This window comes from Streptomyces sp. NPDC031340, assembly GCF_055569945.1.
Genome location: NZ_JBVIIE010000035.1, coordinates 56,659 through 97,568, shown reverse-complemented (window position 1 = coordinate 97,568; position 40,910 = coordinate 56,659). Strand labels below are relative to the sequence as shown.

39 protein-coding genes (1 of these 39 running past the window's edge) are annotated in these 40,910 nt (G+C 70.8%); 11 read left to right on the top strand and 28 right to left on the bottom strand.

Going from position 1 to position 40,910, the window contains the following annotated elements:
• Positions 1 to 220: 220 nt before the first annotated feature.
• Complete coding sequence (locus ACZ5GT_RS26025) at positions 221 to 2,596, bottom strand: transglycosylase domain-containing protein (RefSeq protein ID WP_469030924.1); 2,376 nt, start codon at positions 2,594 to 2,596, stop codon at positions 221 to 223.
• A 370-nt stretch (positions 2,597 to 2,966) separates the two neighbouring features.
• On the opposite strand from ACZ5GT_RS26025, the gene ACZ5GT_RS26020 reads away from it, so the two are divergent.
• The 3 genes from ACZ5GT_RS26020 to ACZ5GT_RS26010 are packed head-to-tail and all read left to right on the top strand — an operon-like array spanning position 2,967 to position 6,531.
• Positions 2,967 to 3,491 carry a PadR family transcriptional regulator gene (locus ACZ5GT_RS26020; RefSeq protein WP_469030920.1) on the top strand — a complete coding sequence of 175 codons (525 nt, stop codon included), beginning with the start codon at positions 2,967 to 2,969 and terminating at the stop codon, positions 3,489 to 3,491.
• On the top strand, positions 3,488 to 4,198 hold the full coding sequence (locus tag ACZ5GT_RS26015) for an ABC transporter ATP-binding protein (protein ID WP_469030917.1): 711 nt from the start codon (positions 3,488 to 3,490) through the stop codon (positions 4,196 to 4,198). The genes ACZ5GT_RS26020 and ACZ5GT_RS26015 overlap by 4 nt, the downstream gene beginning before the upstream one ends.
• Positions 4,195 to 6,531 carry an ABC transporter permease gene (locus ACZ5GT_RS26010; RefSeq protein WP_469030913.1) on the top strand — a complete coding sequence of 779 codons (2,337 nt, stop codon included), beginning with the start codon at positions 4,195 to 4,197 and terminating at the stop codon, positions 6,529 to 6,531. Before ACZ5GT_RS26015 ends, ACZ5GT_RS26010 begins: the two co-directional genes overlap by 4 nt.
• Before the next feature lie 91 nt (positions 6,532 to 6,622).
• On the opposite strand, the gene ACZ5GT_RS26005 is transcribed toward ACZ5GT_RS26010, so the two are convergent.
• The gene (locus tag ACZ5GT_RS26005) at positions 6,623 to 7,573 is read right to left on the bottom strand and encodes a LysR substrate-binding domain-containing protein (protein WP_469030909.1); all 951 of its coding nucleotides are present in this window, start codon (positions 7,571 to 7,573) and stop codon (positions 6,623 to 6,625) included.
• Positions 7,574 to 7,706: 133 nt separating this feature from the next.
• Here ACZ5GT_RS26005 and ACZ5GT_RS26000 point away from each other — a divergent pair, with 133 nt between their 5' ends.
• Together ACZ5GT_RS26000 and ACZ5GT_RS25995 are read left to right on the top strand one after the other, a co-directional pair.
• Positions 7,707 to 8,261 carry a peroxiredoxin gene (locus tag ACZ5GT_RS26000; protein ID WP_469030905.1) on the top strand — a complete coding sequence of 185 codons (555 nt, stop codon included), beginning with the start codon at positions 7,707 to 7,709 and terminating at the stop codon, positions 8,259 to 8,261.
• Positions 8,262 to 8,267: 6 nt separating this feature from the next.
• Positions 8,268 to 8,807, top strand: a complete 540-nt coding sequence (locus ACZ5GT_RS25995; RefSeq protein ID WP_469030901.1) for an alkyl hydroperoxide reductase — start codon at positions 8,268 to 8,270, stop codon at positions 8,805 to 8,807.
• 33 nt (positions 8,808 to 8,840) lie between these two features.
• Here the strand turns inward: ACZ5GT_RS25995 and ACZ5GT_RS25990 are convergent, their stop codons facing one another.
• The 9 genes from ACZ5GT_RS25990 to ACZ5GT_RS25950 form a co-directional block, all read right to left on the bottom strand.
• Positions 8,841 to 10,193 carry an AI-2E family transporter gene (locus ACZ5GT_RS25990; RefSeq protein WP_469030899.1) on the bottom strand — a complete coding sequence of 451 codons (1,353 nt, stop codon included), beginning with the start codon at positions 10,191 to 10,193 and terminating at the stop codon, positions 8,841 to 8,843.
• Between the two features lie 148 nt (positions 10,194 to 10,341).
• Positions 10,342 to 11,034, bottom strand: a complete 693-nt coding sequence (locus ACZ5GT_RS25985) for an aggregation-promoting factor C-terminal-like domain-containing protein (protein WP_469030897.1) — start codon at positions 11,032 to 11,034, stop codon at positions 10,342 to 10,344.
• A gap of 640 nt (positions 11,035 to 11,674) precedes the next feature.
• Positions 11,675 to 13,000, bottom strand: a complete 1,326-nt coding sequence (locus ACZ5GT_RS25980; protein ID WP_469030893.1) for a PhoH family protein — start codon at positions 12,998 to 13,000, stop codon at positions 11,675 to 11,677.
• Positions 13,001 to 13,374: 374 nt separating this feature from the next.
• Positions 13,375 to 14,148, bottom strand: a complete 774-nt coding sequence (locus tag ACZ5GT_RS25975; protein ID WP_469030890.1) for an isoprenyl transferase — start codon at positions 14,146 to 14,148, stop codon at positions 13,375 to 13,377.
• Between the two features lie 934 nt (positions 14,149 to 15,082).
• Positions 15,083 to 15,895: a methyltransferase domain-containing protein gene (locus tag ACZ5GT_RS25970; RefSeq protein WP_469030886.1), complete on the bottom strand. Its 813-nt coding sequence runs from the start codon at positions 15,893 to 15,895 to the stop codon at positions 15,083 to 15,085.
• A 113-nt stretch (positions 15,896 to 16,008) separates the two neighbouring features.
• Complete coding sequence (locus ACZ5GT_RS25965) at positions 16,009 to 16,887, bottom strand: LLM class flavin-dependent oxidoreductase (protein ID WP_469030883.1); 879 nt, start codon at positions 16,885 to 16,887, stop codon at positions 16,009 to 16,011.
• Positions 16,888 to 16,927: 40 nt separating this feature from the next.
• Positions 16,928 to 17,515, bottom strand: a complete 588-nt coding sequence (locus ACZ5GT_RS25960; RefSeq protein WP_469030881.1) for a dihydrofolate reductase family protein — start codon at positions 17,513 to 17,515, stop codon at positions 16,928 to 16,930.
• A gap of 202 nt (positions 17,516 to 17,717) precedes the next feature.
• On the bottom strand, positions 17,718 to 18,761 hold the full coding sequence (locus tag ACZ5GT_RS25955; RefSeq protein ID WP_469030878.1) for a hypothetical protein: 1,044 nt from the start codon (positions 18,759 to 18,761) through the stop codon (positions 17,718 to 17,720).
• Positions 18,749 to 19,408 carry a hypothetical protein gene (locus ACZ5GT_RS25950; RefSeq protein ID WP_469030875.1) on the bottom strand — a complete coding sequence of 220 codons (660 nt, stop codon included), beginning with the start codon at positions 19,406 to 19,408 and terminating at the stop codon, positions 18,749 to 18,751. The genes ACZ5GT_RS25955 and ACZ5GT_RS25950 overlap by 13 nt, the downstream gene beginning before the upstream one ends.
• A gap of 312 nt (positions 19,409 to 19,720) precedes the next feature.
• Here ACZ5GT_RS25950 and ACZ5GT_RS25945 point away from each other — a divergent pair, with 312 nt between their 5' ends.
• The gene (locus ACZ5GT_RS25945) at positions 19,721 to 20,101 is read left to right on the top strand and encodes a DUF192 domain-containing protein (protein WP_469030873.1); all 381 of its coding nucleotides are present in this window, start codon (positions 19,721 to 19,723) and stop codon (positions 20,099 to 20,101) included.
• Between the two features lie 23 nt (positions 20,102 to 20,124).
• Here ACZ5GT_RS25945 and ACZ5GT_RS25940 read toward each other — a convergent pair whose 3' ends face one another.
• Together ACZ5GT_RS25940 and ACZ5GT_RS25935 are read right to left on the bottom strand one after the other, a co-directional pair.
• Positions 20,125 to 20,997: a hypothetical protein gene (locus ACZ5GT_RS25940; RefSeq protein WP_469030872.1), complete on the bottom strand. Its 873-nt coding sequence runs from the start codon at positions 20,995 to 20,997 to the stop codon at positions 20,125 to 20,127.
• On the bottom strand, positions 20,994 to 23,078 hold the full coding sequence (locus tag ACZ5GT_RS25935; protein WP_469030870.1) for a hypothetical protein: 2,085 nt from the start codon (positions 23,076 to 23,078) through the stop codon (positions 20,994 to 20,996). Before ACZ5GT_RS25935 ends, ACZ5GT_RS25940 begins: the two co-directional genes overlap by 4 nt.
• Before the next feature lie 325 nt (positions 23,079 to 23,403).
• Here ACZ5GT_RS25935 and ACZ5GT_RS25930 point away from each other — a divergent pair, with 325 nt between their 5' ends.
• The 3 genes from ACZ5GT_RS25930 to ACZ5GT_RS25920 all read left to right on the top strand — a co-directional run bounded on the left by ACZ5GT_RS25930 (position 23,404) and on the right by ACZ5GT_RS25920 (position 25,053).
• On the top strand, positions 23,404 to 23,958 hold the full coding sequence (locus tag ACZ5GT_RS25930; RefSeq protein ID WP_469030866.1) for a phosphatase PAP2 family protein: 555 nt from the start codon (positions 23,404 to 23,406) through the stop codon (positions 23,956 to 23,958).
• A gap of 139 nt (positions 23,959 to 24,097) precedes the next feature.
• Positions 24,098 to 24,544 (top strand): phage holin family protein, encoded by a 447-nt coding sequence (locus tag ACZ5GT_RS25925; protein ID WP_469030862.1) that lies wholly within the window; start codon positions 24,098 to 24,100, stop codon positions 24,542 to 24,544.
• Positions 24,541 to 25,053: a DUF3618 domain-containing protein gene (locus ACZ5GT_RS25920; RefSeq protein ID WP_469030859.1), complete on the top strand. Its 513-nt coding sequence runs from the start codon at positions 24,541 to 24,543 to the stop codon at positions 25,051 to 25,053. The genes ACZ5GT_RS25925 and ACZ5GT_RS25920 overlap by 4 nt, the downstream gene beginning before the upstream one ends.
• A 100-nt stretch (positions 25,054 to 25,153) precedes the next feature.
• Here ACZ5GT_RS25920 and ACZ5GT_RS25915 read toward each other — a convergent pair whose 3' ends face one another.
• The 14 genes from ACZ5GT_RS25915 to ACZ5GT_RS25850 all read right to left on the bottom strand — a co-directional run bounded on the left by ACZ5GT_RS25915 (position 25,154) and on the right by ACZ5GT_RS25850 (position 37,164).
• Entirely contained in the window at positions 25,154 to 25,804 is a 651-nt protein-coding gene (locus tag ACZ5GT_RS25915) for an OmpA family protein (RefSeq protein ID WP_469030856.1), read from the bottom strand.
• Between the two features lie 8 nt (positions 25,805 to 25,812).
• Positions 25,813 to 26,391: a hypothetical protein gene (locus ACZ5GT_RS25910; protein WP_469030852.1), complete on the bottom strand. Its 579-nt coding sequence runs from the start codon at positions 26,389 to 26,391 to the stop codon at positions 25,813 to 25,815.
• Between the two features lie 34 nt (positions 26,392 to 26,425).
• A complete protein-coding gene (locus ACZ5GT_RS25905) occupies positions 26,426 to 27,022 on the bottom strand; it encodes a pilus assembly protein TadG-related protein (RefSeq protein ID WP_469030849.1) in 597 nt (198 codons plus the stop codon).
• Positions 27,022 to 27,219 (bottom strand): Flp family type IVb pilin, encoded by a 198-nt coding sequence (locus ACZ5GT_RS25900; RefSeq protein WP_469030847.1) that lies wholly within the window; start codon positions 27,217 to 27,219, stop codon positions 27,022 to 27,024. Before ACZ5GT_RS25900 ends, ACZ5GT_RS25905 begins: the two co-directional genes overlap by 1 nt.
• A gap of 202 nt (positions 27,220 to 27,421) precedes the next feature.
• The gene (locus ACZ5GT_RS25895) at positions 27,422 to 28,312 is read right to left on the bottom strand and encodes a response regulator (RefSeq protein ID WP_469030845.1); all 891 of its coding nucleotides are present in this window, start codon (positions 28,310 to 28,312) and stop codon (positions 27,422 to 27,424) included.
• 62 nt (positions 28,313 to 28,374) lie between these two features.
• A complete protein-coding gene (locus ACZ5GT_RS25890) occupies positions 28,375 to 30,096 on the bottom strand; it encodes a sensor histidine kinase (protein WP_469030842.1) in 1,722 nt (573 codons plus the stop codon).
• Positions 30,097 to 30,116: 20 nt separating this feature from the next.
• Positions 30,117 to 31,004, bottom strand: coding sequence for a DUF5936 domain-containing protein (locus ACZ5GT_RS25885; protein WP_469030840.1), 888 nt, complete (start codon positions 31,002 to 31,004; stop codon positions 30,117 to 30,119).
• Positions 31,005 to 31,024: 20 nt separating this feature from the next.
• Complete coding sequence (locus ACZ5GT_RS25880; RefSeq protein ID WP_469030837.1) at positions 31,025 to 31,969, bottom strand: type II secretion system F family protein; 945 nt, start codon at positions 31,967 to 31,969, stop codon at positions 31,025 to 31,027.
• A gap of 9 nt (positions 31,970 to 31,978) precedes the next feature.
• A complete protein-coding gene (locus tag ACZ5GT_RS25875; RefSeq protein WP_469030835.1) occupies positions 31,979 to 33,316 on the bottom strand; it encodes a CpaF family protein in 1,338 nt (445 codons plus the stop codon).
• Between the two features lie 28 nt (positions 33,317 to 33,344).
• On the bottom strand, positions 33,345 to 33,728 hold the full coding sequence (locus tag ACZ5GT_RS25870; protein ID WP_469030832.1) for a TadE/TadG family type IV pilus assembly protein: 384 nt from the start codon (positions 33,726 to 33,728) through the stop codon (positions 33,345 to 33,347).
• A 1-nt stretch (position 33,729) separates the two neighbouring features.
• Positions 33,730 to 34,056, bottom strand: a complete 327-nt coding sequence (locus tag ACZ5GT_RS25865; protein WP_469030829.1) for a pilus assembly protein — start codon at positions 34,054 to 34,056, stop codon at positions 33,730 to 33,732.
• 155 nt (positions 34,057 to 34,211) lie between these two features.
• Entirely contained in the window at positions 34,212 to 35,480 is a 1,269-nt protein-coding gene (locus ACZ5GT_RS25860; RefSeq protein ID WP_469030825.1) for an AAA family ATPase, read from the bottom strand.
• 9 nt (positions 35,481 to 35,489) lie between these two features.
• Positions 35,490 to 36,197, bottom strand: a complete 708-nt coding sequence (gene cpaB, locus ACZ5GT_RS25855; protein WP_469030821.1) for a Flp pilus assembly protein CpaB — start codon at positions 36,195 to 36,197, stop codon at positions 35,490 to 35,492.
• A 124-nt stretch (positions 36,198 to 36,321) separates the two neighbouring features.
• The gene (locus tag ACZ5GT_RS25850) at positions 36,322 to 37,164 is read right to left on the bottom strand and encodes a hypothetical protein (protein ID WP_469030819.1); all 843 of its coding nucleotides are present in this window, start codon (positions 37,162 to 37,164) and stop codon (positions 36,322 to 36,324) included.
• Positions 37,165 to 37,517: 353 nt separating this feature from the next.
• Here ACZ5GT_RS25850 and ACZ5GT_RS25845 point away from each other — a divergent pair, with 353 nt between their 5' ends.
• On the top strand, positions 37,518 to 39,218 hold the full coding sequence (locus ACZ5GT_RS25845) for a chitinase (RefSeq protein WP_469030816.1): 1,701 nt from the start codon (positions 37,518 to 37,520) through the stop codon (positions 39,216 to 39,218).
• Between the two features lie 61 nt (positions 39,219 to 39,279).
• Here ACZ5GT_RS25845 and ACZ5GT_RS25840 read toward each other — a convergent pair whose 3' ends face one another.
• Complete coding sequence (locus ACZ5GT_RS25840; RefSeq protein ID WP_469030812.1) at positions 39,280 to 40,602, bottom strand: Nramp family divalent metal transporter; 1,323 nt, start codon at positions 40,600 to 40,602, stop codon at positions 39,280 to 39,282.
• Positions 40,603 to 40,820: 218 nt separating this feature from the next.
• Between ACZ5GT_RS25840 and ACZ5GT_RS25835 the strand changes: the two genes are divergently transcribed.
• On the top strand, positions 40,821 to 40,910 hold the 5' portion of the coding sequence (locus ACZ5GT_RS25835) for a M14 family metallopeptidase (RefSeq protein WP_469030808.1). It continues 1,248 nt past the right edge of the window; 90 of the gene's 1,338 nt are visible here — the first part of the coding sequence; its start codon is at positions 40,821 to 40,823; the stop codon falls past the right edge of the window.

The following is a 40,910-nucleotide window of genomic DNA, read 5'->3' as shown; positions in this document are numbered from 1 at the left end:
GCGGGGGGGCCGGCACCAGGCAAAAGAAGAGGGAGGGGGGGGGGGGGGGGGGGTCCCCCCCCCCCCCCTCGCCACCCCCCCCCCCCCCCCCCCCCCCCCCCCCCCCCCCCCCCCCCCCCAACCACCCCCCCCCCCCCCCCCCCCCCCCCCCCCCCCCCCCCGCCCAACCCCCCCCCCCCCCCCCCCCCCCCCCCGCCCCCCCTTCACGCGTGGTCGCCTGCTACGGGGCCGGGTTGACCGGATCCACCGGGTTGCCGGTCGTCGGCGTCTGCGACGGCGTCTGGGACGGCGTCTGCGTGGGCGTCTGCGACGGCGTCTGGGAGGGCGTCTGCGTGGGCGTCTGCGACGTCGGCGCCGCGCTCGTCGGCGTCTCGCTGGGCGTCTCGCTGGGCGTCTCGCTCGGCGTCTCGCTCGGCGTCGCGCTGACCGTCGGCTGGACCGCCGCGCCCTGCGTGGTCTCCAGGTCGAACTTCAGGCCGGTCTTGGAGACGCCGAAGGTGTACGTCGCCCAGATCTGTGCCGGGAAGCCGCCGCCGTTGACCCGGGGCAGGCCGCCCGCCTCGTACATCGAGACCTGCGCGCCGGTCTTGGCGTCCTCGCCGAACAGGCCGACCGAGGTGACCAGGTCGGGCGTGTAGCCGGTGAACCAGGCCGACCGGTTCTCGTCGGAGGTGCCGGTCTTGCCGGCGACCTTGCGCCCGTCGCGCTGGGCGTTGTCCCGCACCGACTTCTTGGCCGTACCGTCGTCGACCACGCCGGTGAGCACGGAGGTGACCGTGTCGGCGGCCTCCCGGCTGATGACCTGCGCGCCGATCGGGTCGGGCAGCTCGACGCTGTGGGTGCTGTGCTCGACGGCCTTGATGATGGTCGGGGTGACCTTCTTGCCGTGGTTGTCGAGGGTGGCGTAGACGCCGGCCATCTGCAGCGGGCTGGCGCCCATGGTGCCGAGGGTCTGCGCGGGCACCGCCTGCAGGTCGGTGGTGTCCATGCCGAGGTGGCCGGCGACCTGGAGCACCTTGTCCATGCCGACGTCGACGCCCATCTGTGCGAAGACCGAGTTGACGGACTTGTTCATCGCCGTCTGGACGGTGATGTCGCCGTAGTTCTGCTGGTCCTCGTTCTCGGGGGCGAACCCGACCTTGCTGCCGCCGTCGACGACCTGGCGGTTGCTGGTGCCGTCGTACAGGGTGTTCGCGCTGATCGTCTTGCCGTCCTGCGTCTCGGCGCCCTCGTCGAGGGCGGCGGCGAGGATCACCGGCTTGAACGTCGAGGCGGGCTGGTAGTCGGTGCGGGTGGCGTTGTTGCGGTAGTGCTCGTAGTAGTTCTTGCCGCCGTACATCGCGACCACCGCGCCGGTCTTCGGGTTCACGGACACGGCGCCGGCCTGGACGTTCCCGTCGACCTTGCGCTTCTTCTTGTCCAGCTTGCTGGTGAGCTGCGACTTGGCGGCCTCCTCCAGCGCCGCCTGCTTCTTCTTCTCGATGTTGAGGGTGACGGTCCAGCCGCCGGCGTTGACCATCGTCATGGCGTCGTTGGTGTTGTCGGCGGTGCCCTGGGCCACCAGCTGCCGGGCCAGCTGGGCGTTGGCCGCGTCGACCAGGTAGCCGACCTGGCCGCCCATGCCGGGCGCGGCCTTGGGCGCCTTCGGGATCGGGAACTTCATGTCCTGGCGCTTGGCCTTGTCCAGCCAGCCCTCCTCGACCATGTTGTCCAGGACGTAGTTCCAGCGGTTCCTGACCAGCTCCCTGCCGGTATCGGAGGCGACGGCCCAGTCGTACTGGCTCGGCGCCTGCAGCAGGGCGGCGAGGTAGGCGCCCTGCTGGACGGAGAGTTCCTCGGCGTCGACGCGGTAGTAGGCCTGCGCGGCGGCCTGGATGCCGTAGGCGCCGCGGCCGTAGTAGCTGGTGTTGATGTAGCCGGCGAGGATGTAGTCCTTGGACTTCTCGCGGTCCAGCTTCAGGGAGATGACCAGTTCCTTCAGCTTGCGCGTGATGGTCTGGTTCTGGGTCAGGTAGTAGTTCTTGACGTACTGCTGGGTGATCGTCGAGCCGCCCTGCGCGCCCTTGCCGGAGAGCGTGTTGAGCAGACCGCGGGCCGTGCCCCGGAAGTCGACGCCCGCGTCCTTGTAGAAGGTCTTGTTCTCGGCGGCGACAAAGGTGAGCTGGACCTTCTTGGGCACCTTCGCCAGGTCCACGATCTCGCGGTTGCGCTCACCGCTGCGGGTCATGAGGCTGCCGTCGCTGTACTTGTAGACGTTGCTCTGCAGCGTCGCGTCGGCGTTCCCCTTGGGGATGTCGATCATCATGTACAGCACGACGAAGCCGAGCATGCCGAGCAGGGTGAAGCCGAAGACCGTGCCGACGATCTTCTTCCAGGTGAACAGCCGGCGTATGAGGCTCCTGCCGTCGCCGTTCCTGTTCCCGCCCCTGCCTCTGCCCTCGCCCTGGCCCCTGGCCGCCCGGCGGGCCGCGGCGCGGCCTCCCGCGGCCGCCGGCGTCCCGGACGCGTCCGTGGACGCCGTCGTGCCGGACGAGCGCAGGGGCGTCGCGCGGCGGGCACCGCGCTGCCGCGCTCGTCTCTCTTCCGCTCGTCCCATTGGTCCGTTCCGCTCCGCTTCGCTCATGTGTGCTCGGTTGTCACACAGGTTCGCCGCACAGGTCAGCTCAGAAAGCTAACACCGTGAGATGAGGCAAAGGCCCGCCGATCCGGCGTTCCGCGGGCGTGAGAATCAGCACCCGCACCAACAGAGCCGACGTCCGGCGGACGCCGAGGGTTGCTTCCGGGTGGCAAAGTGCGACGCACGCGACAGTGCGGCACACCACGCGGCGCCCCCGGCCGCGACCACCGGCGGGGCTCTGTTCCAGAACCGTGACAATCGGCCGCCACCTGCACGGGTGCGCCGGTCGCCACCGGTCGGCGCACGCGACGTATACACACCGCGTATACACGGTACGTATAGTGCTCCCATGTCCATCGGTCACACACTCCTGGGACTCCTGGAGTCCGGGCCCCGCCACGGTTACGACCTCAAGCGGGCCTTCGACGAGAAGTTCGGTCACGACCGGCCGCTGCACTACGGCCAGGTCTACTCGACGATGTCCCGCCTGCTGAGGAACGGGCTCGTCGAAGTCGACGGCATCGAGCCGGGCGACGGACCCGAGCGGAAGCGGTACGCGATCACCGAGGCCGGCGTCACCGACGTCGAGCGGTGGCTGGCGACGCCGGAGAAGCCCGAGCCGTACCTGCAGTCGACCCTCTACACCAAGGTCGTCCTCGCACTGCTCACCCGGCGCGACGCCGCCGACATCCTCGACACCCAGCGGGCCGAGCACCTGCGCATGATGCGGGCGCTGACCGACCGCAAACGCAAGGGCGACCTGGCCGACCAGCTCATCTGCGACCACGCCCTGTTCCACCTGGAGGCCGACCTGCGCTGGCTGGAGCTCACCGCCGCGCGCCTGGACAAGCTCGCGCAGGCGGTGACCCCGTGAACCCCACGCCCTCTCCCCCGTCCGCGCCGGCCGGCTCCCTGCTGGTGGCCCGTGACCTGCACAAGGCCTACGGGCCGACGGTCGCCCTCGACGGCGCCGGCTTCTCCATCCACCCCGGCGAGGTCGTCGCCGTGATGGGCCCCTCCGGGTCCGGCAAGTCGACGCTGCTGCACTGCCTCGCCGGGATCGTCACCCCCGACTCGGGGTCGATCCTGTACGACGGGCGCGAGATGGCGACGATGAACGACGCCGAGCGCAGCCGGCTGCGGCGCTCGGAGTTCGGGTTCGTGTTCCAGTTCGGGCAGCTCGTGCCGGAGCTGACCTGCGTCGAGAACGTCGCCCTGCCGCTGCGGCTGAACGGCACACCCCGCAAGGAGGCCGAGCGGACCGCGCTGTCCTGGATGCGGCGCCTCGAGGTCGACGACCTCGGCCGGAAACGCCCCGGCGAGGTCTCCGGCGGCCAGGGGCAGCGCGTCGCGGTCGCCCGGGCGCTGGTCACCAGCCCCCGGATGGTGTTCGCCGACGAGCCGACCGGCGCGCTCGACTCGCTCAACGGCGAGCGCGTGATGGAACTGCTCACCGACGCCGCCCGCTCGGCCAACGCCGCCGTCGTGCTCGTCACGCACGAGGCACGGGTGGCCGCCTGGTCCGACCGCGAGATCGTGGTACGCGACGGCAGGTCCCGGGACATGGAGCACGCGGTATGAGCGTCCGGCGGTGGGCCGGGGATCTGGCCATGGGGGTCCGCTTCGCCTACGCCGGCGGACGTGAGGGCTGGACGCGCACCCTGCTGACGGCCGTCGGCGTCGGGCTCGGGGTGGCGCTGCTGCTGCTGACGACCGCGCTGCCGAACGCGCTGGCCGTACGGCACGACCGGGAGACCGCGCGCACGGACATCACCTTCAACCAGGATCCGCTGCCGAAGGCGGACGACACCCTGATCGTGGCGAACCTCGAATCGACCTTCCGGGACAAGGACATCCGGGGCCGGGAGCTCGAGCCCGAGGGGCCGCGGGCGCCGCTGCCTCCGGGGCTCGCGAGGTTCCCGGCGGCGGGCGAGATGTTCGTCTCCCCGGCGCTGAAGCGGCTGCTGGAGTCCGGCGAGGGCAAGCTGCTGCGCGAGCGGCTGCACGAGAAGATCGTCGGGACCATCGGCGAGAGCGGTCTGATCGGCTCGGCCGAACTCGCCTTCTACCGCGGCGGCCAGGGACTCGAGTCGAAGATCGACCATGGCCAGATCGCGCGGATCGACCGGTTCGGGGACCCGCACCCGAGCCCCGAGCGGTCCGACCCGGTGCTGATCCTGCTGATCCTGGTCGTGTTCGTGGTGCTGCTGATGCCGGTCGCGGTGTTCATCGCGGCGGCCGTGCGGTTCGGCGGCGAGCGGCGCGACCGGCGGCTCGCGGCGCTGCGACTGGTCGGTTCCGACAGCCGGATGACCCGGCGGATCGCGGCCGGGGAGGCAGTCGGGGGCGCGGTGCTCGGACTGGTCCTCGGGGCCGGCTTCTTCCTGATCTGCCGTCAGCTCGCCGGGTCCGTCGAGGTGTTCCGCATCAGCGTGTTCCCGAGCTACCTCAACCCCTCCCCCGGGCTGGCCCTGCTGGTCGCCGTCGCCGTCCCGGCGGCCGCCGTGCTGGTCACGCTGCTCGCGCTGCGCGGGGTGGTCATCGAACCGCTGGGCGTGGTCCGTACGGCGAAGCCCGCGCGCCGACGGCTGTGGTGGCGGCTGCTGCTGCCGCTGGCCGGCCTGGCGATGCTCTACCCGATGGTCGGGATGGGCCGGGACAACGGCGACTTCAACCAGTACCTGGTGATCGGCGGCGTCATGCTGCTCCTGGTCGGCGTCACCGCGCTGCTGCCGTGGGTCGTCGAAACGGCCGTCGCCCGGCTCGGCGGGGGCGGGGTGGCCTGGCAACTTGCGGTTCGCCGACTCCAGTTGAGCAGCGGCACGGCCGCCCGCATGGTCAACGGCATCGCGGTGGCGGTGGCCGGGGCGATCGCGCTGCAGATGCTGTTCGCCGGCATCGAGGGCGACTACACCAAGGACACCGGGTTCGACATGAAGCGGGCGCAGATGCAGGTGTCGGTGCCGAAGGAGGTGCCGCTCGACCGGGCGGCGGGGCAGTTGCGCGGGACTCAGGGGGTGCGCACGGCGTACGCGTACTCCGAGGGCTACGTCGGCGACCGGCGCAGCGATCCCCGCGCCGCCGCACGACTGACGGTCGGCGACTGCGCGGCGCTGCGCGAGCTGGCCGACCTGCCGTCCTGCCGTGACGGAGACGTCTTCGCCCTGCACGGCGCCGACGACGGGGACGCCCAGACGGCCGCGATGGCGAAGGGCTCCGGGACCGTGTACGTCGACCCGGGCTACCAGGACTCGACGAAGGGCGCGGAGATCCCCTGGAGCCTCCCGGCGACCCTGAAGCGGGCCGCGTCGCGCAAGGACATGACCGGATCCAAGCGGGACGGCTTCCTGGCCACGCCGAAGGCGGTGACCTCCCGGGCCGCGCCGGCCCTGACCGGGCAGGTCTACCTCGACCTCGACGAGTCCGTGCCCGACGTGCGCGACCGGGTGCGGAACACGGCGGCGGCCATCGATCCGCTGAGGGAGCCGATGATGTGGACCTCCACCCGGCAGTCGGACCGGTTCACCTCCATCCGCACCGGCCTGAACGTGGGCGCCGCCTGTGTGCTGGCGCTGATCGGCGCGAGCCTGCTGGTGTCGCAGCTGGAGCAGTTGCGGGAACGCCGGAAACTGCTGTCGTCCCTCGTCGCCTTCGGCACCCGGCGCCGCACCCTCAGCCTGTCGGTGCTGTGGCAGACGGCGATCCCGATCGGCCTGGGGCTGCTGCTGGCGGCCGCGGTCGGGCTGACGCTGGGCACGGTGCTGCTGCGGATGACGGGCACGACCGTGCGCGTGGACTGGGCGTCCGTGCTGTCGATGACCGGCGTCGGGGCGGGGGTCGTCCTGCTGGTGACCCTGCTGAGCCTGCCCCCGCTGCTCAGGCTGATGCGCCCGGACGGCCTGCGCACCGAGTAGCCCGCGCGCCGTTCCTCCCGCCCGGCCGCCCGGTGCGCCCCGCCGACGGGCCGGTGCGGGGCTCACCCGGCGATCCTCGGCCCCGCGGAGCTCACCCGGCGGAGCCGAGGACCCGTACCGGAAGCGGGCGCAGCGCCTGCCGCAGAGCGGCCGCCAGTTCGGTGTACTCGCCGCCGCGGGCGGCCCCGGTGCGCATGGCGAGGGCGACGCGGCGGGAGGGGGCGGGGTCGGCGAAGCAGGCGGTGAGGAGCCGGCTGCTGCGGGTGGTCTCCACCTTCAGCGCGGTGCGCGGCAGCAGGGTGCAGCCGAGCCCCCCGGCCACGAGCTGCACGAGGGTGGACAGCCCGGCCGCCGTGGTGGTGACCGGGGCGTCCTCGCGGCCCGCCTCGCGGCAGATGTCGAGCGCCTGGTCGCGCAGGCAGTGCCCCTCGTCCAGGAGCAGCAGGTTGAGCTCCTTCAGGGCCTCGCGCGGTATGCCGTCACGGCCGCCGAGCCAGTGGCTGGAGGGCGTGACGAGCACGAAGTCCTCGTCGAAAAGCGGCAGTTCGACGATGCCGGGCACGCCGAGGGGCACCGCGAGCAGCAGCAGGTCGAGGCGGCCGCCGGTCAGGCCCTCGAGGAGGCTGGCGGTCTGCTCCTCGTGGACCTGGAGGTCGAGGTCCGGGTACCGTTCGCGCACCAGATTCAGGACGGTGGGCAGCAGGTAGGGTGCCACGGTCGGGATCACACCGAGCCGCAGGGCTCCGGTGAACGGGGCCCGGACCGCCTCGGCCTCCTCCATGAGCGCGGCCACCTCGTCCAGCACCGCCCCGGCCCGCACCGCGAGCCGCTCCCCCGCGGGCGAGAGCAGCACCTTGCGGGTGGTGCGCTCCAGCAGCGTCACCCCGAGGATGTCCTCCAGCGCCGACACGGCGCCGGAGAGGGCGGGCTGGCTCATGCCGATCGCGGCGGCCGCGTCGCGGAAGTGCAGGTGCTCGGCGACCGCGGCGAAGGCGCGCAACTGCGCCAGAGTGGGCTGCCGCCGCCTGTTGCTCACCGTCACTGATAGCCACCTCCGATCAACACGACCGAGTGTAGCTATTTCCGTAATCAATGCACGGTGTGCCAACATCAGCAGCGTCCAACCCATGGGAAACGCTGCCAAAAGCGGCGTTTCTTCGCTGCAAGGAGAGCGCGTGCTCACTGTCGGTGACAAGTTCCCCGAGTTCGAACTGACCGCCTGCGTCTCGCTGGAGAAGGGCAAGGAGTTCGAGAAGATCGACCACAAGACCTACGAGGGCAAGTGGAAGGTGATCTTCGCCTGGCCCAAGGACTTCACCTTCGTGTGCCCGACCGAGATCGCCGCCTTCGGCAAGCTGAACGACGAGTTCGCCGACCGCGACGCCCAGGTCCTCGGCTTCTCCGGCGACTCGGAGTTCGTCCACCACGCCTGGCGCAAGGACCACGACGACCTGCGCGACCTGCCGTTCCCGATGATGGCGGACTCCAAGCACGAGCTCATGCGGGCGCTGGGCATCGAGGACGAGGAGGGCTTCGCCAAGCGTGCCGTCTTCGTCGTCGACCAGAACAACGAGATCCAGTTCTCCATGGTGACCGCCGGCTCCGTCGGCCGTAACCCCAAGGAGGTCCTGCGGGTCCTGGACGCCCTGCAGACCGACGAGCTGTGCCCGTGCAACTGGTCCAAGGGCGACGAGACGCTCGACCCGGTCAAGCTGCTGGCCGGGGAGTGACCTGAGATGTCCCTCGACTCCCTGAAGGCGGCCGTTCCGGACTACGCCAAGGACCTCAAGCTCAACCTGGGCTCGGTCATCGGCAACTCCGACCTGCCGGCGCAGCAGCTCTGGGGCACGGTGCTGGCGACCGCGATCGCCTCGCGCTCCCCGATCGTGCTGCGCGAGCTGGCGCCGGACGCGAAGGCCAACCTGTCGCCGGAGGCGTACACCGCCGCCAAGGCCGCCGCGGCCGTCATGGCGATGAACAACGTCTTCTACCGCACCCGCCACCTGCTCTCGGACCACGAGTACGAGAACCTGCGCGCGGGCCTGCGGATGAACGTCATCGGCAACCCCGGCGTCGACAAGGTCGACTTCGAGCTCTGGTCGTTCGCGGTGTCCGCGGTCAACGGCTGCGGCGCGTGCCTCGACTCGCACGAGCAGGTGCTGCGCAAGGCGGGCATCGGCCGTGAGGTCGTCCAGGAGGCGTTCAAGATCGCCTCGGTGGTCCAGGCGGTCGCCGCGACCCTGGACGCCGAAGCGGTGCTGTCCGAGTCCGCGTAACCCTGCGGACCGGCCGTCGTAAGAGGGCCCCGCTCACCCCTGGTGGGCGGGGCCTTCCGCGTCCCCGCCGCCGTCCCCGGCCGGCAGCGCCGTACTCCCGGCCGCCACGGCCGCTTCCTGGGGCACGGTGGCGGCCTGCCGCGGCTGGGCGCGCAGCACCACCTGTTCGCGCGCGTACGACCGCAGGTACCCGACCACCGTGTTCGTCACCGCCACCAGCGGTACGGCGACCACCGCGCCGCCGATGCCGGCCACCATGCCGCCCGCGGCCACCGACAGCACCACGGCCAGCGGGTGCACGCGCACCGCCCGGCCCAGGATGAACGGCTGGAGGATGTGCCCCTCGATCTGCTGCACCGCCAGCACGACGGCGAGCGTCATCACCGCCGTGAACACGCCCTGGGTGACCAGCGCGACCACCACCGCCAGCGCTCCGGAGGCCACGGCGCCGACCAGCGGGATGAAGGAGAACAGGAAGATGAACACGGCCAGCGGGACGGCCATCGGCACGTCGAGGAAGTAGATGCCCAGGCCGATGAAGATGGCGTCTATCAGCGCCACGAGCACCGTGCCGCGCACGTAGGCGGTCAGCGTGCGCCACGCCCGCGGTCCGGCGCCCGCGATGCCCGGCCGGGCCGCCGCCGGCACCAGCCGGAGCAGCCAGCGCCAGATGTTCTCGCCGTCGTAGAGCAGGAACAGCGTCGAGAAGAACGCCAGCAGGATGCCGGTCAGCGCCTCGACGACCACCGTCACGCCCTCGAGCCCGGCGGACGTTATCTGGTCGGTGTTGGCCCCGACCGCGTCCCGCAGGTTCTCGGCTATCTGGTTGACCTGCTTGTCGGTGACGTGGAAGGGGCTGTTGAGCAGCCACTTGCGCAACTCGTCGATGCCGTCCTGGATCTGGCTGGAGAGGTTGTCGATGTTCTCCATGACCTGCCAGGTCACGAACCACCCGATCAGCCCCATCACGACGAAGCCGAGGATCGCGGTCAGCGCGGTGGCCGGGCCGCGCGGCACCCCGTGCCGCCGCAGGCGGGCCACCGTGGGCTGCAGCAGCGCGGTGATGAGCACGGCGACCACGAAGGCCAGCACCACGAGCTGAACGGCGCTGATGATGCGCATCAGCACCCATACCGTGCCGGCCAGCACCAGCAGCCGCCAGCCGGCCTCGGCGGCGACGCGCACTCCCCACGGGACGGCCTGCGCGGGATCGGGGCGGGCCGCGACGACGGTCACGTGGTCGGGGAGCGGGGCCTGGTCCACGGCGGGCGTCTGTTCCTCCTCGGTCGACTCCCGCGCCACCTCGGCACGACGCTCGTCGAGCCGCTCACTCACCTCGGTCAGTCCGGCCCCGAGCCGGCCGAGCCACCCTGGCACTCGCGACATGATCCGTCCTCTTCCCCCGTCTGTCCCCATCACTCCCCCCTGGAGCCCCTGGAGCCGCCGTGTACGACCGTACAGGGCGAAAGCCCCTCCCCCTAGGACGGGGAGGGGCTGCGCGAGGTTGAGAGACGATGCCGCGGGCCTCGGCGGCTCAGTACCAGTGGTTGGCCTGCCAGAACGACCAGGCGTCGCACGGGCTGCCGTACCGGCTGTTCATGTAGTTCAGGCCCCACTTGATCTGGGTGGCCGGGTTGGTCTGCCAGTCGGCGCCGGCGGACGAGTACTTGGAGGCCGGCAGAGCCTGGAAGAGGCCGTAGGCGCCGGAGGACGCGTTGACGGCGTGGTAGTTCCAGCTGGACTCGTGGTCCACGATGTTGCTGAAGCACTGGAACTGGCCGCTCGGCACCATCTGCCGCGCCATCGCCTGTATTTCGGCGACGGAGTAGGAGCTCTGCACGGAGAAGGTGGAGGCGTCGCGGGTGGCGCTGCGGCTGGCCGCCGCCTTCGCCTCGGCGCGCTCCTTGGCTTCCTTGGCCGCCTTCTGGGCGGCCTCCTTCTTCGCGATCGCGGTCTCGGCGGCTGCCTTGCGGGCGGCCTCCTCGGCGTCCTTCTTGGCGGTGGCGTCGGCGGCGATGGCCTGCGCGTCGGCCTGCTGCGTCAGGGACGCGGTCTGCACCTGGGCCTGCTGACCCGCCGGGATGTCCGCGAGAAGCGTCGCGTCTGCTGCCGCCTCTGCGTCGTTGGTCTGTGCGGTGCTGCCCGAGGCAACGCCGACGACGCTTCCGACAGCGGTGACCGCGGTGGCCGAGGCCACTGCGAATCCCCGGACCGAGATCCGGCTCACACGGTTTCCTTCCAGCATCGCCCGCTTCGGTGACCCTGGCGGACGCAATCGTGCCCCTGACGCTGGCCTCCCAACTGCGGGGTCACGGGAGGCACGGGCCCGGTGGGCAACTCCCGCGAGGGGAGCGCCGCGTGGTGCTCGGGCGGCATACGACGACGCTATGGAGTTGGCGGTGGTGCTTCGGTTGTGCCGTACTTCCCCGGGCGCCCGAAGGGCCTGGGGGCACCCACAGGGGGTACAGGTACAGGTGTGTCGTATGCGGGGCCTGACAGGAGTGAGACTCTGCCGCAAGCGGACGCCGGGTGGCAATTCCGAGTTGCGTGTGAAAGCTCACATCCGTTTTCACCCTGGGTATTTCAAGGAACCGCCACACGCGAAGGCGCCGCCCGGCTAGGCTCTCGACCTTTGCCGGGCGGCGCCGACTGACGCGCAATCAGCCCTTATCGGTTGTCGATCATCAGACCCGTCAGATCCATCAGATCAGTCAGATCTGCTGAATTGTGCAGATCACCGTCGAATCGACCGAATGGGTCGAATCGGTTGGATCGACTGGATCGGTTGGATCGACTGGATCGGCTGGATCGACTGGATCGACTGGATCGACTGGATCGACTGGATCGGTCGATATTGATCAGATCCGTCAGATCTGCCCGTCCTCCAGCATTTCGGTCACAAGGGCCGCGATCTGGGACCTCTCGGACCGCGTCAGCGTGACATGCGCGAACAGCGGATGCCCCTTCAGCTTCTCCACGACGGCGACCACACCGTCGTAGCGGCCCACCCGCAGGTTGTCCCGCTGCGCCACGTCGTGGGTCAGGACGACCCGCGAGTTGGCGCCGATGCGGGACAGGACGGTCAGCAGGACGTTCCGCTCCAGCGACTGGGCCTCGTCCACGATCACGAACGCGTCGTGCAGGGAGCGTCCACGGATGTGGGTCAGCGGGAGGACCTCCAGCATCCCGCGCGCGGTGACCTCTTCTATGACCTCGCGGCTGGTGACCGCCGAGAGCGTGTCGAAGACCGCCTGCGCCCAGGGGCTCATCTTCTCGGCCTCGCTGCCGGGCAGGTAGCCCAGTTCCTGACCGCCCACCGCGTACAGCGGACGGAAGACCATCACCTTCTGGTGCTGGCGCCGCTCCAGCACGGCCTCCAGGCCGGCGCACAGCGCGAGCGCCGACTTGCCGGTGCCGGCCCGGCCGCCCATCGACACGATCCCGACGTCCGGGTCGAGCAGCAGGTCCAGCGCGATGCGCTGTTCGGCGCTGCGGCCCTTGATGCCGAACGCCTCCCGGTCGCCGCGCACCAGGCGGACGTTACCGTCGGGAGCGACCCGGCCGAGGGCCTTGCCGCGCTCCGACTGGATCGTCAGGCCCGTGTGCACCGGAAGGTCGGCGGCCTCGGGGACGTATACGTGGCCCTCCTCGAAGAGGATGTCCACCTGGTCGCCGGGCAGCGTCAGTTCGGACATCCCGGTCCAGCCGGAGGAGTCGGTGATGGCGAGTTCGGCCCGGTACTCCTCCGCGAGGAGCCCCACCGACGACGCCTTGATCCTCAGGGGCAGGTCCTTCGACACGACGGTGACGTCGAACCCCTCGGCCTGCAGGTTGCGGGCGACCGCGAGGATGCGGGAGTCGTTGTCCCCCAGGCGGTAGCCGCTGGGCAGCACGCTGGGGTCCGAGTGGTTGAGCTCGACACGCACGGTTCCGCCGAGTTCCCCGATCGGTATGGGGGCGTCGAGGCGGCCGTACCTGACCCGGTAGTCGTCGAGCAGGCGCAGCGCCTGCCGGGCGAAGTAGCCGAGTTCGGGATGGTGCCGCTTCGCCTCCAGCTCCGTGACCACCACGATGGGGAGCACGACCTCGTGCTCGTCGAAGCGGGTCAGGGCGTTCGGGTCGGCCAGCAGGACGCTGGTGTCGAGAACATAGGTGCGCCGGTCGGGCTTGTGGCGCTTTGTGCTGGTCACCACGGAAGGACGTACCCCCTCGGATGAGGTCGGGGAGCGACGAGAAGGAGCTGGACCGGTCGACGGCCGCGTTGCACAACGGGCCGAGAACCGGCCCTCCGCCACTGCGTCCGTGCTGTGACCGCACGATCGGGCTGGTGCAAAGGGCCTCCCGGGCGGACGGCCCCGAGCCGTCCGCTGAGATCCGACACCCGTGGTTCGGGCGTCGACCTGCTTGCCTTATGCCCTCGATTTCACGCCGCCATGCCACGCCGCGCCACGGCGCCCTGGTGAACTCCTCGTTACTTCCGCCCCAAGAGCGGTATTACCGGGCTCCTCCGCGCAGCCTGCGCGAAGTCTGTGCGGAGCCTGTGGGCAGCGCCCGAAGAACCCGTGTTTCAGCCGCCGTAACGGCGGTGGCGCATCGCGTAGTCGCGCAGCGCGCGCAGGAAGTCGACCTTGCGGAAGGCCGGCCAGAAGACTTCGCAGAAGTAGTACTCCGAATGGGCGGTCTGCCACAGCATGAATCCGGACAGCCGCTGCTCGCCGCTGGTGCGGATCACCAGGTCGGGGTCGGGCTGCGCGCGGGTGTAGAGGTGGCGGCCGATCATGTCGACGTCGACGGCCTCGGCGAGCTCCTCCATCGGAGTGCCCTGCTCCGCCGCTTTGAGGATCATCGAGCGCACGGCGTCGGCGATCTCCTGGCGGCCGCCGTAGCCGATGGCGACGTTGACCAGTATCCCGTCGACGTTCGCGGTGGCCTCCTCGGCCTCCTTCAGGGTGCGCTGCATCCCCGACGGCAGCAGGTCCAGCGCGCCGACGTGGTGCACGCGCCAGCGGCCGTCGGCGGCGAGGGAGCGGACGGTGTCCTCGATGATGCCGAGGAGGGGGACGAGTTCCTCCTCCGGCCGGCCGAAGTTGTCGGTGGAGAACAGCCAGAGGGTGACGACCTCGACGTCCGTCTCGGCACACCAGCCGAGGAACTCCTCGATCTTGTCGGCACCGGCCTGGTGCCCCTGGGCGGTGGTGGAACCCGCGGCCTTCGCCCAGCGCCGGTTGCCGTCCATGATGACGCCGATGTGCTTGGGCACCTGGGCGTGGTCCAGGTGGCCTTCCACCCGGCGTGCGTAGACCCTGACCAGCAGGCCGCGCAGCTTGTCGCGCAGGTTCACGTGATTGTCAGCCCCTCCGTACTGATCGGACAGGCACGGCCCGGGCTCGGCGCTCGGCCGAGGGCGGGCCCTGTCCGCTGGCGGTCCGGGGGCTCCGCAGGGCGGTCCCCGGAGGCGAAGCCTACCCCCGCCGCGCCGGGGCTCCGCCCACGGGTACGGGGCCGGAGGGCCCGTGCGGCACGGCCTGTTGGGGCACGCGGGGGCCGTCCACCGACGTCACGGCGGGGTGACGGGGTCTGGCACGGCGGGGTGGCGAGGTCCGTGACAGCCGTCCGGGACATCCGACCGGCGGGGTCCGGGACGGGCGACCGGCGGGGTCCGTGACGGGCGGGTGGCGTCAGGTGCTCGCCGTCGTCCGTCGGGGCAGAAAAAACGGGCCGGTCCGTGGGGGGGAGACGGACCGGCCCGAGGGGGGGCTTCCACCATAACCCTTCGTAAGTGCTCCTGCGTGCATCGGCGGCCCACAATTACTCTCCGAATTCGCGCGGCGACGCCACGATGTCCGCGCGGTGGATCACCGCAAGGGCGCACGGCACCCCCATCCAGGCCGCTCACCAGGGAAGATTCGGCGGGATCAGTGGGGGACGCGGGCGGAATCCTCAGGATTGCCGCGCTCCGGGTGCCGTACGACGACTCGCCCCGGCGTCCCTCCGGCGGGTGAACGTCCGCTTGCGACCCCACCGCATCGAGGTCGCCGGCCGAGGAACACGGCACCGCGCAGCCCCCTCCACTGCGCGGTGCCGCCCGCGCAGCTTTGCTGGCGCGAATTACCTTGGCCTGAACTTACGTGAAGCACGGGGACGGAGGCGAGCCGCCGACGATAACAATGCGATCAACGCGCGTAGCCTATGGAAACATGGGCGCGATACGCCCGTAATGCCCGATTCTTTGGGCGGTCCGTCTGTCCGTCTGACCGTCTGACCGTTCCCCAGTCTCAGCCCCGGCCCAGCGGCTTCCGGGCCTCGATGAGGTGCCGGGTGCTGTGGGCGACGAAGGGGCCGTCGGACTCGATCCGCCGGTGCAGGGTGCGAAGCCGCGGCGCGTACGCCTCGACGGTGAAGCCGGGGACCATCCAGATCACCTTGCGCAGGAAGTGGACGACGGCGGCGATGTCGTGGAACTCCATGCGCAGCCGTTCGGCACGCAGGTCGACGACCTCCAGTCCGGCGGCCTCGGCCCCGGCGCGCTCGCGGTCGGGGTGGCGGGCGTTGCGGGAGGCGTCCGGCTGGGGCCCGAGGAAGTACTCGACGAGTTCGACGGCGCTGGCGGGCCCGACGTGCTGGGCGAAGTAGCTGCCGCCGGGCTCCAGGACACGGGCGATCTCCGCCCAGTGCGGCGTCACCGGGTGACGGCTGCTGACGAGGTCGAAGGCGCCGTCCGCGAAAGGCAGCGGCGCTTCCTCGGGTGCGGCGACGACCACGGTGCCGCGCGGCCGGAGCAGGGCGGCGGCCTTCGCCAGGTTCGGCGGCCAGCCTTCGGTGGCGGCCGTGAGCACCGGCGTTCTCCCGGCCCGGCCGAGGGCGAAGTCCAGTACCTCCCCTCCCCCGGTCTGCAGGTCCAGCACGGCGGTGGCCCGCGCGAGCCGCACGGCCAGCGACACGGCATACCCCCAGGAGGGCCGCTCCTCCGTGGCCCGCCCCTCGAACCAGGAGAAGTCCCAGCCCTCCGTGGGCACGGAGACGCCCTCGGCGACGAGGTCGTCGAAGGCACGGGAACGGTCGAAGGCGCGGGAAGGGTCGTCGGCCATGAGGCGATGGTCGCAGGACCGGGCGCGCGGGCGCCGCCGATTTTTCCCAGCCCCGACGTACCGTCATCCGGTCCGTCTCGTCCGTCGCGTCGGCTGTACGCGTCGGCGTCGGGCTAGGGCAGCACGAGCGGCCGGACCTCCTCCGCCACGAACCGGACGAAGCCCTCGGGATCGGGTTCGTCGCCCGTCGGCTGGAGGATCACCCGGTCGGCCCCGGCGTCGGCGAGCCGCTGAACGGCTTCCGCGACGGCGCCGGCGTCTCCGGCGGCGCCAAGACCCGGCACGGACTGCAGTCCCTCGGCGACGAGTTCGGCGTGCAGGCGCTCGGCGGCGCCGGGCCCGGTGGCGGCGAGCAGATAGACGACGACCTCGTGCGGATCCGCCTGCCGCCCCGCCGACTCGCGCCCCTCCTCGATGAGCCGGCGGGCGTGGCGCACCCCGTCGGGCGAGGTGGACGCGGTCAGGAGGGTGCCGTCCGCGGCCTCGCCGGTGAGCCGCAGGGAACGTGGCCCGGTGGCGCCGGCCAGGACGGGTACGGGACCGGCGGGCGGCCAGTCGAGCGCGACGTCGTCGAGGTTGACGTACCGTCCACTGTGGGTGACCCGTTCTCCGCGCAGCAGGGCACGCAGGGCGAGGAGATACTCCCGCAGCAGGGTGACGGGCGACTCCGCTCTGGCGCCCACCTGCCCCATCCAGTCCTGCACTCCGTGTCCGACGGCGAGGACGGGGCGTCCGGGGAACATCCGGTGCAGGGTCGCGGCCTCCATCGCGGTGAGGGCGACGTTCCGCAGCGGCACGGGCAGCAGACCGACCCCGATGCGCACCCGCTCGGTCCAGGCAAGGGCCGCGGCGGCCGCGGAGATGCCGCCTTCCAGGAAGCAGTCCTCCCACAGCCAGAGTTCCTCGAGCCCGCCGGCGTCCGCGACACGAGCGACGTCACGGAGTCTTTCGGGAGGCAGTTGGGGCCGGAAGACGGCGCCGAGTCCAGTCATGCGCCCTTCCTACCCGGGCGGTGGGACGCGGGCAACGTGTTTATGATCCGCCGCTGCCTGCGAGGTCGTGGCGTTCGTAGTGCAGGAGGACGACGCCGTTGCCGAAGGTGCGGCTCTCCACGAGCCGGAGGTCGGCGCCGATCTCGCCGGCCTGCGGGAAGAGGCGCCTGCCCTGCCCGAGGAGCACGGGATGGACGTAGACCCGGTACTCGTCCACCAGCCCCATCCGCATGAACTCCGCGGCAACCTCCGCCCCGCCCAGCCCGAGATCCCCGCCGGTCCGCTCCTTCAGCGCCCTGACCTCGCCGGGCACCACGTCCCGCATGACGACGGTGTTCCACTCGCCCGTCTCCACCGTCCGCGAGTACACGATCTTCGGCATCTCCCGCCAGATCCCGGCGAACTCGACGATCGCCGCGGGGGCGTCCGGTTCGGCGTCGGCAGTGGGCCAGTACCCGGCCATCAGCTCATAGGTACGCCGCCCGCTGAGCAGCCCCCCGAACCGCCGGACGGTGTCGTTGAGATGCCGGTGCAACTCGTCGTCGACGCGGTGCCAGGAGATGTCGTGCCCGGGCCCCTCGAAGTATCCGTCGAGAGAGACGGACATCATCAACACGATCTTCCTCATCACTCGCCTCCCCGGCGGTGGGCCGAGCTGCTGTCGTCGTCCGCGTGCGCTCCAAGGCAGCAAAGCACGGCTCCGGTCTTCAGGAACAGCTGAACCGGCCGGAGGACCGGACCGAGATCCGTCAACAACTGCTGCCGGGCCGTGGCGTCAGGCAGCACGGCTGGCGGGGCAGCCGGAGTCTTGCCCTGCTTGACGCCCTGTGTCAGCGGTTGACGGCCTGGATCTCCTGGACGACGACGTCCTGCGTCGCGCCGAAGGTGCCGTCCGGGAGGTCGCCGCCCGCGCCGCCGGAACCCGTCCAGTGGATCTTCCAGGTGACGGTGGCCTTCAGCGGGTAGGAGCCGTCGCCCGAGGAGCGCAGGTACCTCACCCCGCAGGGCGGTGTCTCGTCGGCCTTGCCCTTGGCGTACGGCTCGCCGATGCGGCCGCCGCGAATCTCGCACACGCCGGAGGCCGGGAAGGTGACGGCGTCCTCCGTGCCCGGGTCGATCTTCACGGAGACCGGCTCGGCGGTGGTCGTGGCGAAGATGCCGAGCAACGGAACGCTCGCGGTCACGGACACCGGCTTGAACTTCGCCGCGTCCAGCCACGCCCACGTCGGCAGGTTCACCTTCGTGGTGTTCTCCGGGGCCAGGTCCACCTCCGTGGAAGCGACACGGACCTCCGCGTAGGCGAGCTGCGCGAGGACTTCCGGAGTCACCGCCTGGGGAATGTCGGCCGGCGGGTCGTCGTTGTCGTCCACCCAGAAGATGGGCTTGGTGCAGTCGAGCGACGCGAGGTCGCCCTCACGGCCGGGCGTGACGTAGGAGTCCCACCAATAGCCCTTGCCGGCTTTCTCCTTGTTGAAGTCCTTGTAGGGATGCCCCTCAACGTAGTGGTCACGCTGTTTCGCATCCCACTCGTAGCCCGTCGACCCGGCCTCCCAGATCGGCTTCAGGTACGCCTCGAGTTGCTCCGGCGTGTACTTCGGCGCGTAGTAGCAAGCGGGCGGGGTCCAGTTCGTCGCGGAGGCCACCGGCCCTGCCGACTGCCCCGAGCCGTTCTTGGAACGATCGAAGACGACGGCGCCTGCCGTAGCCGAAAGGTTGCCCTTGCCGTCGCTGCCACCGGCTGCGGTGGTGCCGGAGCCGCCATTGGTGCTGCCGCCGTGTCCGTAACCTGCAAAAGCTTCAGTGGGACATGCCAATAGCGCGGCCGTTGCAACAACGGCGACGAGCGCGGGGTTCCGACGATTCAGGACTGGCATGCGACACTTCCCCGTTGTGATGTCAGGGTCTCCGTGATCCAGACGCCGTCCTTGTTGACCCTGAGGCGACTGCTGTACAGCACGTAGTTGTCCTTCGACTGTGGGGTCACCTCCGTCTTGCCGGTCTTGAGACTCTTGTTGTACGCCTTGTTCTGGTCTTCGCAGTAGACGAAGCCTGCTGTTCCGTCGCCGTTGACTTTGACTTTTGAGTTGAAATAGCGTTTGGCGCCAGTAATACGGTCCTTGTAGTCCACAAACTCCTGGATGAATTTCTGACTCCCGACTGCAGCCTCACCCTGGGAGTAATAGCGGTACGCCTTGCTGAGAGGATCCTGCTTGGCGATGGCCATGTCGACGGCCTTGATGAACTGCTCGGTATCGGCCAGGACAGCGTCCTTGTCCTTGTCACCCGTCTTCGGCCAGTCGAAGGTGTACGTCAGGTCTGACGGGAGTTCGATCTTCGGGCGACCGGACGTCGCGGACGGCGAATCTGAGGGCGACGTCGATGCCTTCCCGCCCGTGTCGGCTCCGGCGATCTTGTCGTTGGCTTTGTTCTTGGAGCTGTCGTCGCTCCCGCACGCGGACAAGGACAGGGCCGCTGCGGCGGTCAGAGCGATCGCTGCGAGCAGGGTTGGGCGGCGGTTCACAGTCGGCTCCCGGTCAGGCGAGGCTTCTCTCGAGCGAACCAACGCTATCGGCGGGCAAGAAGTGACACCAGCGTGAGGCTTGTCAACCGATGGAGCGTATGAGAGTAAATCGGCGGTTCGCACGCCCACTTGAGCAGTAACGGTTCCGTAACACGCCGTGCGGCGCCGATGGGGAGGTGAGCGTTCCGTTCACGAACCCGCAAAGGGCTTCACGTCGCAGGAGGGCATGGGTTCGTGGGCCTGCGTGGGGCCTACGTCGTGCGGATAGGTTCGGTTGGCGGACGGGATTGCGGCAACGGGAGGGGCCTGGGCATGGGGCGGCGTTGGCGGGACGGGCGGGGCAGGCTGGTCGTGCAACGGGAGGGCGGCACGGGTGCCTCGCTCGCCGTGCCTCTGGAGATCGCCACCTCCTATCGGGCCCGTACCAAGGGGTTGTTGGGGCGGGACTCCGTGGACGGGGCGATCCTGCTCTCGCCGGCCAGTGGCGTGCACACCTTCCGCATGCGTATCCCCATCGACGTCGCCTACCTGGACCGCCGCCTGCGGGTCATCGCCGTGCGCACCATGAGGCCGGGGCGGTTGGGGTTGCCCCGGCTGCGTTCACGGCACGTGCTGGAGGCCGGGGCCGGGGTGATGGCGGGTTGGGGGCTCCGGGTCGGTGTGCGGGTCGAGGTGGAGGAGGGAGCGGTGTGAGGCGCGTGGTGGGAGGCGGGGTGTCAACCGGCCGGCTGCTCGTCGTCGGTGGGCCAGGGGGTGTGGCTCGGGTGTCTGTGTCGCCACCAGCGTTCGGGGGGCTCGGTGGACGTGGTGGGGGCGGTGCGGTCCCGGAAGGTTCGGTCCAGGCGCGTCAGTGCTGAGCGCACGGCGTCCGCGTGTGCCTCGTCGATCTGGGGTAGCAGTCGGCCCAGTTCGTCCCGGGCCTCCAGATCCCTTTGGAAGAGGTCCTCGCGGTAATGCCCGGAGGGGCCCCAGTCGGCCTCGATGCGGCGGACCAGCCTCTCCCACACCCGCAGGCTGTAGTGGACACGGCCTTCCACGCTCGCCGCCGTACCCCTCGGGTAACGGGTGAGAGCGGCGTCGGCCACGGGTGTCGGGATGGGCTCCCTGTCCAGCACTTCCGGCAGGAACTCGACCCTCGCGCCTGGCAGGTCCGGCACCGGTTCCTCCGTCACGTCGACCCGGTACGCCGGGCCGGCGGCGGACTCGGTGTCGACGGCCTCCAGGCGGCAGCGGACCGCGCGTCCGTCCGGTACGGCGACCCAGTACGCGCTCGGCAGATCGAGGTCCGCGGGGTCGGCCGGGTACAGGACTGAGCCGTCCAGGCCGGCCGCGAGGCCGTGCGCCAGCCGCGGCTCCGTCAGGTCTCCGGCTGCCTCGTCGGCCACGGTGATGTCCAGTTCGAACGTGAGGTCGCCCGGTGGCAGCCGGCGGTAGGTGCACAGCACAGGAGCCTCCCAGTGCCGTCCTTCCTGGTCACCGTCCGCGTCGGCCACGTCGACCGACCCCTCCGGGAGGCCCAGCAGGTCCGCCAGGGCTCGCCGGAGACGCGCCGGGTCGCCTCCGCCGACGGTGAAGAGGTTGGCGATCATTTGTACGTCCCGTCGTAGATCTCCTTGGCCTTCTGGACCTTCGCGGGATTGTTGACGAACTTGGGGTCGCGCTGCAATTGCTGGGACTTGCTCAGGTCGCCCTTGTTCCGGGCGATCTCCTTCAGCGCGGCGTACTCGATGCGGTCCAGTTCGGCCAGGCCGGGACCGGACTTGGGGAAGACCGTGCCGTTGCCCTCCACCTCGTACGTACGGCCGTTGATCTCATACGTGTTGCCGTCGGCCGACAGGGTGGCGCGGCCGTCGGCGATGCCCTCGATGTCGGAGCGGACCAGGTCCTCGTTGCCCCGCAGGATGATGGTGTTGCGCTCCTTGACCTGACCGCCCGCCGCTCCGCTGACGGTGTGACGCTTGTTCGGGAACTTGAGGGTCTTCCCGCGGGCCGGGCCGGCGATGTCGTCCCGCGCCTTCCACTCGTTCGCCGGCCTGTTCTTCCCCGCGGCGTCCTCGGCGGCCTGCTCGGCCTCGTCGGCCTGCTTGCGGGCCTCCTGTGCCTGCTGCTTGGCCTCCTCGTCGCAGCCTTCCTCGGCGAGGACGACGTACGGGGAGTCCGCGCGGCCGGAGGCGAGCACCGTCGTGCCGGTGCCGGGTCCGCCGCCCGCGTACGGGACCCTGCGGGCCGGTGCGGCGATGGTGCAACCGGACTCGCGTGCCTTGCGCTCGGCCTCGTCCGCGGCCTCGTCGGCCTTCTTCGCCGCCTTCTCGGCGCCCTCGACGTCGCCCGCCTTCGCGGCGCGCTTCGCGTCCTCCGCCGCCTCGCCCGCCTTCTCCGCGAGCCTGCCCAGCTTGCCGAGTTTGCCGAGCACTCCGACCTTCTCGGCGACCTTGCCGATGTCGTAACCGGGGATGAAGAGGGAGCCGACGTTCCAGATGACGGTCGTGACGGCGCGGGTCTTGTTGCCCTTGTTCCACTGGTCGGCCACGTCATCGCCGATGAACATGTCGTACAGGACCGTGCCGCCGGTCTTCAGGGACGCGCCGCCCCAGTCCCAGAGAGCGCCGAGGTAGTCGCCCCTGGACCACTTGCCGGAGGCGCCCCCGGAGTTCTTCAGCCAGTCGTCGCCGAGCTGCTTGCCGTAGTCGGCGAGGCCGCTGAGGGTGTCGCCGGGGTGGCTGACCATGTCCCAGATGCCGGTGAGGTCGCCCCAGACGCCGTCGACGAAAAGGCCCTGGCCGACCTGTTTGACCTGGTCACCGGCGCAGCTCAGGAAGGCGCCGAAGCCGGAGAAGCAGCCGTCGTCCTTCTTCTTGTCATCGGGCTTCTTGTCGTCGGGGTTCTTGTCGTCGTCGGGGTTCTTCTCGTCGTCGGTTCGTTGGTCGGCGTTGCCGCCGTTGCCGTTTGCGGCGCCGTCGTCCGCGGGGGCGTCGTCTCCGGTGCCGGCCGTGGTGCCGGTGGTGCCTGCGTCGGTGCCTTCCGTGGTGCCGCCGGTGGTCTTCCGCGGGTCGCCGCTGTCGTCCCCCGCCCGGACGTCCGTGCCGCCGCCGTCGGAGGGGGCCGGGCAGGCCGAGCCCGTGACCTCGCAGACCTTCGCGCGGATGCCGCCGTAGATCTGCGTGCCGAGGCCGCTGACCAGCAGCGCGACGATGATCGCGGCGACGATGGCAACGAGACCGGCGTACTCCGCCGACGTCTGCCCCTCGTCGCGACGCCAGCGGATCATGCGGGCCAGGGAGAAGGGGCGGCGTTCGGCACGCTCCAGACCGGGGGTCTCGTACCACCGGCGGGTCTCCCCGCGGAGCAGGAAGATGAGGGCGAGCACCGGCAGGAGGAGCTGCGTGCCGCCGCGGGCCGATCCGGCGACGAGGTTCGCGAGGCCGGTGAGGATCAGCCAGATCTGTACGGCGATCAGTCCGCGCCAGATCCGCAGTCCGCCCTCCCAGCTGCGCCGGGCCAGCCACCAGCCGAGCGCGCCGGGCGCGGCGGCGTAGAGGAGCAGCGCCAGGACGCCGCCGTCGAAGGCGTCGTAGGAGGTCGCGGTGAGCAGCAGGCCCAGACCGCCGACGATCGTGATCGCGAACAGGACGTTGACGATGACGAGGGCCGCCGACAACGGTGCGGGCATGCTCCGGCGCCCGCTCCCCGGCTCCCCCGACGGCCACACGGCCGCCCCGCCCTCCGGTGTTCCCCCGATCGACGACATGCCCTCCCCCTCGTCAACTCCACCGGTTCGGGGGTGTGTTCACACACTCATGGGCAGCGTCCGCGTCATCCGGATCCCCGCCGCTCCCCCGCGCCGGTCCACGACATGGGTCGACGGTAGGGAGGGGACGGCTGGGCCGCATGGGCCCGTGGGCCCAAATCGGCGCCCAATGACGCCGCGTCGGCCACGCGGGCGTCGTCGTCCAGGTCGTGGGTGTGACTGTTGATCCGGCGGATACCTGCACGTCATGGGCTGGCTGGCTGAGGTGTACGAGACGGACCGCCGCGTGACGCAGGGGCTGGCGGCGCGGGTCTCGTCCCGGTTGCACAAGGTGCTGTCCGCGGTGGAGGAGACGGCGGAGAGCAGCAAACTGTGGTGCGGCGCGGCCGCCGTGATGGCGTGGTCGGGCGGCCTGCGCGGGCGGAAGGCCGCGGCCGCCGGTCTGGCGGCCATGGCCGTGGCGCAACTGGCCTGCAACGGCGTGGGGAAGCAGCTGACCGGGCGTCCCCGGCCGCCGAAGGACTGGGTACCGCACGACGAGGTTGACGACCGTCCCGACTCGTCGTCGTTCCCGTCCGGGCACACCGCGGCGGCGGTCGCCTTCACCGCGGCGGTCGCTCCGTCGTGGCCGGCGGCCGGCGGCCTGTGCGCGGTGCCGGCCGCGTTGGTGGCCGTGCAACGGGTGCAGAGCGGCGCCCACTATCCCAGTGACGTCGTCAGCGGGGCCGCCGTAGGGCTGCTCGGCGCCTGGCTCGTGCGGGCTGCGCCCGGACTGCTGTTGCGGTACCTGCGGTGGCGGTAGCGGGGGCCGGACTGGGTACTCGCGCCCCCGGCACATCGGACGGCCGGGCACCGGCCCGGCCCCGCCGTCAGGACCAGGACGCGACCAGGGCAGGGCAGGGCAGGGCAGGCAAAGACAGGGCAGAGCAGGAAGACGGGAGGTGATCGTCGTGTCGAGTACGCAACCGCACTCCGTCCCCCGCGGCGGGGAGCCGGACGGTTCCGGCGCGGAACCGGTCAGCGAACTGGTGCAGCGGGCGTCGCACCAGCTGACCGAGCTGATGCGCGGAGAACTGAGGCTGGCGCAGGCGGAGATGAAGGAGAAGGGCAAGCGGTACGGGAAGGGCTGCGGGCTGTTCGGCGGCGCCGGCATAGTCGGCTTCCTGACCCTGCAGGCCCTCGTGGCCACCGCCATCGCCGCGCTCGCGGTGCCGTTGCCGGTGTGGGCCGCGGCGCTGATCGTCACGGCTGTGCTGGGGCTGATCACCGGGCTCATGGCACTGAGCGGGAAGAAGCAGATCCGCGAAGGCGCGCCACCGACCCCTGAACAAACCATCGCCGGCGTGAAGTCCGACATGACCGAGATCAAGGAGCGTGCACACCGATGACCCAGCCGCCTCACGACGAGCAGACCGCCTCCAGCACGGAGGAACTGCGCGAGCAGGTCGAGGAGACCCGCAAGGAACTCGGGCAGACGGTGGAGGCGCTGGCGGCCAAGACCGACGTCAAGGCGCGGGCGCAGGAGAAGGCGGCCGATGTGCGGGCGCAGGCCCAGGAGATGGCCGCCGACGTCAGGGCGCAGGCCCAGGAAAGGGCGGCCGACGTCAGGCAGCAGGCCGCCGCCAAGGCCGGGGAGTTGCGGGCCAAGGCGTCCGACGTGGCGCACCAGGTGCAGGAACGACTGCCCGACCCGGTGAAGGACAAGGCGCTCCAGGCCGCCGAGCAGGCCCGGGCCAAGGCGGTCCAGGCCGGACATCTCCTCCAGGAGAAGGCGCCCGAGCCGGTGCGCCAGAAGGCGGTCGAGGGGGCGCGGGCGGCGCGGGACAACCGCACGCTGCTGCTGGCGGTGGCCGCGGGCGCCGTGCTGGCGTGGATGGCGTACCGACGCGGGAAGTGACGGGAGGGGCGTCACCACGGTCCCGTGAGCAGCCGTCGGCCCGTCCCAGTCGGTGATTGTTCGGGTTGGGACGGGCCTGGGCGTCAGGAGTTCGGTGCGTTCAGCCGTCCGAGCGGGGGAAGGACACCTCCACTCGGCGGTTCTTCTTGCGGCCGGCCTCCGTCGAGTTGTCGGCGATCGGGTACTGCTCGCCGTAACCGCGCACCTCGAAGGTGATGCCGGGGTCGTTCAGCTCGTCGTCCAGGACCTCCTGTACGGCGTTGGCGCGCTGCCGGGACAGGACGTCACCGTGCGCGGACGAGCCCAGGTTGTCCGTGAAGCCGAAGACGCGGATCTTCGTCGCGTGCTGGTTCTTGATCTCGTCGGCGATCGCTGCGATGCGGGACTTGGCGTCGGCGCTGAGTTTGGCGCTGTCCTTGCCGAACAGCACCTCCGCCTGCAGCGCGAACTTCACGTCACTGTTGGTGTCCTCACGCCGTTCGTCACCGCTCTGGTCCTCCACGACCGACTTGATGTCCAGCACCTTGGGCTCGGCGAGGGTGGCGCCCTCGGGGAGCTTGAGGTCGGGGTCGTTCGGGTCGACCTTGACGGGGGCGGAAGCGGAGGGTTCGGTGCCCGGTGGCACGCTGGGGCTGTCGTCGGCACGGGCCCCTACGGCACCGACGATGTTGGCGGCGACCATGAGGGACGCCGCGGTGAGGGTCACTGCGAGGCGGGGGGCCGTTCGGTTCGAGGTTCGGGTGACGGTCATCGCGGGCCTCACCCGGAGATCGTGATGGTGGCTGTGGCGAAGCCGGGCAGTTGGAAGCCGACCTCAGAGGTGTCTGTGGGCGGAGAGGGGAACTGCATGAACACCGGAATGGTTTCCCCAGCCTTCAACGCAGGGAAGTTCGTGGTAGTCAACGGACGTCCGTCCGTATCCCGCAGAACGTAATAGCGCTTCTTGCCCTTGGAGTCCACCAGCGTAGCGCCGCCGAGCGAACGGCCGTTGCGAATGATCTCGGTCTCGTTGCCGCTCAGGTTGGAAGGCACGTTGATGGTGCTTGATCCGTCGTTCTTCAGATTGCCGTTGATCGTCACGAACCCGCCGGCATCCCGTTTGGCCGTGGTGATCTGAAGCAGAAGGCCCTGCGGGCCCTTGAGTTCGGCCAAGGGTGTTTCCGACTGGCCTTCTTGAGCGCTCGGGTCGGACCCGTCGGTCTTGGAGGCGGAAGCCGAAGCTTTCGGCTTCTCGTCGTCACCCCCACCGCCGCAACCGGCTACACCGAGGGCCAGACCGGCCGCAACGGTCAGCGCGACCACTCCCCTGCGGGCCTTCGCAGTGAACCGAATGCTCATGCCTCTGCTTCCTTCGTCACTCGTCGTTCGCTTGTCAGTCGGCCAGATGGACGTCGAAGAGGTCCTCGGGTCCCGGCAGGTCGGTGAGGTCTTCCGGGTCCAGCTCCCAGTCCCGGTCCTTACAGGTGAGCTTCGGCAACATGTCCTTCCCGGCTTCCTCGCCGGGGAGTCGGAACGTGCAGAGCGGTTCGATCACCGCGGTGGCGGAAGCCGTCGCGTACTGGTCCTCCGTGCCGGGCACGATGGTGTCTCCCACCGGCTTGTCGGTCTCGACGTCGACCGTGAAGCCCAACAGGCCCTTCGGTAAGCACTTCTCGACATGGGCGCCGTTCTGCGCGGCGAGCGCGTCGGCTCGCCAGCACGACGGCTCGAGCCCCGTCACGTTTCCGTCGAAGACGTCCTGCCACTTCGTCGGGTCGAGCACGTCCTCCAGCCACCTACCGGCAAGCTTGTCCCGGAGATCCTGCGCCGCCGCGAGGGCGGCCGCGTCAGCTGCCGTCTGTGCTCCGTTCCGGGTTGCCGCGGCCTGGCCGACCGCAAGGTAGGCGAACGCGAGAAAGAGCAGGCCCGCCACCACCGTGATGTAGATGGGGAAGGCCTGCCCTGCGTCGCCGTACCTACGGGCGCGCATCAGCCGCCGGTGACCTCGGTGATCTTGTTCTTGATCTCGTCGAAGATCGACTGCCCGATGTCCGTACCCGTGATGGCCAGCACGATCGCCACGACCACCGCGATGATGCCCAGGTACTCCACGGCTGTCTGGCCCTTGTCGCTGCGGGCGGCGCGGGTCTGCAGGTACGCGACGGTGGTGTTGATCCAGTTGCTCATGGTGTTCCCCTCCCGGTACGGCCGGCCGGGCACCGGCCGACGGCTGCGTCTCTGGGTCGTGGACGTAACCGGCTTCCTCCCCGCCGGTGCCGCTTGCGACACGAGAACCGTACGGCGGGACTTGCCGCCCGTCGGAGGGTCCCAGGGCCCAATCCCGGGCCCAATCCGAGACCCAGGCGCTCCCCCGTGACGTCATCACCCCTCACCCCACCCCTCGGCCCGAACCCGGCGCCGTTCCCAGCCACTTGGCGGCGGCCTCGGAACGGCTGGTGCTGTGGAGCTTGGCGAAGATGCGGTTGATGTGGTTCTTGACCGTCTTCTCGCTGATGAAGCAGGTGGCGGCGATCTGCTGGTTGTTCATGCCGGATGCGATGAGGTCCATGATCTCCGCCTCCCTCGTGCTCAGTTGGTACCGCGACCTGTCGGGAGCGGCCGGTCGGCCGTTCATCCATGCCGACGACGACTGTCCCACATCTGATTGCAGTTGCGAAAGGTTTTCTGAAGAAATAGCCGGAGAGGGGACGTTGGCGGGCGGGACGTCATCCGCTCCGCCCAGCCCCTCGGGCAGCGGTGCCGCGTTCGGGTTCCCGTCCCGGCGCAGTTGGTCCAGCAGTGCTCCCGCCGCCGTCGGCGTGAAGTGGGCCCGCCCTTCCTTGATGTCCCTCACCGCCGAGACCAGTTGGTCGGCCGTGAACTCGCCGTGCACCAGGTAACCGCCCGCACCCCGGCGCAGGGCCTCGTGGACGATCTCCGACTCGCGGCTGTAGGTCAGCATCACCACCGGGGCGATCCGCACCAGGTACGGAAGCGCCGAGATGCCGTCCACGCCCGGCATGCGGACGTCCAGGAGGACGACGTCTGGACGGTGCTGCTGGGCCGCCTCCCAGGCCTGGCGGCCGTCCGCGGCCTCCGCGACCACGGTGATGTCCTCCCGGCCGGACAGGAGGACCGTGAGGCCCGCGCGCACCACGGGGTTGTCGTCCGCGACCACGACCGTGAGCGGTGCGGGGGGCGGGGGTGGTGACGGGAAGCCGTCGAACGGGTGGGGCGGCGGCTGCGGAGGGCCGGGGGGCGGTGTCGTCGGGTCCGGCATCGGGCGGCCTCCTCTCGTGTCGTCGGGTCGTCGGGAGTGACGGGGGTTCAGGGCCTCTCGCCTCAGGTGTTTGCTGTCGCGACGGCTGCCAGCGGTAGCTCCAGGCGGACTTCCGTGCCCCGGGGATGTCCGCCGCGGCCGATGCGGATGCGGGCGCCCACCGAGGCGGCCCGCTCGACCATGCCGACCAGGCCGAAGTGACCCGCCCGGCGCAGTTGTTCGAGGTTCGTGCCGGGGGGCAGGCCGCGGCCGTCGTCGTACACGCTGATGCGCAGCAGGTCGCCGTGGACGCCGGCGCGCACGTCGACCCGCGTCGGGTCCGCGTGGCGGTGGGCGTTCTCCATGGCCTCCGAGGCGATGGTCAGCAGCTGGCGGGCCACCGCCGGGGGGACCGGCGGTACCACGTGCTCGCCGGTCGGCCGGCAGTCGGCGGGCAGGCCGGTGCGCGCGCCGAAGTCCCGTGTGCGAGCGGCCAGTTCGGCCAGTACGTCGGTGCCCTGGCCGGGGTCCGATTCGCGGCGCAGGTCCGCGAGGAGTTCGCGGGACTCGGCCGCGGCGCGGCGGGCCGAGCGGGCGACCAGTTCGGCCTGCTGTCTGACCAGTCGCGGGTCCATCCGGGCCGCGCCCGCGGAGCCGGCCAGTCCGTCCGCGGCCAGCGCCACGCCGTGCAGGGTCTTGGCGACCGAGTCGTGCATCTCCCTTGCGAGCCGGGCGCGTTCGGCGCTCACCGCCTCCGTGACCGCCAGCCGGGCCTGCACCGTGGTCAGCGCCTGGGTGGCGGCGCCGAAGCGGAGCAGCAGGTTGCGCAGGGCCGAGCCGACCGCGCCCGCGACGACGCAGAGGCCGGGCAGGAGCAGGGACTCGGCGGGGCTGGTGTGCAGGTCCTTCGCGGTCTGGTGGACCAGCAGGAGGATCAGGGACTGGAGTGAGGCGAAGACGGCCGCGCCCCGCCAGCCGTAGACGATGCCGGCGAGCAGGGGGGTGCACACGCTGACGTAGGCCAGGGTGGTGTCGGGGCCCGCGGAGATCAGCAGCAGCGAGCCGAAGAGGGTGTCCACCGCCAGGAGGGTGGGGTGGCGCAGGAGCAGGGGGCCGAAGCGCTCCCAGTCGCGGAACAGGACGTAGGAACCCATGAACGTGACGACCACCGCCGCGCCCACCAGGCGGGTCGCCAGGCCCGGGGAGGCGTTGAGCAGGGCGGAGGGGGCGGCCAGGGCGATCATGGCGAGGCGGAAGCCGAAGACCTGGCGGCACATCGCCTGGAGGGCGTTGATCTGGATGGGGATGGTGGCCGAGGCCGGATCGGCGGGCGTGAGGGCGGGTGCGGCTGAAGCGGCGACGGGGGCAGGGGTGGCCGGAGCGGCCGGCGGAGTCTGCGGGGACCGCTCATTCCTGGCGGCTTCCGCGCGCGCCGACGGGGGCACCGGGGCCGACGGGGTCGTCGGAGCCGTCCGCTCAGCCCCGTCGCCCGTCGCCCGCCGCTGCTCCTGCGGCGACCTCCGCCGCGGCGACCCAGGCAGCGCAGCCATCGGCTGCCCCGGGCCCGAGGCAGCCGCCGACACGGGCGCCGACACCCCCGCGCCCGCACCCAACCCCACCCCCGCACCCGCACCCTCCGCCCGCTCCCACCCCGGCGGCAGCGCAGGCGTCACCGATGTCACCGGGATGTCGGGGGCGCCCGTGCGGACGTGGGCGGGGAGGACGGTGCCTGCCGGAGGGGTGGTGATCTCCGGAGTCCGCGGGCGGCGTCGCCGGATCCCGAGGCGTTCCTTCGTCGTCGTCATCGCCAGTACCCGCCCGCCGTCTACTTGCCCGTGATCGAGCCGAAGTCCGTGCCGGAGCCGAGGAGCAGGCCCGCACCGAGGAGGATCATGGTGGCCGGGACCATGAAGGTTGTGATCATCATGGTGGCCTTGGGGACCGCGCGGGCCGCCTTGCGGCGGGCGTTCTGTGCGTCCGTGCGCCGCATGTCCTTCGCCAGGGCCACCAGGGTGTCCACGATCGGCGCGCCCAGTTCCTCGCCCTGCTGGAGTGCCGTCACGAACATCGCGACCTGCTCGGACTCGTTGCGCCGGCGCAGTTCCGCGAACGCCTGGCGGCGGCTCATGCCCAGGTCCATCTGGCGCAGGGTGATGCGCAGTTCGTCGGCCCACGGGCCCTCGTACTTGGCGGCGACGCGGTCCAGCGCCTGGCGGAAGCCGAGGCCCGCGCTGACCACGACCGCGAGCACGTCCAGGAAGTCCGGCAGCGTCCGCTCGATGACGTCCTTGCGGATGCGGATCGCGGACCAGATGCCGACCTCCGTCCAGAACGCGCCGAAGGCGAACAGCACCAGGGCCAGGAAGAAGTTGCCCTTCATCAGGAACACCAGGCCGCCGACGCCGCCCAGGAAGCCGTAGACCGCGCGGCGGGCGGCGTAGCGGTCGATGGTCAGTCCGCCCGGGTTGCCCGCCAGGTCGATCTTGCGGCGGTACTTGGCGACCATCTTGGGGCCCATCAGGCGCAGGATCGCGGGGGCGTAGCGCATGCCGAGGCGGTCCACCACCGAGTCGACCGCGCCGGTGCGGGTGGAGCCCACCTCCAGCGCCAGGGCCAGGTCTCCGGGGAGCTTGGCGTCCGCGCGGTACATGCGGATGCCGGCGAAGACGCCGTACACGCTGAGGCCCGTCACCAGTGCGAGCAGAAGTGCCATGGTCGTCCTCCCTCCGGGTCTCAGACGTCGATGCGGGACAGGCGGCGGATGAGGACGAAGCCGACGGCGTAGAGCGCGAAGGCGACGATCACCGCGCCCTGGCCGACCGGTGAGCCGGTCATGCGGTCCAGCGCCCCGTCCTTGACGCCGTTCATGAGGAACAACGAGCCGACGCCCAGGACCGGAACGGCGTACGACGTCATGTTCACCTGGGAGAGCTGGGTGCGGACCTCGCGCCGGGTCTCCTTGCGCTCCTCCAGCGTCTCGGTGAGGTTGCGCAGGGCGCTGACGACCTGGCCGCCCGCCCGGTTCGACAGGACCAGCGTGGTGACCAGGACGACCAGCTCGCGGGAGGGGAGCCGGTCCGCCATCTCGCCGAGGGCGTCGTCCATGGACGCGCCGAGGGCCAACTGGTTCGCTACCTTGCCGAGTTCCTCGCCGGCCGGGGCCTCCAGCTCCTCGGCGGCCATGCCGATGGCGGTGCGCAGCGCCAGTCCGGCCTGAGTGGCGTTGGCCAGGATACGGGACATCTCCGGGAGCTGGTTGATGAACCTCTCGATGCGCTTCTGGCGCTGCCAGTTGAGGAACTGGACCGCCAGCCAGATGCCGAGCAGCCCGGCGAGCGGGCCGAAGAAGGGCGCCAGGGTGGCCTGGCCGACCAGCCACAGGCCGGCCACCACGGCGAGCATGGCGGCGAAGAACTCGCCCGGGGTGATGTCCAGGCCGGTGGCCGCCAGGCGCAGTTCCAGCTTCCTGCCCAGCTTGGTGCGGCGCAGGCGGCGGTCCAGGCCGGGGAAATGGCGCCGGCGGCCGGCCACCGGGATCTGGCCGGTCGCCGAGAGGCGGTCGACGAGCGCCTGGCGCTGCGCCTTGCCGGTGGCGTAGGCGTGCAGGCCCAGCACGGCCAGGACGCAGGTCAGCAGGGTGATGCCGGTGGTGAGCGTGATGAGCGTGTGCAGATCCATCGGTCGGTCCTACCTGGCTTCTCGGGTGGCTAGCTGCTCTGCGGACTGGGCGACGCCGAAGGCCTGGGGGATGGGCTGGCTCGCCATGTAGAGGCGGTCGGCGGTGCGGCGCGGCAGCGGGTAGTACTCGAACGCGCCGTAGATGCGGCCGTCGGCGGCCATGGGACGGGCGTTGAAGCGGGCCACCGTCGCCAGGCGGTACGGGTCGCTGCCCTGGCTGTCGAGGATCGCGATCTCGGTGATGCGGCGGGCGCCGTCGGCGAAGCGGGTCAGCTGGATGATCACGTCGATGGCGCTGTTGATCTGGTCGTGCAGCGCCTCGAAGGGGATCTCCACCTCGGACATCGACGCCAGCGTCTTCATGCGCATCAGGGCGTCCTCGGCGCTGTTGGCGTGCACGGTGGCGAGGGAGCCGTCGTGGCCGGTCGACATCGCCTGGAGCATGTCCAGGGACTCGCCGCCGCGGACCTCGCCGACGACGATGCGGTCGGGGCGCATGCGCAGCGAGTTGCGGACCAGGTCGCGGATGGTGACCTGGCCCTTGCCCTCGACGTTCGGCGGGCGGGACTCCAGGCGGATGACATGGGCCTGCTGGAGCTGGAGTTCGGCGGAGTCCTCGATGGTGATGATGCGCTCGCCCTCGGGGATGAGACCGGAGAGGGCGTTGAGCAGCGTGGTCTTTCCGGTGCCGGTCGCGCCGGAGACGATCACGTTGAACTTCGCCTGCACCAGGCCCGCCAGCAGGTACAGCATGTGCTCGTCCAGCGAGCCGAAGCCGATCATCTCCTGGAGCGTGAACGAGCGGGGGAAGCGGCGGATGGTGAGCGTCGCGCCGGTCAGGGACAGCGGCGGGATGATCACGTTGACGCGCTCGCCGGACGGCAGGCGCGCGTCCACCATCGGGTTGGACTCGTCCACCCGGCGGTTGACGGTGGAGACGATGCGCTCGATCGTCTGCATCAGCTGGTCGTGGGAGGGGAAGCGCAGCGGGAGCTGCTCGACCCGGCCGCCGCGCTCGACGAAGATCGCGTCGGGGCCGTTCACCATGATCTCGGTGATCGACGCGTCCTCCAGCAGCGGCTCCAGGATGCCGAGGCCGAGCGCCTCGTCGACCACCCTGCGGATCAGCTGCGAGCGCTCGACCGTCGACAGCACCGGGCCCTCGCGGCTGATGATGTGCCCGAGGACGCGCTCCAGGCGGGCGCGGCGCTCCGCCGCGGCCAGCGACGACATCTCCGCGAGGTCGATCTCCTCCAGCAGCTTGGCCCGGTAGGAGGCGACGAGGTGGCCGTCCTCGCCCCGGTGGCCGTTCTCCTCGGGGGAGTTGATGCGTGCCCGCAGGCTCATGGTCGGGTGCTCCTCGCGCTGTCCTCGTTCAGTGGTCGAGCGGCATGGTGGCGGTCTTGTGGGCCGGGCCGAAGTCCCAGCCTGGGACGATCGACGGGATGTGCACGGTGGCGGTGACGGTGACCTCGTCGCCGCCGAAGGCGGACGCGCAGCTGGTGTCGTCGGCCAGGAATCCGCTGACGGCCTGGTCGCAGGCCGCGTCGGCGCCCCGGTCGAGGGAAGCGCTGCGGGCCCCCGCCCGCGCGGCCGTCCCCGCCTGCTGGGCGGTGTAGGCGATCAGGCCGAGCTGCACGACCGCCATGCCGACGATGAGCAGTACGGGCAGGAACCCCAGGTATTCGAGGGCGACTTGGCCGCGGTCGCGGGTGGTGCGGCGGCGCGGCGTCCTCGTGGACCGGTACCGGTACGGCATCTCAGTGCGTCGCCTCCTCGACCGCGCCCGCGTGTCCCTTCACGGTGAACGGGAAGCTGACCGTGCCGGGGAAGAGGATGGGCACCTCGATACGGACGTCCGCGGTGACGAAGCCGCCCCCGGCACCGCACCGCACGTCCGCACCCCCCTGCCACGCGCCCGTCAGGTCCTTCAGGCCCGCCTCGGCGCACCTGGCCTGCATGTCCCCCTCGGCCGCGGTCCCCGCCCGGACCGCCTCGTCGGCAGCATTCCCCGCGAGCGTCCACGTGTACCCCACCAGCACGAGCTGCCACAGCACCACCAGCGTGATGACGATCGTCGGCGTCATGCCGAGGAACTCGATCGTGACCTGGCCGCCGTCCCGTCCTCGGTCCCGTTCCCTGTTGCGTCCCCGGTTCCGCCCTCGGCCCCACTCCCGGTCCCGCCCTCGGTCCCTTCCCTTGTCGCTTCCCCTGTCCTTTCTCCGCGGATTCGTCCGCATCCTCATCCCCCTGCATCCCTGCGGCGCCGGAAGCTCACCGACCCCCGGTCGCCCCGCAGCCGGTCGCCCCGCAGCCGGCCGCCCCGCTGGGTGCCCTCCGCGGCCTTGACCAGGCCCAGTTCGCCGGCCAGGCCCCACAGTGCCTGCTTGACCACGCCCTTGCTGTCCAGTTCGTGGATGCGGCCCGCGTCCACCGCGCCCTGGAGTTCCTTGAAGTTGGCGGGGATCGCGGTCCCGGCGACCGCCGTGCCGGTGATCTTCTGGATCAGCGGCGGCTGGATCTCCGTGGCGCGGGTGTGCCGGTTGACGACCACCGTCGTCTCCTCCGCCTTGCGGATCTGCAGCCGGTCCCACATCCGCACCGTCCGCTTGGCGCCGCGCACGGCGACCACGTCCGGGGTGGTGACGAGCAGGGCCCGGTCGGCCATCTCCACCGCGGCCGCGCCGGCGCCGCCGAGCTGGGCGCCGCAGTCGATGACGACGACCTCGTAGCGGGAGCGCAGGGCGCTGACGATCTGGCGGGCGGCCCGGTCGGTTACCTCCTCGCCGCGCTCGCCCTCGCCGGGGGCGAGCAGCAGCGCGAGGCCGGTGTCGTGGCGGAAGACGGCGTCCGCCAGCACCCGCGGCGAGATGTCGGTGATGGCGGCCAGGTCCACCACCGACCGGCGGAACTGCACGTCCAGGTACGACGCCACGTCCCCGGTCTGCAGATCCATGTCCACCAGCACGGTGCCGCGCCCCGACGCCTGCGCCGCGAGCGCCAGCTGGATCGCGACGAGCGTCGCCCCGACGCCGCCCTTGGCGCCGCTGACGGTGACGACCGTGCCGCCGACGCCGGTGAACACGTCGCCGCCGCTGCCCAGATGGCGCCGTACGCCGACCGACCACTGGGCCACCGCCTGTACCCGGCTCGCCAGTTCCTCGTAGCTGAGCGGGAGGGCGACCAGGCCGCGCGCGCCGTAGTCCATGGCCGCCTGGAACAGGCCGGGGCTCGCGTCGGAGGTGACCAGGATGACGCCCACCGCCGGGAAGCGCAGCGCCACTTCGCGGATGAGTTCGAGGGCCGGGACGGGGCCGATCCGCTCGTGCACGACCACGACCTCGGGCAGTTCGTCGATCGACTCGGCGGCCAGCCGGGCGAGGGTGTCGACGAGCTGGGTGGAGTCGGCCACCGGGGCCACCGGCTCGGCGTCCGGGAGCTGGCTGAGCAGGGTCGTGATGGACCGGACGGCGTCCGCGTCGCCGGCTGCCGGGAGGATCCTCGTGGGCATGCGGGCCTCTCACTTGTCCTTCGCGAGCTGGTACGTGCGGTCCCGGTCGGGGACCGTCGTGTCGCTGCCCGGCGCGACCAGCGCGAGCCGGACCCGCTGGGCGAACGACTCGGCGTAGGTGATGCGCTGGGCGTCGAGGGTGGAGAGCGCGAAGGTGATCGGGACGGCGTCGGTGGTCTGCCGGTTCTTGTCGCTCTCGGTGGGATCGAGCGCGGTGATCCGGCCGACGTCCAGGACCTTGGCGTTCGTCACGATGATCTTGGACTGCGCGGGGTCACCGTCCCGCTCGCCCGCGAAGGTGGCGTACACGTTGACCGTCGAACCAGGCGTGATCTTCCCCGCCACACCGGTCGCCGCGTCGATCATGATGGCGACCTCCTGCTGCCCCGGCTGCAGGGCGGGCTGGTCCACGATCATGTCCCGCTGGAGCAGGGAGCCCGCGCGCAGGGTGGTCACGGCGATCTTGCCCTGGATGTCGCGCAGGTCGGTGACCGCGGTCTCGGACAGCCAGCGTTCGGGCATCTTGATCTTCTCGAACTGGCCCGCGCTCAGCTGGGTGTAGGGCGCCACGTTCGACTTGACCTGGTAGGCCGTGACCTCGGGACCGACCTTGGACTTCACGTCGCTGATGACGGACAGGACACCGGCGAACGCGCCGAGGGCGCAGACGACCGACAGGAGCAGGAGCAGCACGCCGCGGCGCTGACGGGAGTTCATGAACCGTACAACCTCATCGGGGATATCGGTCGAGCGGAGTCGAATGACGTGCGGGGTGTGAGCGGCTGGTCCAGGAGCGGACGGGTGGGACGCGAGTCCCGTGCGGCGCCCCCGTGTTCGGGCCTCATCCGGCGGGGATCTGGTTGTCGTGGTACGGCGAGGTGGCGGAGCAGAAGACGCACCGGTCGCCGATGACGTCGATCCCGCACCAGTGGCAGGTGCTCTGCCGTACCGACGTGACCAGCTGGTACAGCACCGACAGGTCGGGCAGGTAGGCGGCGAACTCGATCAGCTTGCCGGTCCCCCACCAGACCGCGGACTCGGCGGGCGCGGCGGTCTCCCTGAGGCCTTGGACGCTCCAGTCCTTGGCCAGGGTTCCGGAGACCCAGTCGGACTGGAGCTGGCCCTTGGCGACGAGCATCCAGGTGCCGAACTCCGGTCCGGACAGGGTGGCCCCGGGGCCGATCTTCACCAGCTGCGGCTCCGGATGGGCCAGCACGCCGAACTGGCTGCCCGGCACCCACGACTTGGCGTGCGACTTCAGACCGACGGGGACGCGGTCGAGCCGGGCGACGGAGCCGAGCAGCGCCCCGGCGTGGATGTAGTGGGTGAGCAGCCGGCCGGCCGAGGCGAGCACGCCGGGGCTGAGGTCGCAGGACGCCAGCTGCCGTAGCTGGCGGGCCAGGACCGCGAGTCCGAGCGGCGGCAGGTCGGGCCGGAACAGGGCGATGCGGTCGCTCTCGAGGAGGGAGCGGATCGTGTGCAGCCGTCGCTCCACGCCGCGGGAGACGGCCTGCGAGCACACGACGACGACGTGCCCGTGCTGGTCGATCAGGCCCTGCACACCGGCCAGCGCCTGCTCCAGCGGCTGTCGGTCCAGGTCCTCCAGGACGACGGCGGGCAAGGTCCGTTCGTCCTGCGGTGGCAGCGCCATGTCGGCACTGGTCACGGCAATGGCAGTTGGCACGCGCAGCTCCCCGTGTTACGCCTGTCGATCCACCGGGGTTACGCCGGTACACCGAGATGACTTCACTGCGTGACTACCTCAGCACTGTATCCACGCCTCCGTGGCCGGAGAACAGCGATTCCGTAGCTGACGGGCAACTGTCCTTTCACAAGACGCGCCAAACCAGGGCACGTTGAGCATCTCGCCGGTCCCCTCACCCCGCTGGGTCTCGAATTTGGGCCTGCATTTGGGTCCCCGGGCCCATGCGGCGGGCCCGCCGTGTGGGCCCGCCGCATGGGCCCATACGGCGCCAGGAGCGAGGGATTTGGTCTGGACCTATTGACAGCCGGATTGGTCTGGACCAACTTGTTGTCATGTCCCCATACATCAGATCGGCACGATCGGCACGGCTCTGGTCAGGAGCCCTCACCGCCGCCCTCGCCCTGTGCCTGGCCGGCGCCGGCCAGGCGTCCGCGGCGGACGTGAACAACGCCAGGAACTCCGGGTTCGAGTCCGGCCTGGGCGACTGGACCTGTTCGGCGGGGAGCGGCACCACCGTCTCCTCGCCGGTCCACGGCGGCTCCGCCGCGCTCAAGGCGACGCCGGCCGGGCTGGACAACGCCCGGTGCGCCCAGACGGTGGCCGTGCAGCCGGGCGCGACGTACACACTGAGCGCCTGGGTCCAGGGCGGGTACGCCTACCTGGGCGTCACCGGCACCGGCAGCACGGACGTGTCGACGTGGACGCCGGACTCCACGAGCTGGAAGCAGCTGTCCACGACCTTCACCACGGGGTCGTCGACCACCTCGGTGACGGTGTACACGCACGGCTGGTACGGGCAGGCGGCCTACTACGCGGACGACGTGTCGGTGTACGGCCCGGACGGGGGCGGCGGCAGCGACCCGGCCCCGACGGTCCCGGCGGCGCCTGGCGGCCTCGCGGTCTCCGGCACCACGTCCTCCTCCGTCTCCCTGGCCTGGAACGCCGTGTCGGGCGCGACCGGATACAACGTCTACCGGGACGGCACCAAGGTCACGGCGGTGACCGGCACGTCGGCGACGGTGACCGGCCTGGCGGCCGCCACCTCGTACTCCTTCCAGGTCACCGCGGCCAACGCGGCGGGCGAGTCGGCGAAGTCCGGCGCGGTCACCGGGACGACGGCGGCGTCGACCGGCACCGGCGGCGGCGCCCTGCCCAAGCACGCCGTCACGGGCTACTGGCAGAACTTCGACAACGGCGCGACCGTCCAGACGATCTCGGACGTGCCGTCCCAGTACGACATCATCGCGGTGGCCTTCGCGGACGCCACGACGACGCCGGGCGCCGTCACCTTCACCCTGGACTCGGCCGGGCTCGGCGGGTACACGGTCGACCGGTTCAAGGCCGACATCAAGGCCAAGCAGGCGGCCGGCAAGAAGGTCATCGTGTCCGTGGGAGGCCAGAACGGCACGGTGTCGGTGCGTGACGCGGCGTCGGCGGCGAACTTCGCGGACTCGGTGTACTCGCTGATGCGGACGTACGGCTTCGACGGCGTGGACATCGACCTGGAGAACGGGCTCGACGCCACCTACATGACGCAGGCGCTCAGGGCGCTGTCGGCGAAGGCGGGTCCGTCGCTGATCCTCACGATGGCCCCGCAGACGATCGACATGCAGTCGACGTCGAACGCCTACTTCCAGACGGCGCTGAACGTCAAGGACATCCTCACGGTCGTCAACATGCAGTACTACAACAGCGGTTCGATGCTCGGCTGCGACGGCAAGGTCTACAGCCAGGGCTCGGTGGACTTCCTCACCGCGCTGGCCTGCATCCAGCTCGAGGGCGGTCTCGCCCCCTCCCAGGTGGGTCTCGGCCTGCCGGCCTCCACGCGCGGCGCGGGCAGCGGGTACGTGTCGCCGACGGTGGTGAACGACGCGCTGGACTGCCTGACGAAGCTGACCAACTGCGGCTCCTTCAAGCCGTCGAAGGCGTATCCCGACCTGCGGGGCGCGATGACGTGGTCGACGAACTGGGACGCGGCGAGCGGGAACGCGTGGTCCGGCGCGGTGGGCCCGCACGTGCACGCGCTGCCGTAGGTCCGGTCGAGGACACCGGCAGTCCGTGACCCTGGTGTGGCGAGCCGGCAGGCCGGAGCGGCTAGAAGAACTCCGACCACGGCTGGTCCCAGATCTGCTTCCCGCACAGGAACAGGAACAGCAGTCCCGCGACGGCCAGCGCGGTGTTGCTCAGCGGGCCGTTGCGCCACTGCCGCGGTGTGCGGGAGGAGTTGAGCAGCCACATCAGGGTCAGCGCCAGGAACGGCAGGAAGGCCGCGCCCAGGACGCCGTAGAGGATGACCAGGCGGAAGGGCTGGCCCTGGAAGAGCAGCACGATCGGCGGGAACGTGAGCCACAGCAGGTAGGCGCGGAACGGCCAGGAGCGCTCGCGGGCGCCGGAGGCGACGTCCTCGCCCTTCGCCGCGTCCGTGCCCCGGGTGCGCGCGACGAAGTCCGCGAACATCAGGCTGACCCCGTGCCAGACGCCGATCAGCGACGTGAAGGAGGTGGCGAAGAAGCCGATCAGGAAGAACTTGGCCGTCGCGGTGCCGTATTCGGCCGCCAGGATGTCGCCGAGCTGGATCAGGCCCTTGTCGCCGCTCGCGATGGCCACGTGCGCGGAGTGCAGCAGTTCCGCCCCGACGAACAGCATGGCGACGACGAAGACGCCCGTGGTGGCGTAGGCCACGCGGTTGTCCAGCCGCATGACCTTCATCCAGCCGGCGTCGGTCCATCCCTTGGCGTTGACCCAGTAGCCGTACGCGGCGAGCGTGATGGTGCCGCCCACACCGCCGATCAGGCCGAGGGTGTTCAGGACGGAGTCCTTCTCGTCCGGCAGGACCGGCAGCAGGCCCGCGAAGGCGTCGGCCAGGTTCGGGGCGACCCTGACCGCCAGGTACACCGTCACCAGGAACATGACGCCCACCAGGACCGTCATCACCTTCTCGAACACCGCGTACTTGTTGAACCAGACGAAGACCAGGCCCACCAGCCCGCAGCCGACCGCCCACCACTTCAGGTCCGTCACGCCCGGGAACAGCGCCTGCAGCGGCAGCGCGCTGGACGACATCGCCGCCGCGCCGTAGACGAAGCCCCAGACGACGGCGTAGACGGCGAAGAAGTACGTCGTCCAGCGGCCCAGGCTCGCCCAGCCGTCGAACAGGGTGCGGCCGGTCGACAGGTGCCAGCGGCCCGCCGCCTCGGCGAGGGAGATCTTCACCAGGCAGCCGGCCACCGCCGCCCACAGCAGGGTGTAGCCGAAGCTGCTGCCGGCGATGAGCGTGGCCACCAGGTCACCGGCGCCGACGCCGGTCGCGGCGACGACGACGCCCGGGCCGATGTGTCGCCAGCGCGACGCGCGGGGGACGGGGGCGGGGGCGCCGGCCGTCCGGGTCTCCTCGGTGTTTCCCGTGGTGTCCGCCATGAAGGTCAAGAAAGCCCAAAACGGGCGAGCGGACAAGAGGGCGTGCGAGGCACGGCCGGATCGCGCGGGGTCCGGCGCACCACCCCTTGAGGCTCTATTGACCTGTCCATGCCATTCATTGACGATGGCGCCACCCGCACAGCACGTCGCTGAACCACCCCCCGCTCCACTCCCCACGTCCGGCGACCCCGGACTCCCCGGAGAACCAAGGAGATGTCATGCGACTACGTGTACGAGGCACCGGCGCCCGCGGCGGCAGACGCACCGCCGCCCTCGCCGGCCTGCTGGCCCTCGCCCTCGCCGCGCCC

Bases quoted from the DNA above. Each gene is read 5' to 3' on its own strand.
- ACZ5GT_RS26025 (WP_469030924.1), bottom strand. From the start codon at position 2,596: ATGGGACGAGCGGAAGAGAGACGAGCGCGGCAGCGCGGTGCCCGCCGC.
- ACZ5GT_RS26020 (WP_469030920.1), top strand. From the start codon at position 2,967: ATGTCCATCGGTCACACACTCCTGGGACTCCTGGAGTCCGGGCCCCGC.
- ACZ5GT_RS26010 (WP_469030913.1), top strand. From the start codon at position 4,195: ATGAGCGTCCGGCGGTGGGCCGGGGATCTGGCCATGGGGGTCCGCTTC.
- ACZ5GT_RS25995 (WP_469030901.1), top strand. From the start codon at position 8,268: ATGTCCCTCGACTCCCTGAAGGCGGCCGTTCCGGACTACGCCAAGGAC.
- ACZ5GT_RS25990 (WP_469030899.1), bottom strand. From the start codon at position 10,193: ATGTCGCGAGTGCCAGGGTGGCTCGGCCGGCTCGGGGCCGGACTGACC.
- ACZ5GT_RS25970 (WP_469030886.1), bottom strand. From the start codon at position 15,895: ATGGCCGACGACCCTTCCCGCGCCTTCGACCGTTCCCGTGCCTTCGAC.
- ACZ5GT_RS25965 (WP_469030883.1), bottom strand. From the start codon at position 16,887: ATGACTGGACTCGGCGCCGTCTTCCGGCCCCAACTGCCTCCCGAAAGA.
- ACZ5GT_RS25960 (WP_469030881.1), bottom strand. From the start codon at position 17,515: ATGAGGAAGATCGTGTTGATGATGTCCGTCTCTCTCGACGGATACTTC.
- ACZ5GT_RS25955 (WP_469030878.1), bottom strand. From the start codon at position 18,761: ATGCCAGTCCTGAATCGTCGGAACCCCGCGCTCGTCGCCGTTGTTGCA.
- ACZ5GT_RS25945 (WP_469030873.1), top strand. From the start codon at position 19,721: ATGGGGCGGCGTTGGCGGGACGGGCGGGGCAGGCTGGTCGTGCAACGG.
- ACZ5GT_RS25940 (WP_469030872.1), bottom strand. From the start codon at position 20,997: ATGATCGCCAACCTCTTCACCGTCGGCGGAGGCGACCCGGCGCGTCTC.
- ACZ5GT_RS25935 (WP_469030870.1), bottom strand. From the start codon at position 23,078: ATGCCCGCACCGTTGTCGGCGGCCCTCGTCATCGTCAACGTCCTGTTC.
- ACZ5GT_RS25930 (WP_469030866.1), top strand. From the start codon at position 23,404: ATGGGCTGGCTGGCTGAGGTGTACGAGACGGACCGCCGCGTGACGCAG.
- ACZ5GT_RS25920 (WP_469030859.1), top strand. From the start codon at position 24,541: ATGACCCAGCCGCCTCACGACGAGCAGACCGCCTCCAGCACGGAGGAA.
- ACZ5GT_RS25915 (WP_469030856.1), bottom strand. From the start codon at position 25,804: ATGACCGTCACCCGAACCTCGAACCGAACGGCCCCCCGCCTCGCAGTG.
- ACZ5GT_RS25910 (WP_469030852.1), bottom strand. From the start codon at position 26,391: ATGAGCATTCGGTTCACTGCGAAGGCCCGCAGGGGAGTGGTCGCGCTG.
- ACZ5GT_RS25905 (WP_469030849.1), bottom strand. From the start codon at position 27,022: ATGCGCGCCCGTAGGTACGGCGACGCAGGGCAGGCCTTCCCCATCTAC.
- ACZ5GT_RS25900 (WP_469030847.1), bottom strand. From the start codon at position 27,219: ATGAGCAACTGGATCAACACCACCGTCGCGTACCTGCAGACCCGCGCC.
- ACZ5GT_RS25895 (WP_469030845.1), bottom strand. From the start codon at position 28,312: ATGCCGGACCCGACGACACCGCCCCCCGGCCCTCCGCAGCCGCCGCCC.
- ACZ5GT_RS25890 (WP_469030842.1), bottom strand. From the start codon at position 30,096: ATGACGACGACGAAGGAACGCCTCGGGATCCGGCGACGCCGCCCGCGG.
- ACZ5GT_RS25885 (WP_469030840.1), bottom strand. From the start codon at position 31,004: ATGGCACTTCTGCTCGCACTGGTGACGGGCCTCAGCGTGTACGGCGTC.
- ACZ5GT_RS25880 (WP_469030837.1), bottom strand. From the start codon at position 31,969: ATGGATCTGCACACGCTCATCACGCTCACCACCGGCATCACCCTGCTG.
- ACZ5GT_RS25875 (WP_469030835.1), bottom strand. From the start codon at position 33,316: ATGAGCCTGCGGGCACGCATCAACTCCCCCGAGGAGAACGGCCACCGG.
- ACZ5GT_RS25870 (WP_469030832.1), bottom strand. From the start codon at position 33,728: ATGCCGTACCGGTACCGGTCCACGAGGACGCCGCGCCGCCGCACCACC.
- ACZ5GT_RS25865 (WP_469030829.1), bottom strand. From the start codon at position 34,056: ATGACGCCGACGATCGTCATCACGCTGGTGGTGCTGTGGCAGCTCGTG.
- ACZ5GT_RS25860 (WP_469030825.1), bottom strand. From the start codon at position 35,480: ATGCCCACGAGGATCCTCCCGGCAGCCGGCGACGCGGACGCCGTCCGG.
- cpaB (WP_469030821.1), bottom strand. From the start codon at position 36,197: ATGAACTCCCGTCAGCGCCGCGGCGTGCTGCTCCTGCTCCTGTCGGTC.
- ACZ5GT_RS25845 (WP_469030816.1), top strand. From the start codon at position 37,518: ATGTCCCCATACATCAGATCGGCACGATCGGCACGGCTCTGGTCAGGA.
- ACZ5GT_RS25840 (WP_469030812.1), bottom strand. From the start codon at position 40,602: ATGGCGGACACCACGGGAAACACCGAGGAGACCCGGACGGCCGGCGCC.